Genomic DNA, 57,671 nt, shown 5'->3' with positions numbered 1-57,671 from the left:
TTCTCAAGACATTTTCTTAGAAGACTTAACACTTGGAGTTATTCATGACTTAAGGAGTGCTCCTTACAGCTTTACTTCTAATTCAGGAACTTTTGACAATCGATTTGTGTTAAGATATACTGATCCAAGTCAAACGTTAAATACAGATACTTTTAGTAGTGATTCTCTTAAAGTATATGCTAATGAAACTATCATAATTGAATCAGATCAAGAAGTAAGATCAGTTATGATCTATGACGTTTTAGGGAAATTATTATATTCTCATAATGAGTTTTCAGACAGACAAAATATTTCTATAAATAGTTTATCAAAAAGCTACAGCGCTATAATTGTTATCGTAGAAATCGATGACAATAGCAAAGCAACAAAGAAAATCATTTTCTAAAATATACTAATTAAATGTTATTTAAAAAGGCTGTTCATAAGAACAGCCTTTTTTGTTTTTATAAACTACTGATTATCAAACAACAAAATCAAACCATTGAATTACATCAATCAACGATTTTATATACTTTTTATCGATAAAATATTACAATAAAAAAACATTGGTATAATTTCGCCCTTTAAATTTAATGTTTATGGGAAAAATCTACTTTTTTAATGGTAAGAAATTGTATTTTCTGCTATTATTAACCATCACTTTTCAAAGCTACTCACAATATCAAGTCCCAAGAAACGGTAACAATACTATTTCAACTTGTTCAGGAACAATTTCAGACAGCGGTGGCTCAGGAAACTATCAAAATAATTCTAATGGTTATACCGTTATTACCCCTTCAGTAGCCGGTAATTACATTCAGATTTCCGGTAGCATAACTGCTGAAGCCGGATATGATTATTTAACCATCTATGACGGAAACGGAACAGGAGGCACTGTTTTATGGGGAGGCTCACCTCAAGGAAGCGGAACTTCTTGTAGCACAACAACTATTCCTACAATAACATCCACTACCGGATCTTTAACCGTTCATTTTTATGCAGATGGCAGCAATAGATGTTCCGGATTTAATTTAAACATTAATTGCAGTGCAACACCGGGATCAACGCCTGTTAATTCCTATTGCATTCCTATATCTGACAATCCTTCCGGTTTATATATTACCAATTTAGCTTTTATCGGAACACTTTCTGACCCTCCGGTAAACACTTCCACTTATGATTCTGACGGTTATCAGGATTTTACATCTTTAACACCTTTAGCCATTCAGGCACAAGGAGAAGGTGTAAATATAACAGCTAACTGTACGGGGAACGATCATCTTAGAGGGACCTGGAAGGCTTGGGTAGACTGGAATAACGATGGAGATTTCAGTGATTCCGGAGAACTTGTTTATGACATTCAAGGATTTGCCGGGTCAAGTGTAACCTTTGGTTTTGTTATCCCGGCCTCTCAAACACCCGGAGATTACAGAATGAGAATAAGGGTAAACAACGGATCATCATGGCTCGGATCGGAGACATTTGGCTTTAATTTTTCGTCATGCGATAATTTTGAATACGGTAGCGGAATGTTTAGTGATGACAATTATGGTGAAACAGAAGATTATATTTTTACGGTAATTGAAAATTGCTCCGCCACGATTACTGATGTTACCAACGGAAGTACTTGTGGATCCGGAATTGTAAGCCTTAATGCAAACGGAAGTTCCGGAACAACAGAATACAGATGGTATGCGAACGAAACAGGAGGAAGTCCACTTGCTACTACTCCATCCGGTAATTGGAACACACCAAACCTGACCTCTACTACTACATATTGGGTAACCGCTTACAACGGAAGTTGTGAATCAGTAGTAAGAACGGAAATAACGGCTTTGGTCAACCCTACTCCAACATTAACTTTTACCCCTTCAAATCCTTTGATCTGTGGTGAAAACGAAGTGTTAGAGCTTACGACAAGCGGTGATACAGAAACGGTACATCTTATCGATGAAGATTTTGAAAGTGGAAATTTAGGAGTATTCACTAATATCAATAATGACTCTAACGGTAATGCTACTGACAACAAAACAAAATTCCAAAACAGAACCAGTGTTCATGTTCCATCAACTAATGTTTGGTTTCCGGCTATTTCTTCCGGATTCGGAACAAACAAATTTGCTCTGGCTCTTTCGGATGCTTCAAGTCCTGACTATCCTTCCAGTACCGTTCAGAACTTTTTAGCGCTATCCAATTCAGTAAACTCAACTGATTTCTTAGATTTGACTCTTAAATTAAAATTATACTATTCAAGATATTATACAGGCGGAGCTAATCCGACAAACGAATATGTTGCCATCGAATTATCAACAGATGGCGGAGCTACATATCCTGTTGAAATTGACAACTTTACTTCTAACGTAGGAATCGGAACCAGATTTGTTACCCTAAGTTATGATTTGTCAGCTTATATAAATCAACCTAATTTAAAAATCCGCGTTAGACATCATTCCTACGCCGGTTCAGGATGGTTACCTGACGGAGTTGCTGTTGACAATATTGAATTATACGGAACCAAGCCTTTAAATACGGCTTTTGACTGGACCAGTGCTCTTCCTATCAATGCTTATCAGGACTTTGCCTGTACCATACCTTATACTAGCGGAACACCGGCTGTAAATGTCTTTATAAAACCTACATTAGCTCAATTAGAACAAAGTTCATATACCTTTACAGTAAGTGCCATTTTATCAAACGGCTGTTATGCAACTGATGACATTACTGTGACCAACAATTCTAAGATATGGAACGGATCAAACAGTACTAACTGGAGTGATCCAGACAATTGGCTTCCTTCTGGTGTTCCTACCATTGATAATTGTGTTATTATCCCGGATAATGTAGTAGTAGACGGTAACGGATATGATGCTTTTGCAAAAAACCTTAAAGTCAAAAGCACCGGAAATATGAATACGCTTTCTAATAATAGCATCACAGTAAAAGAATGGGTAGATGTCGACGCAGGAGGTATCGTTAATTTAGAAAATGCATCCAGCCTTATACAGATCGATAATATTGCAAACAATGGTGTTATTTCAATGAAAAGAAATGCCGAAATTAACTTACTGAGCTATGTTTACTGGTCAACACCTGTAGCAAATTTTTCTTCCGGCAATATTTCTCCGGCAACTCCAAACGGTTTTATTTGGAAATGGAACCCTACAATCAATAACGGAGGAACTTATGCTGGTAATTTCGGAAATTGGATTAACGGAAATGAAACTATGGCAAACGGTAAAGGTTATATTGTAAAAGGCCCGAACGGTTACACCACATCAACACAAACTTTTACAGCTACTTTTACAGGTACTCCTAACAATGGTGACATTAATGTTCCTATCAAAAGAGGAACCTATGTCGGTTCTCCATACACAGGTCCAACCACAACACCCGTTACTCAAGATGATGACAACTGGAACCTGTTAGGAAACCCCTATCCTTCAGCTATTTCAACGGATGCATTTTTAACCGCTAACAGTACTCATTTAACTCCGTTCGTTAAAATATGGACACACGGTGTTGATCCTGCTCCTATTGCAAATCCATTTTACGGAAGCTATCAACTGAACTACGATGTTGCAGATTATATGACTTACAACTCATTAGGAGGCACTCAGGCTGGTTTTGACGGTTACATAGGTGCCGGACAAGGTTTCTTTGTTCTGATGAATGATGCTGCTTCAACTAATGAAACAGTCATATTCAATAACTCTATGCGCTCAAATGTAAATAGAAATGACCAATTTTACAGAGCTAGCCAGTCACAAATCAATGAGAGACACAGAATTTGGCTTAAAATGATATCTCCTACCGGTCAATCAAGCGATGCTTTAGTAGGATATGCTACAGGAGCTGCTACTAATTTTGACCCGAAATTCGATGCTCCTGCAATGGATATTAAAACTAATTTTGAGCTCTATTCTATTGCCGACACTAAAAAATTAGCTATTCAGGGAAGGGCACTACCTTTCGATCTTGATGATACCATTCCGTTAGGTATTACAATTCCTCAAAACGGTAGTTACACCATTGCAATTAGTAATATAGACGGAATCTTCAACTCTCAAGACATTTACTTAGAAGATCTAAGTTTAGGGATCATACATGATTTAAAAGTTTCTCCTTATAGTTTTAGTTCTAATTCAGGTACTTTTGACAATCGATTTATCTTACGATTTACCAATAGTCTTCTCAGTACTGAAACTTTCAATAGTTTAGAAAACGACGTAAAAATATTCGCCACAGAAAATACCCTTCGAATTGAAGCACCTGAAAATATTCAAAGCGTTGTAGTCTATGATATTTTGGGCAAAACTTTATTTACAGGAAAATATTCTGAAACAAGTATCTCTATTCATTCAATATTAAAAACGAATAACACGATCCTTGTCAAAACAGTTTTAGCAGACGGCACTATTATTAACAAAAAGGTTATTTATTAATCATAATTAAAAAAGTGCAAAAGAAAAGGCGGACATTTGTCCGTCTTTTTATTTTTATTCCATCCATAAAGTTATGCAAATCCCTTATAAACACACCTTATAGAAACACTTCTTTTAAACTTAATTTAAGATAAAAAAACTTTATTATAATTGCACTTTTTCCCACTACTTTATAATATCATATCTAAAGCCACTGAAATACATTTTAATCTCCTCACCAATATACATAGCTTTCAAAACCATAATTACACAAACAATAATGTAAATACAAAACCAAAAATGAATCAATATATTTATGAAAACAAAAAAACGCTTTCAGAATTCTGAAAGCGTTTTTATATATACGATAAAAAATTTATTATTTATAAATTGATACTTTTTTAGTTATTTCAACTGCATCAATTGTAGCCAACTTCACAATGTAAACTCCATCACTTAGATTTGAAGTCGGTATCTCAATCTTTTCACTTTTCCCTAAATTCTCTTTAGAAAGAACTAACTTACCGGTTACATCATATAAATCTACTTTAACGATATCTTTATGTATTGCGTTTAAAACGGTTAACATATTCCCTTCGTTATTTTGATATACATCAAATGACTCAGAAGAAAAGATATCTTCTTCAGATATGTCTTTATCAATATTTTTAAATGTTATTTCAAAACGAGTTCTGTTATCACCTGCCGGTAATGTTACTTCAAAAGAATTATTTTTTATATCATGATAGATTCCTGTTTGTTTATCATGCATATATACCATTTGAGAATCGTCAAAACCAGAATAAGCTCCTTGAACCAAAACTTTAAACGTAGTTGTTTCATTACAACGGAAACCTACAGGAACTTTCTCATTTATTCCGAATTTAAAAGCCGTAGACGCATATTCATAAGACATTCCGTCTACTACATAGTAAAAACTGATAGGAGCTGCATCTGTAGCTGAGCGTCCGTCATAACCATAATCATAAGCCTGAGTTGCCAAATCATCAAAAGCAATTGTTGTAGGACGAACTGCCTCATTATTATAAACAGCATTGATTCTTAAATAAGGAGATGTTCCTTTTCTTATTTGTGTGTAATCCGTTCCGGCTACATTAGGAATTTCCTGAAAATATTCATCATTTGATACTGTCGCTCTTGATATTGCCATTCTTTCAAATTCCGATTGATTGGCGACACTCTCTTTCACGAAAACTCTATATTGATTCTTCATGACTATCGATCCGTTAGCCGTCCCTAAGACCATAAAACCCTGACCTACAGGAGTAAACCTTCTCTCATAAACAGAACCAGATGAACCTAAATTCGTTTCTTGTCCACCTGCCTGATCATAATTCCAGAATACAGCCGGTGTATAAACTCCTGTTCCCGGTGTATATATACCATAACCTCCGTCATAATCCGTAATAAAGTGTGTCGTTGACGTTTGCTCCCAAAAATAAGCCTGACCATTAATCACAGCTGAATTAGCAGGATCTAACAAAAAAATATTCAAGTCAATAGCACTTGGATAAGGATTACCAATTAAGGTAAAATTATTAGTAGAAACGGCATTTGCTATATTTCCGTCATTGGGTTTACCTCTGAAATCATAACGCTGAGCATTTCCTGCATTATTTTCAACACCTTCATTAGTATCTGCTACAAAAGTATCTGTACCTGAAGTTCCTTTCATTGTAAAACCTAATCCCGGTTGAACATTAGTCGCTGTACCTACAAATACCCATTGAGCATACTGATTTGAAGTACTGAATTTATAAATCCATCTTTGAGCAATTGACAAAGGAGTCGCTTGCCCATTATAATTCCCGTAAGGAAGAACCGTAACCGGAGTGCTGCTTGTAAGCCCTGTCGGGCTATTCAATAAAGAAATTCCGAAATTTGAATTTCCAATCGTAGCACTAGGATTTCCAACAGGTGAACACCAATAATTATACTTAAAATTATCGCTTGTACCTTCTTGAAAAACAGATAATGTTCCCAAACCTGTATTTTGTCCTACACCAGTAGTCCCTTGTAGTAATTGAGACTGGTTTCTTAAAAAAATATTCCCTCCGGAATTAAGCTCAACCTGGCTGGTCACAAATATATACTGATCGTTAGAATATACATAACCGCCAGTTCCTACATACAACTGAGCTTGGCTTCCAAGCCCTACCATAAACATTAAAGATAGTAGAGTTTTTCTCATAATTAAAGTATAGATTACGTATTGACAAAAATACAATTAATATATTATAATACATAAAATTATTACCAAAAAACGCCTTTTATTCTTTAAAAAAAATGAAACACTTAATTTCCTACTAAATTTTTTATCTAAAATTACAATAATAACAGATAATTTAACTAAAAATTAAAATTAGATCAAAAAAACAATTAAAAATTTAAAAAATAAATAACATTTTATTAATATTTTGTTTGTTTTTAAACAAAAAAAAATACATTTGTAAAAAATTCAACTAACCTCTTTATCTTATCAAAACCATGAAAAAGAACCTATTAGGGATAAAATCCCCAAAAGATTCCTTTTTGTTAAAACACTGCATTAACAAATATTTAATATCTTTTTTCTTACTTTTGTTTTTTTCATCTGTTTTTTCACAAAGTGCAAATGATAATTGCTCAAATGCAACTCCACTTACTTTAGGAACATCTTGTTCCACAACATCATTTACATTTACAAGCAACACTTTGGAAACAGGCGCAGCAAACCCTATCCTTTGTAATAGCGTTACGGCTAATAAGGACGGCTGGTATACCTTTACCACAGGAGCTTCCACTACCTCTATTACTCTCGAAGCTACCACAAACAGACCATGGTCAGCCTCTATTTATAGTGGCAACTGTTCTGGCTTTACTTTAGTGGATTGTGATAATGCCAGTGGAAATACAGCCATAACACTTACCCCGACTGTTTCTCCTAACACCACTTATTACGTTAGAATTAACAGAACAAATACAGGAACTAATTCATGGTCAGGAAATGTTTGTGTATATGACTCAACTCCTAGTGTTAGCTACTGTACTTTTACATCGTCCAGTAGTAGTTATTGGATAAGTAATTTCACAACAACAGGAGGCTCTACCAATATAAACAACTCTACAACCTACTCAACTAATGGTTATGGAGATTACACTTCTCAAATAGTTACTCAAACGGCTGGGCTAAGCTTCAATTTTAGTGTAACTATGGATTCAGGTACACACGGAATCAATATTTTTGTGGACTGGAATAATGATGGAGATTTCGCTGATACCGGAGAAAAAGTATATGCCAGCGGCAGTTATGTTAGTAGTGCCTCAGGAACCATTACAATTCCGGGAACTGCGACTTCCGGAAATTACCGAATGCGTGTGGTTACAAATTATTTTTCAACCGACCCTTCTGCATGTGGTTCCACCACTTACACAGAAGCAGAAGATTACACAATACAAGTTGCTCCTCTTACTCCTTGTTCAGGAACTCCTACAGGAGGTAGTGTAACTGTTTCACCTGCTACCGGAAATCCCGGATCTACTTACAATGTTTCTGCAACAGGATACACTATCGGAGCAGGACTAACTTATCAATGGCAATCTAATACAAATAGCGGGGATGGACAAATGTGGGTAGTGCTTCTACAACATATTCAGACCCTGCAGCACAAACAGCTCCGGCTTTAGGAACAGTAGTTGAATGGCAACTAATCGTTACCTGTACAAATTCGGGTAACAGTGCTACATCATCTACAGCAACTTTTACCTCAGAGTTAACACCTTGTACGCCTAGTGGTTCCACAAGTTATTATTTAACTAATGTTACGACGACTAATGGTCTGACAAATTTCAACAACACTTCAGGTGCCGGAACAGGTGGTTATACCGACAATTATCCGACGATTTCTGTTTCCCAGATTCCGGGCGGAAGTTTCGACATATCAATTACGCCCTCAACAGGAACTAATTACTACTATGTTTGGATTGACTGGAACAACGACGCTGATTTTGATGATGCCGGAGAAACTTTAGTTGCCACCACTTCTTACGCATCAAATTATACAGGAACAATAAACATCCCCGTAGCACAAACAAACGGCACTTTCAGAATGAGAGTTGCTAACAGTTGGTCAGGAAGCATCACGTCTTGTGGTCCTGCCTCTTACGGAGAATATGAAGACTATGCCGTAATCGTCGGAACTATTTCATGCTATCCGCCAACATTGACTGCTGATGCTACCTCAACTACTACCGGAACAGCTTCCTGGATAGATCCTACATTAGGTTCCACTCCTGTAGGATATGAGTATTATATATCAACAACAAATACCCCTCCTGCTTCGGGAACCGCTACAGCAAGTACTTCAACCAGCTTTACCGGATTAATTTCTAATACAACTTATTATGTTTTTGTAAGAACAAACTGTGGTGGCGGTGACTATAGCCCATGGGCTGTTGATTCTTTTTATACAGGATATTGTACAGCTACTTCATCCTATACCTCTGATTATATAACAGATTTTACAACAACAAGTGGCGTAAGTAATATATCTAATACAAGCTCTGGTTTTTCAACAAGTGGTTACGGAGATTTTACAGGTCAAATTGTAAGCCAGTATAATGGCGGATCTGTTAATTTCAATGTAATACTAAACAGTACTTCCGGTTTTGCTATTTGGGTAGACTGGAATGACGACATGGTTTTTGATGCTACTGAAAGAATGTATACCAGTAATGCTTACGGCACTACATTCTCCGGTTCCTTTAATGTTCCGGCTGGTGCCGCTACCGGCGATCACAGAATGAGAATTCGTTCCAATTATTCTTCTTCAAATCCGGATGCTTGTGGCAATATCAGCTATGGAGAAGCAGAAGATTATACCTTAACAATTTTACCTCCGCTTCCCTGCGGAGAAAATCCGGAATCACTCTCCGTATTCTTAGTTTCACAAACAGAAGCAACTGTAAGTTGGACAGAACCTACTCCTGTACCGGCAAACGGATACCAATATTATTTTTCAACGTCTAATACTACACCTACCTCTGGTAGCACACCTACAGGAAGTGTAGCTTCAGGTACAACTTCTGTTAACTTTACAGGTTTAATTCCCGGAACTACTTATTATGTATGGGTAAGATCAAATTGCGGAGCACCAGACGGTCAAGGAGTTTGGGTAGGTCCCGTTATATTTACAATGCCTACCTGCGCCATCGGAGACAGTACAGGAACAACAGACTTAGGTTGTCCGTCAGTACTTTCCGGAGGTCTAAGCTTAAATGGTGCCGATCCTGCACCTTTCTTCTGTACAGATGCATCAACATGTGTTGACTTAGAAGCTAATTACTTAGATTTAGGGGACACTTCAAGCTATACTGTTGAATCTATAACTTATAACCCACCGTATCAGTTCAGTTGTTTAAAGAACCCTGTGAGTGTTAATATTGATGACCGATGGTCTCCGATCGTAACTTTGCCATTTGATTTTTGTTTCTATGGTAATACTTACAACCAATGCTCAATTGGTTCAAACGGGTTATTGACCTTTGACATATCTGTAGCTGACTCTGGTTCTGGATATTCCTTTGATGATGATCTACCAAGTACTACCGGAGCTCTTTTTGCAAATACGATTTACGGTGTTTACCACGATATAGATCCGAGCGAAGGAGGGGAAGTAGGTTGGGAACTGATCACGTTAAATACCGGATGTAGAGCATTGGTAGTTGGATGGAGTGATGTACCTATGTTCTCTGACAACAGTATTCTATATACCGGAATGATGGTTTTATATGAAAATACGAATGTTATTGAAGTTTATATAAAAGAAAAACATATTGACAATAATAATGTGAGTCCATGGAACAACGGTAATGCTATTGTAGGTATACAAAATGCAGACGCAACTTTAGCTACAGTAGCACCGGGTAGAAACGGATTAGACACCAATTGGGAGGCTACGAATGAAGCTTGGCGTTTTGTTCCGTCCGGAACTTCAATCACCTCATTAACTTGGTATGAAGGAGCTGGTACTTCCGGTCCGATAATAGGAACTACTGATGTTATTAATGTTTGTCCAAGTGCTACCACTACTTATACAGCAGCTATTACCTATACTTTATGTGATGGAACAGTTTTAACAGAAACAGACGAAACTACAGTTACCGTTAACGGTGCAAAAGTTTGGAACGGTTCTATAAATAATGATTGGGATAACGACAATAACTGGACACCTGCTGGTAAACCTACAGCACTTGACTGTGTTGTAATTCCAGATACAACAACAGACCCTGTTATATCAGGTACCGGATACAATGGTGTGGGCTTAAACCTAAGCATTCAGAATGATGCTTCATTAACCGTGAATACTGATAATGCAGTTACTATAACAGATTGGGTAAACATCAGCACTACCGGAGACTTGATTTTAGACAATGCCGGAAGTTTAGTTCAAATCAACAACATAAGTAACTCTGGTTCAGGAGCTATGCACATGGATAGAGATACTAATATCCGTAAATTAGATTATGTTTACTGGTCTTCACCTGTAACATCATTCTCTTCCGGAAATATCTCCCCTAATACTACCGGTGCTATTTACAAATGGACTCCTACTATAGCAAGTAATTTAAACGGTTATGGAAATTGGTCGGGAGGTATTGAGAACATGACAATAGGAAAAGGATATATTGTTAGGGGGCCTGACAACTATACTACGGCTTTACAAAACTTTACAGCTACTTTTGCAGGTACACCAAATAACGGAAACATTTCAACTCCAATCGTTAGAGGCACTTATGATGGTGCCGATTACACTACTTGTGCTACTTGTACATTAGCTACTAAAGACGATGACAACTGGAACTTAGTAGGAAACCCATATCCTTCTGCGATCAACGCTATTAATTTCTTAACAACAAATACGAATATAGCCGGTTTTGTAAAATTATGGACACATGGTACTTTACCGTCATCTGCAATAGTAGATCCGTTTTACGATAGTTTTGTATACAATTATACACCGGGTGATTACTTAACATATAATGCAACCGGAACATCATCAGGCCCCGGAGTATTTAACGGTAGCATTGCAGCCGGACAAGGTTTCTTTGTACTAATGAATCATGCCGGAGCAACATCACAAAATGTTTCATTCAATAATTCTATGAGAAGTAATTTATATGATAACGGAGAGTTTTTCAAAAATGCTTCTTCCGGATCAAATATTGACAAACATAGAATTTGGTTAGACTTAATTGCTCCTGACAACACTTCAGTAAGAGCACTTGTAGGATATATTGATGGTGCCACAAATGATGAAGACCGATTATACGATGCTATTACAGACAAAAAGCTAAACCTGAATTTATTCTCTTTGGTTAACAATCAGGAAATGACCATTCAAGGTAGGCAAACCCCTTTTAATGTAAATGATCAGGTTCCATTAGGAATAAATGTCCCTCAGGATGGAATTTACTCAATCGGAATAGGTGCTTTAGACGGATTGTTCGGAGATACACCACAAGATATCTATCTTGAAGATCTGACAACAAATGTAATTCATGACCTGAGAAGCATGCCATATACTTTTAGTACTACATCCGGTATCTTTAATAACAGATTTGTACTAAGATACACCATCAACTCATTAAGTACAGAAGACATCAATGAAATTGAAAATAATGTCTGGGCTGTTACTGAAAATGAATTAACTGTTAAATCAAGTATTGAAAGAATAAGGTCTGTTCGGGTATTTGATGTTCTGGGAAGACACATTGCTTCTAAATCAAATGTAGAGAATAACGAAGTTATTTTTAATTCTCTGCAAAAGAACAATACCACTCTCCTACTTCAAATCACACTTGAAAGCGGAATAACTATTCATAAAAAAGTGATCTTCTAAAAATGTTAGCTCACAAATATTTATAAAAATTCCAAAAAGACCTCTGCTGTAAATAGTCGAGGTCTTTTTCATTTTGATAAGCCTCTCTTTCGAAAGAGATATTCCTATAGGCTAAAAACCTATCCTTATATTTTAATAATAAAATCAAATACTCAATTCCATACCAAATAAAGAAGAACACAACTGCCATTTCCAACTGCTGCTTGATGTGAATTTTTTCATGATTCAATAAGACCTCATTACTACTATCCTTCTCATTTGCTAAAAATACAAACGGATAAAGTGTGATTCCTCTAAAACCTTTTGGTAACAAATATCGAAACACTATTACAATCATAACCGCAAAGTTGCTAAATTTGTACTTATGAATACAAGAATCGACCCAAATACTTTAAAAGAAGGCGAAGATTTCTATTATACTCCGGAAGGCTATAAATGTTTTACCGAAAAATACCACCTTAAAAGAGGCTACTGTTGCAAAAGCGGCTGCCGTCATTGTCCTTATGGCTTTGATAAAAAAACAGGAACCTTCAAAAAAAAGTAATGAATTTTCAACTACATACATACAAAATAACTATTTATCAGGTCTATCACCGGGCAGATATCCGTTATCCATAGTTTCTTGGAAGTACCCTTATTTCTGATTTCGGGATCAGGAAAGCTATTGTTAAAAAATAGCTTACTTCCGCACCTTTCACAAAACAGATCAAAACCAAATAACACACTCCTAAGTCTGAACAGCTTAGCTAAAACTAAAACTAAATGACATTTCAAGAACAAATACTGGAAGGCATTCCTTCTGTCTTACCACAACCTAAAGTATATGAAACCCAAATCAACCACGCACCTAAACGTAAAGAAATCCTAAACGAAGAAGAAAAAAAACTAGCTTTAAAAAATGCTTTACGCTATTTTGAACCTCAACATCACGCTACACTAATTCCTGAATTCAAAGAAGAATTAGAAAAATACGGTCGTATTTATATGTACCGTCTTCGTCCCGATTATGAGATGAAAGCACGCAACATTAATGAATATCCGGGAAAATGTACACAAGCTAAAGCCATTATGTTAATGATCCAAAACAATTTGGATTATGCTGTAGCCCAACATCCCCACGAACTTATCACGTATGGTGGTAACGGAGCTGTATTTCAAAACTGGGCACAATATCGCCTTACTATGAAATACTTGGCCGAAATGACTGATGAACAAACTTTAGTCATGTATTCCGGTCACCCTATGGGCTTGTTTCCTTCTCATAAAGAAGCTCCAAGAGTTGTGGTTACCAATGGTATGATGATTCCTAATTACTCTAAACCGGACGATTGGGAAAAATTCAATGCTCTTGGCGTAACGCAATACGGACAAATGACTGCTGGAAGTTATATGTACATTGGTCCGCAAGGAATTGTACACGGAACTACCATTACAGTTCTAAACGGATTCAGAAAAATTAAGAGAACTCCAAGCGGAAGCCTATTTGTAACGTCCGGTTTAGGAGGAATGAGTGGTGCTCAACCCAAAGCCGGAACAATTGCAGGTTGTGTAACAGTGTGCGCTGAAGTAAATCCTAAAATCACTAAAATTCGTCACGAACAAGGTTGGATCCATGAAATTATTGAAGATTTAGATCAATTAGTAACCCGTACCCGTCAAGCTTTAGCCAATAAAGAAGTAGTTTCCATCGCTTATTTAGGTAATATTGTTGATGTTTGGGAACGTTTTGACCAAGATAACCTTCATATCGATCTGGGTTCAGACCAGACCTCTCTGCATAATCCTTGGGCTGGTGGTTACTACCCGGTAAGTCTTTCGTTTGAAGAAGCCAATAAAATGATGGCTGAAAACCCTGCTCAATTCAAAGAAGAAGTACAAAAATCACTACGTCGTCAAGCAGCGGCTATCAATAAACATACCGCAAAAGGAACGTATTTCTTCGATTACGGAAATGCCTTTTTATTAGAAGCTTCTCGTGCCGGAGCTGATGTCATGAATCCGAATCCTACATTAGGCAGAGAATTCAAATATCCGAGTTACGTCCAAGATATTATGGGTCCCATGTGTTTCGATTATGGCTTTGGTCCATTCCGTTGGGTTTGTACTTCAAATAATCCGGAGGATTTACAAAAAACGGATGCTATTGCCTGCGCCGTTTTAGAAGAAATGAAGAAAAATTCACCGGAAGAAATTCAGCAGCAAATGGCCGATAATATCCAGTGGATCAAAGGCGCCCAACAAAACAAATTGGTTGTAGGTTCGCAGGCACGTATCTTATATGCAGATGCAGAAGGGCGAATTAAAATTGCGGAAGCTTTTAATCAAGCCATTGCTAAAGGCGAAATCGGCCCCATAGTTTTAGGCCGCGACCACCATGATGTATCAGGAACTGATTCTCCTTATCGTGAAACTTCAAATATTTATGATGGTTCTCGCTTCACAGCAGATATGGCTATCCACAATGTTATAGGCGATAGTTTCCGCGGTGCTACCTGGGTTTCTATTCATAATGGCGGTGGTGTAGGCTGGGGAGAAGTAATCAACGGTGGATTTGGCATGCTTCTTGATGGTTCTACAGAAGCATCAAAACGCTTACAATCAATGCTTTTCTGGGATGTAAACAATGGTATTGCCAGAAGAAGTTGGGCACGAAATGAAGGAGCTGTTTTCGCTATAAAAAGAGCAATGGAAACGCAACCTTTGTTAAAAGTTACCATCCCTAATACAGTTGACGAAACTATTTTGTAAATTTATAGTTGCGATTATAAGCCAATTATAAATTACAATCGCAACACTATCAAAATAAAAAACGTTATGAATTATGAAAACAATTAAAGTATTAACCATTCTATTTATCGCAACTCTAGCTTCTTGTAGTTCCGTTAGAGTAAATGCTGATTACGACAAAAAAGCAAACTTTGATTCGTACAAAACGTATGCTTATTTAAAAAGCGGAGTAGACCAAGCCGAGATCTCTGATCTGGACAAAAAAAGAATCCTTTATGCCATTGACGATGTTATGGCTGCCAAAGGTTTTACGAAATCTGACCAACCTGACGTTTTAATAAGTATTTTTACAAAAGAGAGAGAGCGTGTAGATGTTTATCAGAATTATGGCGTAGGCTGGGGATGGAACCCTTGGTGGGAGCTAACTATTCTACCGTATCCACAACACCGGAAGGTACTTTGTTTATAGACTTCATTGATGCTAAAACCAAAGAATTAGTTTGGCAAGGAGAAGGAACAGGTTATTTAACCAAAAATGTTGAGAAAAAAGACGAACGGATTAAGGAATTTGTGTCAAAAATATTAGCGCAATACCCTCCTCAAACAAAATAATTCTCATTTTTAAAGATTTGATTTTAAGAAAAGTAAAATAAAGAATATTGTTTTTTGACTATTTCGCATTTCTTTATAAAAAAACACATATTTAATTCATCGTAAAAAAACATTCTTTACATTTGTTTCAAAGATTTTAGAAAATAAATGAGAAACTTAATTGTCATTATCGCTGTCATTATTATTGTGATTCCTCAATTGCAGCGGATGGTTATTTAGTTTTCTTATCAATAAAAGTTAATCAAACCTTCCGCTAAACCGGAAGGTTTTTTTTTGAAACAAACTAAAAGATAATGTATGTATTTCGATGACAAAACCATTTTGTTTTATGATGGGCTATTTACAAAAGCTGTAGAGGCCACTACTAATTTATACACCCAAACCATGCACTATGGCTATGGGGTCTTTGAAGGCATAAGAGCTTACAAAACCGAAAACGGCACTAAAATTTTCAAGGCAGAAGAGCACTTTGAGCGCCTAAAAAATTCATGTAAGCAAATTCACATTCCTTATACATACGATAATGAAGAACTCATTCAAAAAACGTATGAAGTTCTAAAACGCAACAATCTTAAAGATGCTTACATACGTCCTTTAGTTTTTTGCAGCCCTAATATGGGAATTGGTCGTCCTAATGGAGTTTCTATCATGATATGTGCGTGGGAATGGGGAGCTTACTTAGGTGAAAAATTATTGAATCTTAGCATCTCATCGTATTGCCGACCTCATCCCCGCTCTACTAAAGTAGAAGCTAAAGTTTGCGGACACTACGTCAACTCGATTTTAGCGTCAGTGGAAGCTAAAGACAAAGGTTTTGACGAAGCTTTACTTCTAGACTCAGAAGGCTATTTAGCAGAAGGTCCCGGCTCTAATCTTTTCTTTGAAAAAAACGGCAAATTATATACCCCGCAAAGAGGCAACATTCTCCCGGGAATTACTCGTGCTACAGTAATTGAACTCTGTAAAGAATTAAACATTCCGGTTGAAGAAGGGTTGTACAAACCAGAAGAACTACAAAATGCTGACAGTGCCTTTTTATGCGGAACAGCTGCCGAAGTCATCGGAGTTTCTTCTTTGGACGGCAAAGATTTTCCTGTAAAATGGGAAAACTCTTTAGGTAAAAAATTACAATTAATATATAAGAATTTAGTATTGGAAAAACCATTACTTCAAACACAATCCTAATGGCTTTAAATAAACACAGCAGAATAGTAACTCAAGACCCTACGCAACCTGCCGCACAAGCAATGCTTTATGGTATCGGATTAACTGAAGAGCAACTGAATTTACCTTTTGTCGGTATTGCTTCTATGGGATATGACGGAAATACTTGCAACATGCACTTAAATCATTTGGCTACTTACATCAAACAAGAAGTAAATGAAGCCGAAATGGTGGGCTTATTTTTAACACCATAGGGATCAGTGACGGAATTACCAACGGAACAGATGGTATGCGTTATTCATTAGTCAGTAGAGAAATTATTGCTGACAGCATTGAAAGTGTAGTAGACGGACATTATTATGATGGGGTTATTGCTATTCCGGGTTGCGACAAAAATATGCCGGGAAGTATTATCGCTATGGGGCGTTTAAACCGACCTTCAATCATGGTTTATGGCGGAACTATTGCTCCGGGAAAATACCACGGAAAAGATTTAAACATTGTTTCTGCTTTTGAAGCTTTAGGCGAAAAAATAGCAGGTAAAATAACCGAAGAAGAATACAAAGGTATCATCAAAAATGCTTGTCCGGGTGCAGGTGCTTGTGGCGGAATGTACACCGCAAACACTATGGCGATTGCTATCGAAGCCTTAGGAATGAGCCTTCCCTACTCTAGTAGCAACCCGGCGGTAAGTCATGAAAAAATAGAAGAATGCAAACAAGCGGCACATTACATGAAGATACTTTTGGAGAAAGATATTTGTCCAAAAGACATCATGACTTTTGAAGCCTTTGAAAATGCCATTACAACTTTAATTGCCTTAGGCGGAAGTACAAATGCGGTACTGCATGTTATTGCTATGGCAAAAAGTGTGGACATCAAAATAACCTTAGAAGATTTCCAACGCATTAGCGATAAGACACCGTTAATTGCCGATTTTAAACCGGGTGGAAATTACTTAATGCAAAATCTTCATGAAAAAGGTGGTGTTCCCATGGTTTTAAAGTATTTGTTATCCAAAGGAATGTTACATGGCAATTGTTTAACGGTTACCGGAAAAACATTAGCCGAAAATCTAGCGGAAGTTGAAGCTATTGATTTTGAAGTGCAAAACATCATCCGTCCTTTAGAAAATCCGATTAAAGCAAACGGACATTTACAAATGCTCTATGGTAATTTGGCAGAAAAAGGTTCGGTGGCCAAAATAACCGGAAAAGAAGGCGAATTCTTCAAAGGTCCTGCAAAAGTTTTCAATGGCGAAAAAGAACTGATAAAAGGCATAGCCGATAAAAAAATAGAAAAAGGTGATGTTGTGGTTATCCGATATGTGGGACCGAAAGGCGGACCCGGAATGCCTGAAATGCTGAAACCAACTTCCGCTATCATTGGTGCCGGATTAGGAAAAAGCGTCGCCCTTATTACGGACGGAAGGTTTAGTGGTGGAACTCACGGATTTGTCGTCGGACACATAACACCAGAAGCATTTGAAGGCGGAGCTTTAGCATTCGTTGAAAATGGCGACTTAATAGAAATTGATGCCGTCAACAACACCTTAACGCTTCAAGTGAGCGAATCTGAATTAGCAATACGAAAAGAAAACTGGGTAAAACTGCCTTTAAGTGTTAACCGAGGCGTATTGTACAAATATGCCAAACTGGTTAAAGACGCATCAGAAGGCTGTGTTACTGACGAATAAAAATCTAAAGTTATGAAAACAATCGATCAACATACCAACCCAAAAGAAAACAAACAATTCTATCAGGCTACCGGAAGCATTGCTGTAATTGATGCTTTACTTTCTGAAAATGTAGATACCATTTTCGGATATCCCGGTGGTGCTATCATGCCTATATATGATGCTTTATTTGATTATAAAGATAAGCTACATCATATTTTAGTACGCCATGAACAAGGTGCTATCCATGCGGCACAAGGTTATGCCAGAGTAAGTGGAAAAACCGGAGTCGTCTTTGCTACTAGTGGTCCGGGGGCAACAAACTTGGTAACCGGTTTAGCTGATGCTATGATCGATTCGACTCCTGTAGTGTGTATCACAGGGCAAGTTTTTGCACATCTGTTAGGAACCGATGCCTTTCAGGAAACCGACATCGTCAATATTACCTCACCGGTAACCAAATGGAACTATCAAATTACGGATGCCAATGAAATTCCGGAAGTTTTGGCAAAAGCTTTTTACATCGCTAAATCAGGAAGACCTGGTCCGGTTTTGATTGATATCACTAAAAATGCCCAACTTCAGTTGTTTGATTACAACGGTTACAAATCGTGCATCCACGTTAGAAGTTACCGGGCAAAACCTGTTGTTAAACCGGAATATATTCAAGCGGCTGCCGATTTAATCAATCAGGCTAAAAAACCACTTGTTATTTTTGGTCAGGGTGTAATTTTAGGCAATGCCGAAAAAGAATTCCTTCAATTTATTGAAAAAGCCAGTTTACCAACAGCTTGGACCATTATGGGAATGAGTGCTATTCCAACCGATCATCCACTTGGTGTAGGTATGGTAGGAATGCACGGTAATTATGGACCAAATTATTTAACCAACGAATGTGATGTTCTAATTGCCGTTGGAATGCGATTTGACGACCGAGTTACCGGAAGATTGGACAAATATGCCAAGCAAGCTAAAATTGTTCACTTAGATATTGACCCGGCTGAAGTGGACAAAAATGTACTCACAACCGTTCCGGTTTGGGGCGATTGTAAAGAAACACTTCCGCTTCTAACCGCTCTTTTAGAGCCAAAAGAACACAAAGCATGGTTGCAAGAATTCCAAGATAAAATGCAGTATGAAGAAGAAGTTCTGATCAATAAAGAACGTTTTCCGGAAACTGAAGAGCTGACCATGAGTGAAGTTTTATTTGAACTTAACGAATTAACTCATGGCGATGCTGTTATGGTTAGTGATGTAGGGCAACATCAAATGGTGGTTTGCCGTTATTCTAAACAAAATCAAACCCGAAGTAATATCACCAGTGGTGGTTTAGGAACCATGGGATTTGCTTTGCCGGCAGCCATCGGTGCTAAATTCGGTGCTCCCGAAAGAACTGTTGTAGCTATTATGGGTGACGGAAGTGCACAAATGAACCTTCAGGAACTAGGGACTATTATGCAATTTCAACCCAATGTAAAAATCATCATTCTGAACAATCAATTCTTAGGAATGGTTCGCCAGTGGCAGGAGTTATTTCACGAAAAAAGATACTCGTTTACGGACATCACCAGTCCTGATTTTGTTCAGGTAGCCAAAGGCTATCACATTAAAGGTCAAAAAGTAGCCGAACGTTCGGAACTTAAAAAAGCCTTAGCAGAAATGCTGGCTTCAAACGAATCGTATTTACTTGAAATTATGGTAGCCAAAGAAGACAATGTATTCCCAATGGTACCACAAGGAAAAGGAGTTTCAGAAATTGTATTAAGTAAAGACCAAATTTAAGAACTCATGAAACAGGAATATACCATAACCGCTTATACAGAAAACCAAGTGGGGATTTTGAATAAAATTGCCATCATGTTTTCCCGAAGAAAAATCAGTTTGGAAAGTCTAAACACTTCTCCTAGCGAAGTTGAAAACATCTACCGTTTTACGATTGTCGTGAAAGAATCGGAATCCGTAGTTAAAAACTTGGTAAAACAAATCGGTAAAATCGTTGATGTTCTTAAAGTATATGTCAATACCAATGACGAAATCATTTGGCAGCAAATTGCGCTGTACAAAGTTCCTACCGAAATCATCATGAAAGAGGCAAAAGTGGAACGCTTATTAAGAGCTTACGGAGCCAATGCTGTTGTGATCCGAAACGATTATACGGTTTTTGAATCCACAGGTCAAGACGAAGAAATCAATAAATTATTATCCGAATTGCACAAATACGGCTTAATCGAGTTCGTCAGAAGTTCAAGAATTGCCATCATGAAAGCCAGCGAAGGTATTCATAAAAGCATTTTGGAACTCGAAAAAAATGATCCTACAAAAGATCCGATCAACAACGAGTTCTTAAGCTTAAAAAGCAAAATATTTCAAATGTAATTAACAAACCAATAAAATAAATAAAAATTATGGCACAAATCAATTTTGGAGGCGTAGTAGAAAATGTAGTAACCCGAGAAGAATTTCCATTAGCAAAAGCATTAGAAACCTTAAAAAACGAAACCATTGCAATTATCGGTTATGGTGTTCAAGGTCCGGGACAAGCTTTAAACTTAAAAGACAACGGTTTTAAAGTAATTGTAGGACAACGAAAAGGTGGAAAAACCTGGGACAAAGCAGTAGCTGACGGCTGGGTTCCGGGTGAAACATTATTTGAAATTGAAGAAGCTTTAGAAAAAGGAACTATCATCCAATATTTATTGTCTGATGCCGGACAAATTGAACTTTGGCCAACGGTTAAAAAATATTTAACTCCGGGTAAAACGTTATATTTCTCTCACGGCTTCGGTATCACCTACAAAGAAAAAACAGGAATCATCCCTCCTGCTGACGTTGATGTTATCTTAGTCGCGCCAAAAGGTTCGGGAACTTCATTGAGAAGATTATTTTTAGAGGGTAAAGGATTGAATTCGTCTTTTGCTATTGAACAAGACGCGACCGGAAAAGCACGCGAAAAAGTAATCGCTCTAGGAATCGGTGTCGGTTCCGGTTACCTGTTCGAAACTGATTTCTACAAAGAAGTAACTTCCGATTTAACCGGAGAACGCGGAACACTAATGGGAGCTATTCAAGGAATTTTTGCGGCTCAATACGAAGTATTACGTGAAAACGGTCACACACCGTCTGAAGCTTTCAACGAAACAGTTGAAGAATTAACGCAAAGTTTAATGCCTTTAGTTGCAGAGAACGGTATGGATTGGATGTATGCCAATTGTTCGACTACAGCGCAAAGAGGCGCATTAGATTGGTGGAAACCGTTCAAAGAAGCTACTAAACCGGTTTTCGAAAAATTATACAGCGAAGTAAAAGCCGGAAACGAAGCACAAAAATCTATTGATTCAAACAGTAAACCGGATTACCGCGAAAAACTGGAAGCCGAATTAAAAGAATTAAGAGAAAGTGAAATGTGGCAAGCCGGCGCAACGGTTCGTCAATTGAGACCCAAAAATTAACAAAATGAACTTATACAATGAAATTCTAAAAGCCAAAGAACAACTTAAAGATGTGGTACCTTCGACGCCTTTAAGTGAAAACATGAATTTATCAGAAGAATTTCAGGCTAAAATTTTATTAAAAAGAGAAGATTTACAAATTGTGCGCTCCTACAAAATCAGAGGAGCGTACAATAAAATCAAATCGCTTTCCGAAGCGGAAAAACAAAACGGAATTGTATGTGCCAGCGCCGGAAATCATGCGCAAGGTGTAGCCTATTCGTGCAACTTATTGAAAATTGAAGGTCGCATTTATATGCCCAAAACCACACCGAAACAGAAGATCAAACAAGTACAATTATTTGGAAAATCATTTGTGGAAATTATTTTAACGGGCGACACTTTTGACGATGCTTATGCAAGTGCCAAAAAAGATGCCGAAGAAAACCACAAAACATTTATCCATCCGTTTGATGATGAAAAAGTAATTGCCGGACAAGGAACAGTTGCCATAGAATTTTTAGAGCAATGTAAAGAACCTATCGATTATGTATTTATTCCGATTGGCGGTGGCGGATTACTTTCGGGCGTAGCGACCTATTTAAAAACGGTTAGTCCAAACACAAAAATTATCGGCGTGGAACCTCTTGGTGCTCCTTCCATGAAAACTGCCATAGAAAAAGGCAAAAATGTAGCTCTGGAAAGCATCGATAAGTTTGTAGACGGTGCTGCTGTGAAACAAGTGGGAAGCCTTACTTATGCGATCAGTAAAAATTTAGTTGACGATATAATTTTGGTTCCCGAAGGAAAAGTATGTTCTACTATTTTACGTTTGTACAATGAAGATGCAATGGTTGTAGAACCCGCAGGTGCATTATCTATCGCGGCATTAGATTTTTATAAAGAACAAATTAAAGGCAAAACTGTCGTTTGTATTGTAAGCGGAAGTAACAATGATATTCTAAGAACCGAAGAGATCAAAGAGCGTTCGCTTTTATACGAAGGTTTGAAACATTATTTTATGATCCAATTTCCGCAACGTCCGGGCGCTTTAAAAGAATTTGTCAACGACGTTTTAGGCGAAGAGGACGATATTACTTATTTTCAGTTTGCTCAGAAAAATAACCGCGAAACCGGACCTGTAATTGTCGGGCTTGAAATTAAAAAACAAGAGGATGTTGTTCCTTTAAAAGAACGAATGTTACAAAAAGGATATCAATACCGTTATTTAAACGAAAAAGAAGATTTGTTTACTCAATTGATACGTTAAACTTGAAGAGGCTTTACAGCCTCTTTATTCATTTTATCGAAATTTCTTTTAACCTTAACTAAATTTTTAAACTTTATTCTTGGGTTCGTTGTACATTTGCAGTTTAATTAAGAAATTTCAGATGAAAACCCCAAAAGAAAAGACGCTTAAAATTGTAAAAATCTTCCTGATTAGTTTTAGTTCTTTAATCCTCATATTATTGGCTTTCCCTTTTGTTTTTACTAATACTATTACACAAAAAGTTAAAGTTACTGCTAATACCCATTTAAACGGCGAACTCAATTTTAAAGACTCTAATTTATCTTTCTTTAAGCATTTTCCATCTTTAACTTTAACATTGAATGAGTTGAACCTGAATGGTTCTGAACCGTTTAAAAAGCAATCTTTAGTCAATGCTAAAGAGGTTTCACTGGGTATTAATGTTTTCAGCCTGATCTTGGGACAGGAAACCGAAATTGACGAGATCTATCTGGATGATGCTAAGATTAATATTCAGGTTAACCGTTTCGGAGAAGCTAATTATAATGTCTACAAATCAAATGCAGATACAACACAGACATCTTCTGACGAAGGTCAATTAAAACTGAAACGCATTATTATTAAAAATAGTGAATTAGTTTATAACGACAAGTCTGCTAAAATGAAAATTGTATTAAAAGGCTTGAATTACAGAGGTACAGGTGATCTGCAAAACGCTAATTTCGACTTAAAGACCAGAGCGCAAATTGACCAACTTTCTTTGACGTATGACAAAAAAGAATACTTGAAAGATAAAAAGGTAAAAGCCGATCTGATTACTAAGATCAATACCAACTCTTTATCGTTTCTTTTTGAGAAGAATGACCTAATCATCAATAAATTACCTATCGAATTCAGTGGCTTTTTTGACTTTATTTCTAATGGCTATAAAATGGATTTTAAAGTTAAAACCACTAATAGTAATCTGGAAGACCTGTTTTCGGCTTTACCACCGGAATTCGGAAAGTGGGTCAAAGACACCAAAACCAAAGGAAAAACAGACGCCGCTTTCAACTTAACAGGCGATTATATCGTTTCTGAAAATAAACAACCGGAAATCGACTTTGCTATTAACGTTCGTGACGGTTATATAAAACATCAAAATGCTCCCTTCCCCATCGAAAATTTATATCTGAACCTAGAAACCAAATTACCTAATTTAGATGTAAGTCAATTGGAGGTTAAATTAGATTCTTTATATTTTGATGTCAATAAGAACAACTTAAGTGCCATTCTAAAATCAAGTGGTTTCGGTGATGTAATGAAAATAGACAGTAGAATTAAATCAAATTTAGATTTAGGGTTCGTTTCTTCTGCTTTACAAATTCCGAATTTTGAATTGGGCGGAAAATTAATTGCTGATATTGTTGCCAACGGAAATTATAATGCCCGAAAACGATTGTTCCCCAAAGCAAAAGGAACTTTCAATTGGGAAAACGGAACTATTAAGACGACTTATTATCCAAATGCTATTCAAAATATTCAATTGGATGCGAAGTTAAATAACCCAAGCGGTTACTTTAAAGACGCTTCGTTAGACATCACAAAAGGTCATTTTACTTTTGAAAACGAACCGTTTCAATTGGCTGCTCATTTCCAAAACTTTGACGATGTAGCTTACAACATTGCAGCAAATGGAACTTTGAATGTAGGCAAGATCTATCAGGTTTTTAAAGTTGATGGAATTGACGTTAACGGAAAAATAACTGCCAATATTAGTCTGAAAGGCAAACAAAGTGATGCCACTGGTGGAAATTATGCAAAACTGGAAAACAAAGGGACACTTTCGGTTCAAAAAATAGCAACCCGAACAACGTTCTTACCTTTACCTTTTGTCATTGAAAACGGAACTTTTATTTTCAACCAAGACAATCTGAACTTTAACGATTTTAAAGGAAAATACGGAAGTTCAGATGTTAGCATGAATGGTTATTTCCAAAATGCCATAAACTTCTTCCTTTCAGACAGAGAAGTTTTAAAAGGGAATTTCAAATTAAACTCAACATTATTGAATACAAATGAGTTTTTCTTTACCAAAGAGATTCAAACACAAACCGAGAGTAAAAAAGAAAAAAATATAGAAAGTACCATCAATCAGGTTATGGAAGTTCCTACAAACCTGGATTTAGGATTTGATCTGGACGCCCGAAAATTGGTCTATGAAGATATCAATATTGAAAATATTACCGGAAAAGTTACTATTCAAAACGGAAAAATAGCGCTAAACAACGGAAAACTCAACATTATTGATGCTAGCGCATTGATGAATGGTTCGTATGAAAATACAGGCACACAAAAAGCTAATTTTGATTTCAAAATGAAGGCTGCTGAATTTGACATTAAACGCGCTTATAATGAGATCAAACTCTTTCGGGAATTGGCTTCCAGTGCTGAAAATGCAGAAGGAATTATAGGAATGGATTACGCGATTAAAGGTGTTTTAAACAATAAAATGGAACCGATTATGCCATCACTGGAAGGCGGTGGAGAAATCACGGTTAAAAAAGTGAAGATGAACAACTTCAGATTGATGAATGTTGTTTCCGAAAAAACCGAATACAGCAGTTTAAAAGATCCGGATTTATCTGAGATCATCATAAAATCTACTATTAAGAACAATATTATCAACATAGAGCGTTTTAAAGCCAAGGTCTCGCTTTTCCGTTTGCGCTTTGAAGGACAAACCAGTTTTGACGGTAATTTGAATTTAAAAATGCGCATTGGTCTGCCACCGTTAGGAATCATCGGAATTCCTATAAAGGTTACCGGAACTCAGGACGAGCCCAAAATTCAGTTAGGTAAAAAAACAGAAGATCTGGAAGAAACCATCTATGATGAAAATGCTCCTGAAAATAATACTATCACGCCTTTACAAGAAACTATAGCCCCGGTTGCAGATTCAACGGCAGGTAAAGAACCTTTAAAAACAACTGTAAAAGATACACTTATTCATCCTTTACAAAAAGATAGTATTCAAACAGATACTGCAACCGTAAAAACGCTTTTGAATACTGCAATTAATGATACTATTCCTTTAGAGAATATAAAATCAGACAGTATTTACCAGCTTCAACCTAAAAAAGACAGTATCAGATAATTTGATTTATTTGTCTCAAAAGAACAAAAGGTTTCAGATCATGATCTGAAACCTTTTTTATTGGCATAAAATTTGGTTATTTTTAACAGCTAAACATTTCACCCATGAAAAATAACTACCTCTTTTTATTGCTATTATCTGCATTGATTGTTTCCTGTAGTTCTACCAATAATTTAACCATGAATGCCACACAACCGGCTCCGGTTTATTTAAGCAAACAAGTTCAGCGTGTCGGCATCATAAACAGAAGTATCCCTGACAAAAAATATGAAGCTATTGATGCCATTGACAAAATCCTGACTATGGAGGGAAAAGAATTAGATAAAGAAGGTTCTGAAATAACTGTTGAAAGTTTAAAATCGGAATTAGAGAAAACAAACCGGATGGAATATGTTACTATCATAGACAGTGTAGACTTTAAGCAATATGGTATTGACCAATTTTCGAACGAATTAAGCTGGGAAAAAATCAACCAAATTTGTCAGCAAGAAAATTTAGATGCTATTTACGAATTGTCCTTTTACGACACCGATTCTAATATACGTTATAAAGCCGTAACAAGTCAGGTTACAAATGCTTTTGGCATTAAAGTCCCCGTAATAGAACAGGAAGCTACTGTAAGTACACTTATTAAATGGGGATGGAGAATTTACGACAATCAAGAAAAAGTTATACGAGATGTCTTTGCTTCTTCTAAAGGAATCACTTTAACCGGAAAAGGAATTAATCCGGTAAAAGCATTTGAAACCATTAAAAACAGAAAAGATGCTGTTTTAAATATCAGTAAAAACATAGGAATTGATTATACATATAGGATTTTCCCTTACACCATTAGAGTTTCCAGAGAATATTTCGTTAGAGGAACCAATAACTTTGAAATTGGCAAAAGAAGAGCCCGAGCCGGTCAATGGGACAGCGCTGCTGAATTATGGTTGTTAGAAACTAAAAATAAGAACTCTAAAATTGCCGGAAGAGCGTATTACAACATGGCTATCATCAACGAAATTAACGGAGATTTAGATCAAGCTATTAATTGGGCAACACAATCCTACACCGACTACAATAACAAATTAGCACTTCACTATTTGAATATTCTGAAAAACAGGAAAAGAACCAACCAACAATTAGGAGAAGAGTCACAATAAATCATTATTGCCTTACACTGTTTCATTTAATAATTCGCAACAAATACGGATCAAGAAGCTATTTTTTACTAAATATATAAAAATAGCTTATATTTTTTGAAAAAAGGACAACAACAATTCAAATAATAAGTTATTTTCGTAGCTTTACATAAACAAACACAACCCTAAAACTATGAATACCGCTTTTGAAAGTAATCCTTTGATTGACAGGCTTCCTGCTCATCTTAAACAGTTTATAAAACCTCAAAATTATGAGGAATACACTCCTATAAATCAAGCCGTTTGGCGCTATGTCATGCGAAAAAATGTTGACTATCTGTCAAAAGTAGCGCATGAATCGTATTTAGAAGGACTTCAAAAAACAGGGATTGATATCGAATCTATTCCCAGCATGTATGGCATGAACCGTATCTTAAAAGAAATCGGTTGGGCCGCAGTTGCTGTTGATGGTTTCATTCCGCCAAATGCTTTTATGGAATTTCAGGCTTATAATGTTTTAGTTATAGCTTCTGACATTCGTCAATTAGAACATATTGAATACACCCCTGCTCCGGATATTATTCATGAAGGAGCCGGTCATGCGCCTATTATAGCCAATCCTGAATATGCCGAATATTTACGTCGCTTCGGAGAAATAGGCTGTAAAGCTATTTCATCGGCCAGAGATTACGAAATGTATGAAGCCATTCGCTTACTTTCAATCTTAAAAGAAGCCGAAGATACACCGGAAGAAGAAATCAAAGCGGCTGAAGATCGCGTAGATTATCTACAAAATAATATGGGGGAATTGTCTGAAATGGCGCGCATTCGTAATTTACACTGGTGGACTGTTGAATACGGATTGATCGGAACCGTTGAAGACCCCAAAATTTACGGTGCCGGGCTGTTGTCATCCATCGGCGAAAGCGCATGGTGTATGACAGACGCCGTTAAAAAGATTCCTTATACTATTGAAGCGGCCGATCAAAGTTTTGATATCACCAAACCGCAACCGCAATTGTATGTAACACCTGATTTTGCTCATCTAAGTATGGTCTTAGAAGAGTTTGCTAATAAAATGGCGTTGCGCACCGGAGGGCTTTCGGGTATTAAAAAATTAATTGACTCTAAAGCTTTAGGGACAATTGAATTAAGTACCGGATTACAAATATCAGGTGTTTTTACCCATGTTTTAGAAGATGAAGGCAAACCGGTTTATATTCAAACTACCGGAAAAACAGCTTTGGCTTATCGCGAAAAAGAATTAGTAGGTCACGGAACAGCATATCATGCAGAAGGTTTTGGCTCTCCGATTGGTAAACTTAAAGGAATCAATCTGGCAATTGAAGATATGAGTCCGCGCGATCTGAGTGCTTATGACATTTATGAAGGTGAGCAAGTAACTTTAGAATTTGAAGGTAATATTAAAGTAACCGGAGAAATCATTACCGGAACGCGAAATATTCAAGGCAAAATTTTATTGATAAAATTCAAAAATTGTACGGTAACCCAAGGTGATACTGTATTGTTTCAACCTGAATGGGGTATTTATGATATGGCGGTAGGAAAAAAAGTAATTGCTTCTTTTTCCGGTCCTGCTGACGTTACGAGTTTTGATATGGTGAATCATGTCCCTTCAACTCAAACGATCAAACAGAAAAAATCGCCGGAACGTGAGGAATTAGAAAATTTATACAAAAATGTTCGCTTAATTCGAGAAGGAAAACCAGCCGAAATTACGTTAAAAGAAGCTTTCGGAGCGGTTTCCGGAAATCATCCGAATGATTGGCTGTTATCTGTAGAGATCTTAGAATTAGCGCACCAAAATCATAATGACGATTTGAGTTTGAAAGTAAAAAATCACTTAGAAAATGTAAAACAACATCGCCCGGAAGTAGCTCATTTAATAGACAATGGTATTAACTTAATCCTAGAAAAGGAACATGCATCATCGTAACATTTGTTACAGATTTTGTTTGCGATCGATACTACCTTTGACAAAAAAAGAAGATTATGGGTATTTTAGATGTTTTAGGCTTTGGCAATAAAGCTAATGAAGTTCAAGAATACGTACAAAAAGGTGCTGTAATTCTTGATGTAAGAACTCCTGAAGAATTTGCAGAAGGACACATTAAAGGTTCAAAAAATATTGCGCTTCAAGTTTTAAACGGTAAAATTTCAGAAATTAAAAAATGGAACAAACCGATTATTGCTTGTTGCAGAAGTGGTATGAGAAGTGCTCAGGCTACTTCTATTCTGAAGCAAAACGGAATTGATTGCATTAACGGTGGTGGCTGGACATCACTGGAAAGCAAACTTTAAACCAAAATTGAAAACGCTGATCTGAGATCAGCGTTTTTTTATATCAGGGAGTCAGCCCTTTAATAAAATCTGAATCTTTCTGAATGATATTTCCGTTGTATTCTAACGTCCACCCCATTGTATTGGTTAGGATCAAAAGTTTAGAAAGTTCACTCAGCAAACGATTTTCGGCATTCGACTTTAACGTTGATTGTTCAACTTTCTTTGTAATGACTTCTTTTACTTTTTGATTGATCTTATTATAATCTTCTGCCCCGAAAGGGTTGAAACGACTTTGATTAATATCATAGAATTGTAGTTCCTGATTGATCTTGAGTTCCGGTTCAGGAACATAGGTTATGGTTATGGTTTTCTTTTCCTGATCAATGTTATATTTTATCTGACGTAAGTCATAAGCAATGGTAACATTGGCATTGGCTACAATCAAAGCTTTTTTTTCAAAAGAAACCAAATCCATTAAATATTTCTGCTGATCTTTATAAGTGACTACTTCAGAAAATTTCCCTTCTGTTACTATTAGTTTACCGACATTCTTAATTTCTTTTTCAATTAAATCGGAATTAAATGTTACGTTGTCTTCTTTTTTTTGAGTGAAATATTGGTACCCAAAATAAAAAACAACTGCTATAATAATAATATAAATAGCCTTTCCTGATTTAAAAATAGCCTGAATAACGGGGGTTACTATATTTTTAATTTGGGTTTCGGTAGAAGTATTTCGTGCCATAGATACAAATTTTACTACACGAAGATACTTAAATTAAGTTATTCTTTTTAGCCTTTTGTACTGCTTCCAGTTTTGAATGGACTTGTAATTTTGAATAAATATTTTCGATATGCTTACGGACTGTTGAGGGCGACAAAAATAAATTCTCCGCGATTACCGTATAGCTCAGTCCTTTACTTAACTGTTCTAAAACGTCTATCTCTCGTGATGATAATTTTATTTCTTCTGATTCTGTCTGGTCTTCTTCAAGATTTATAGGATTTCGGAGCAGTTTTAATGTTTTTAAAGCAATTGACGGCGTCATAGCGGCTCCGCCTGATAAGGTTTCCTGAATTCCCTGATAGAGTGAATTGGGATCTACTTCTTTTAACAAATAACCATCGGCACCCGCCTTAATAGCATTAAATATATTTTCATCATTATCGAAAACCGTCAGCATAATGATTTTGATCTGAGGATAGCGCTGTTTAATCTCAAGGGTTGCTTCAATTCCGTTCATCATCGGCATTTCAATATCCATTAACAATACTTCAAGATTTTTGTCTTTCGCTAATTTTTCTATTATCTCCTGACCGTTATTAGCTGTATATTTTATTTGGATATCATTAAAAAAAGATAATTTTTCTTTAATGGCATTAATCAAAAAACTATTATCATCTATAATTGCTAATCGGATATTTTGCATATTATTTATTCTTTTATGATCATTTTTAAAAATGAAACGGCTTGTTCTTTTTTCTCTACATCTTCTTCGTCTAAATTAATAATAAATTTATGAAGTACTTTATTGAAAAAATGTTCGTTATTTTTGGCTTTATCTATAGCTACATCTATTATTGTTCTGACAACGATTAATACAATCGCTACCGCAATACCGGATTTCCCGAAAATAATGAAAAAGCCCGGTAAAATAGCTACAATTTGTTGAATGATGATCCTAATATAAGGCTGAAACATATACAACTCAACTCTTAAGCCTTTATAATAATCAGATTTATAAAAATTAAACCAAAACTTTAAAAAATTGGTTATAATCAAAAAGACTAAACCAATTTTAATTCCTTCTAAGCCTAATATGGTATTAATATTTTGCAGCCCGAATGAATCGGTAATACGATCATCTGCAAAAGAGAGAAAAAGGAAGAAAAAGGATGTTTGCAAGAATACAAAGAACCCATAATGAATAATGAAAAAGAATGTAAAAAACACTCCCATCCCTTTTTCTTCTTTAGAGTTTCCTTTTTTGAATGTCAATACAAACATCTTTAATACATGAAAAGCACTTATAATGACGGTTTCCACTGCATATAAAATCACCATTTCGGTTGCACTGATTTTCTCTGTTAGCAACAACAGCAAGTAGAACAATGCCATTAACCAAACGGACTGGTTTTCTTTTGTAAAAAAATGCGTCAATTTCATTACAATTCAATAATTACAAATTCCACTCTCCTATTCTGTTGTTTCCCTTCTTCGGTTTCATTGGTTACAATAAACTTGGTTTCACCATATCCCTTTGCCGTTAATCGATCTTTTGCAATTCCTTTGGCTGTCAGATAGTTCATAACGGCATTAGCTCTCTTATTAGAAAGTGTCATGTTATTTGTATCTGAACCTACTGCATCTGTATGACCTGCTATTTCAATAGTAAGCTTTTGATTTTCTCGTAATACTTTGTACAATCTATCCAATTCGGCATTAGACTCCGGTAACAAATCATATTTTCCGGAATCAAAGAAAATATTGTTTAAGCGTATGGTTTGTCCTTTTTCTATCGGGTTCAGATATAAATTGACTGTAATCTCTTTATATTCTTTTAAATCGGACAAATCTACGTTTTGTGTTACCGCAAAATATCCTTCTTTTTGTGCCATAAAACTATACTTTTCGCCAAATGGCAATACAATGCTGTAACTTCCGTTTGTAGGATCTGAAATTGCAGTTCCAAGCTCTTTATCGGTTACTAAATTATTGTAAACTATAGTTGTCGAAAGTATTTCATTTGTCTTGGCATCAAACACTTTCCCTTTTACGAGAACTACAGGATCTTGTTTTACAGAATTGTCAATTTCCCAAATATCCCTTGAACGTGACAAATATGCTTTGTCTCCTTTTGCGGATAAAAATATACTTAACTCTGTTTTTTTGGAATTAATAACATTTCCCAAATTTTTTGGCGGTGACCAATTTTGCCAGGTATCATCCAGGCGTTTCGTTACAAATAAATCATAACCTCCATAGCCTTTATGTCCTCTTGAAGCAAAATACAATGTTTTTCCGTCGGAAGCTAAAAAAGGGTTCGTTTCGTCTTCAAAAGTGTTAACTACGTTTCCTAAATGTACCGGTTTTGACCATAAATTTTCTCCTTCTAAAAAACTAACATATAGATCCTTTTTTCCTAATCCCTGATCTTTTCTTTCCACAGACATTATCAAATGCTTGTTATCATTAGCTAAAAAATAACCTACATACATGTTAACATTGGCATAGTCTTTTATGGTCATCGATTTCGGTATTTCCCAACCTGCAGCGGTCTTCCTTGAAACCGAAACTCCTGAACCGGCAGCTTTGCCGTCTTCGGTATACCGATTTCCTAACAAGAGCATGTTGTTATCAGGTGAAGAAGAGATTACAAAATTATAATCTTCATTATTTAGTGGTTTTCCCATATTTTTAAGCGCTGTCCAATTTCCCTGTTCGTCTTTTACGGAATACCAAATATCGTCTTTATTTCCACCAAGGTTCAAATCACAATCTTTCCTGTCTACATATAAGTATTGTCCGTCTGCAGAAATAACAGGATTCGTTTCTTCGTATTCTTTTGACGAAATAAACTCAGGAAGTTTTTCTATTTTTACATTGGGATCAAACGAATCAACTACATCTATTTCAATTGGAAACCGGGTAACTTTTACCTCATCTACTACAATGGTCATATTAGCATCTAAAATGAATCCGATCTTTGAGCCATAATAATCACGTTCTCCTGACCGATGTACTAAATTTCCATTCAAATACACAAAGATCAGATTTGCTCTTTTTTCAACTTTAAAATAATTGTTCTTGTTTTTACCGTTAATAAACGGATATGATTTCCAAGCTGAATAATAATCGAATGTTCCGTTTAGATATTGATACAATTGTAGTTGCTTATCAGGAGTAACTCTAAAAACGTCATAGTACGAATTGTCGTTATAACCGGACCACACGAGACCGTAAGTAGCATTTTCTTTTTTAAAATCGGTTACTTTGATATTTACCTCAAGGTCAAAATCAACTTGATCGGGATTAAAATCAAATGAAGATAGATTATAGAGTAGCCATTTCGTTTTTTCATTATCTATATTTTCGATAACTAATGCGTCTCTTTTTATGTACGCTTTAAAATTATCGCTAGTGGTAACCCATTTGTTTTTGTCGTCTTTAAAAGAATCATGAAAAACAACTGTTTGAGATTGTATTGTTATTGTCAACAATATAAAAAAGACAAGAGTAATTTTTTTCATTTAAAAAAAGGTTGATTATTCCCCAAAAATGAAAAAATGTCCATTTTAAGTCAATACGACAATTGCCCTATTTTAATACAGTAACGAAACGATTGTTCCGGTAGAACCGGATTCAAACTTTATCTTGCAATTACTTTCTAAAGCTCTTTTTTTAATTGAATTTAAACCATTTCCAGAAGAATTGTCTGAAACATCAAATCCATTACCATTGTCTTTAATTATAACTTCTATTTGTTGATTTACTTTGTTTACAATAACTTCTATTTTTGTTGCTTTTGCATGTTTAACTGCATTATTTACACTTTCTTGAATAATACGATAAATATTCATTCCGTCTTTAGAATTGAAAGATGTTTCTTTGGGGAGATTACAGGTAAACTCAAATGAAATGCCGTATAAGGATACTTTTGCCTGTTCGATAAAGTTTGAAATTCGGGTTTTAAAGTCTTCTACCGATATCTCATCTTTATTCATAGCCCAGATTGTGTCCCGAAGTTCTGTTATTGTCTCTTTAGTAAATTGGCTGATATTTGATAATTTCTGAATTACTTTTTCTTCGCCATTCGTTAAAAACATTTTTAAACTATCGATTGAAGATATTATAAATGTTAATTGCGCACCAATGTTGTCATGCAAATCTCTGGAAATTGCTAAACGTTGTTCTTGTAATCTATTATTGGTCTCTATTTTCAATAATGCTTCTGAAAGTTCTTTTTCTTTTTGTAATTGTTTGTTTTTAAATCTTTGTTGGCTTAAAAACATCCATGATAAAAGAAGAATGCTCAAAATTATAAATCCTGAAATGAGCAATAGGTTATTTTTATTTTTTATGCGAAGTTCGCGCTCGGCAACTTTTACCTTTTCTTGAGCTAAATCTTTTTCTTTTTTCTCTGTTTCATATTTCACTTCTAACTCCTGGAAAAATTCAGCACTTTCTTCTTTAAACTTTTGGGTAGTTTTTTCGTAAAATTTAGAATTGTAATAAGAACCTTTTTCGATATCCCCTATCGTATAATAAGCTTCTGCTAAAGGCTTGTATACTTCAACTTCATAGTCTTTATTCTCACTGGACAACTGTAGCTCATTTAAACATAATTCGCCATAGCGAATAGTTTCTCCGGGTTGTTTAAGTTTTATATAAACCTTAGCCAGACTACTATATAAATTAACCTTAGTTTTAGAATTAATTGGTACTTCTTTCGGCCGGTTTAATGATTGTAAATATAAATCACGTGCTTTTTGATAATTTCCCGATTTATATTCAACAGAGGCCAAACCTTCGATAGCTGTATAATATTCGTTACCGGGATTGATCTGTTTGGCTAATGCAATGGATTCTTCAAATGATTCTTTTGCTTTTTTCATTTGAGAAAGCTCTTTATAACAAATTCCTAAATTATTATGACTTGCAATTTGTGCTGCTATATATTTGGTTTGCTTTCGTAATTTAAGTGCTTTTAAATGATAATTTATTGCTTTGTCATACAAATGCATTTCCTGATAAATTAGTCCGATATTGTTGTAATTAGCATCTATATTTCCTCTTTGCTTTTCCGGTATTTTTTGGTTCAGTTTTATAGATTCAAAATAATAGTTGAGTGCTTTTTCAAAATTACCCTGATTCCAGTTGTACATTCCTAAATTATTTAGTGTATGACCCTCATGCACTAAAAATTTATTTTTTCTGCTATATTCTAAAGACTTTTCAAAAAAGTACTTTGCCGAATCTGATTTTCCGTTTACGTCGTAATAAATACCTTTTATTCCCAACAAAGAATTATATCCAAACTTTTCATTAGCTGCAAGTGCAATTTTCTCAGAAGTATCAATTAATTCTTTTGCCTTTTTTTTATCGCTAAAAAGGTATTTCCAAACAATTTGGTTATAAACCGCTACTTTAGTCGAATCGTTTTTTGTAGTATTGATTATATGATACAGACTATCTGTTTTAGTTTGCTGGGAAAAAACAGAAAAAAAAGAAAATACAACTAAAATAGAAACCTTAAACTTCAAAATCATCATTCTTAAAAATAATGTTAAACGAGGTTAAATTAGTTATTTTTATCTACTCAATCAATCTTAAAGATGAAATTTATAGGCATTATGCATTCAGATAAATCTTTATAGTGGTTCCGTTCTCATTTGATACCAAATTTATTTTTGCATTTAGTTCAGCAGCTCTTTTATGAACAGAATTTAATCCGTTTCCTTTTTCCGTTTCTAAAACGCTAAAGCCATTGCCATTATCCTCTATTGTAACTATAATTTGATTGTTAATTTTCTGTATTGAAACTTCAATTTTAGAAGCCTTTGCATGTTTTATCGCATTATTTACACTTTCTTGAATAATGCGATAAATATTCATTCCGTCACGCGAATAAAATGGTGTTAACTCTGTTGCTTTTAAATTACTTATAAAATTAAACCGGATACCACTTAAAGAAATTTTAGCATTCTCTATAAAATTTGAAATGCGTGTTTCTAAATCTTCAACTGTAATTTCTTCTTTGTTCATAGCCCATATAGTATCGCGCAATTCAATAATTGTTTCTTTGGTAAAGGAACTAATATTCGTTAACTTTTCATCTACTTTCGGATTTTGGTTTCTTAAAGCATATTTTAAATTATCGATAGATGAGATAATAAAAGTTAATTGTGCCCCTATGTTATCGTGCAAGTCTCTTGAAATTTGAAGACGTTGCTCTTGTAATTTATTTTGTGTTTCAATTTTTAATAACGCATCTCTTAACTGGTTTTCTTTTTGTAATTGAATGTTTTTTAATTTCTGCTTGTTATAAATAAAGTAGCCTAACAAAACCGAAATTAATAACAATGCTAAAACAATAATGATGTACATGTTTTTTTCGGCTAACTGTGCACGCTGTAAAAGTATTTGGCGTTCTTTTTCTTCTGTAATAAATTTTGTGTCAAGTTCAGCTTGCTTTATTCGTATCTCAATACCGGCCAGACTATCTTTATACACTACATATTTTTTAAAATTATCTAATGCCGCTTTATAGTTATTATTCAATTCATAAGCATCAGATATTCTTTGTAAATTATCTTGTGTCAGATAAGTATACTTATGTTTTTTACTATATCCAATTGCCTTCTTAAAATATTGTATCGATTTATCCAAATCTTTAATCTCATAATAATAGGTTCCAAAGAAATTCAGACTTTCTGCAATTCCTATTTTATCGTCAATATTAAGCCTGATTTTATAGGCTTTATCAAAATTTCTTTTTGCTTCATTAAATCTCTTTTCTGTCAAATGTAACAATCCGATTTTATTAAGACTATAAGGAATTCCGATACTATCTTTCTGTATTTCTTTAATTTTTAATGATTTGTTGTAAAAATAAAAAGCGCTATCGTATTCCAGCTTCATTTCTTTCAGCACGCCATAATTGTCATACAATATTTTTAATTCTGAATCATTTTTTAATCTTTCTGCTAATTTTATTCCTTTTTGCATATAACCTATTGCTTCCGGCAAATTTCTTCGTTTCATCTGGTATCCGAACTCGCCGTAAACTTTAGCTACTTTATTCCATTTTTTTTGACTTTGAAAAGACTTAATTGCCAACACATTGTATTTATGACTTAATTCGTATTTCCCTTGGTAATAATATATTAAACCCAGGTTCTCATAACTTTCAGCAATACCGATCTGATAATTGTTTGCTTGTGCTTTGGCTAAATTATTTTTAAAGACTTTTTCGGAATCAAAAAGGTTTTCAATCTTCTTATTGAAAGGTCTATTATTTATAGAATCAATCTCTCTAATGGCTGAACTTTGTGCAAAAAACATCTGGCAATATGCCAATTGTATCAAAAAAGACAAATAAAAATTAAACTTCATTTTCATTATTCTAATAAGTATGTAAACTTAATTTAGGTCGTTAGTAAAAAAAATACGGCAATTGCCGTATTTACTCTCCTCTTTTCTGAAATCAATTTCTGTTTTTCTTTTTTATGCTTTTAATCACAAAATAAATCCCGAAAACTCCAAAAGCAAGAGGGGTTATAAAGGCTAAAATTAAGGCTACCACCGGTAGAAAGGACCAAAAATCAGGTTCTATTTCATAAGGATTTTTTGAAATAAATGGTTTAGTGGTTCTAAATTCAGTTTGCTGAGAAAAAGCATCTATTTGATTAAACAAATCTTCTGACTGGTCTAAAAAATCTTGAAAATTAAAATTTGGAATTTTTTCTCCATATGTAACAATCAGATTGTCTTTTGGTATTGGTGAAAAATCAGTTTTAGCTCCGATTAAAATTGTTTCATCTTGATTAACCTGAAAATTAAAATGAGAAGAAATTCCGGCAATATCGCTAATTTTTAATCCGTCTTTGAGTTCTACTATAAATTTCCCTTTCTCAATTGGTTGTTTCCAAACACTACCGGATTCCAGTAAATAAATAAAAGCATTTTTCTGTTTTTGAGTATATCCTTTTGTAATCCCTCCTTCATTGGTATTAACTAAAAAATAAACTTCAATTTCCTTAATTTCCTTTGGGCTGAAAGCCACGAACCAGGTAAACCAATTCTCATTTTTAAAAACTGTAGCGTTACCCGAATCGCCGATCAGCATTTCATTGATAGGTAATTCATTTCCGCTTGCTTTGATCTTAAATTTATACAACGAATCTAATTGTACTTGATTTAAGTCGGCTTCACCGCCATTGTAAATTCCGTTTATGGGATATCCCATTGTAAAATGCAATTTCTCATTTGAATTATTAACCATTTTATACGTTCCTTTAACTACTGCAAAACCTTTATATAATTGAATATAAATGGACTCTTCCTGCATTTGGACCTTTTTGTAGGTCAATGAATCTTGTGGAAATAACATGGTAAAAGCTGTTCCACCAGCATTGTAAATCCCAGGCTGTGAAACATTGGAACAAAAGGCTATAAGAATTACCAAATAGAAAATAGGGCCAATCTTTTTAGTCATTCAATTTTGACTTTAACTCATTAACTAAAAAAATATTGAATTCTGTTGAACCACTAATGCTTCCGTCAGCATAGGTGATTTTTCTGAAAACATAATAAGTGTACTTGTTATAACGATTATCAACCCCTGCTTTCGCAATCCAATCGTTATTCTGATTTTGTTTTAAAACTTCTCTCACATCAATTTTACGGTAGATTTCATTTCTATCATTAAAAAAATTTTCTTTTAATTGTCCATTTGACAGTTCTTCATATTTTATTTCCGATTCTATACCGTTCATATTCTGAATGGGCTCGGGATAGTTCATTTGTAACATGATGAATTCATTGTCATCTTCCAAATATGCTTTAAGAAATGTATCGTTTGAATAATATTCTAAAGCCGGTTTTTCATCAATATACAATTTAATAGTTTCAGATTGTACGGTATCTTTTGAAAAAAATTGAGTAACCGATTTTAACAACTTCTCTTTTTCATAGTAAAACTTCTCAACCGAATAATTATTAGCATAAATTCCTTTTATCTCAGCGAGCTTATTGCTTTTATCATAAGAAAAAAGAAAATCATTTTTGTATTGAGAAGATTGATACGTCTTTTTGATCAAGTTGTTCTTTTTATCATATTGATATGTAAGAATTGCGTTGAAACCAGGTCTGTTCTTTACCAATATTTCTCTTTTTACCAATAATCCATTGTCATACGTAGAATTTTCGGAAGTTGCACTCGCATATTTGCCAAACACGTGATATTCATGATGAATGATATTACCATTCTCATCAAATTCATAACTATCACTTGATTTATCGGTAACCGATTTATCTTCCATAGCATAAGAAAAAGATTCTACTTTTTTAATCTTTCTTGTAAAACCTAAATCTTTATAATTAACATCAGGCTGTTGCGCGTAACTTAAAAAGCTAAAACCGATGCATAAAAGTGTTATGTATTTTTTCATATAAAACGTAAATAAAAAAGCTGAACCTTAAACGGAACAGCTTTACAGTATTGAATTAAAATTTAATCTAAGATATTTTGAATATGTGCTTTAATGAAAGCTTTTCCGCCTTTTACAACGCCTTTTTTATACTCTTCTACATCGACAGGTAAAATATAACTATTTGCTACTGTAATATTCTGAGCTCTGTATACTTTGCCAAAAGCTGTTTCTGTTCCGATGTAATCTTCATCATTTTTAGCTTCATTTTTTATCGTTGTATTTACAAAAGCACCTTCTATTGTAATATCGTTTTTAAGGTTTCCTATGTAACTCACGTCTGGTGAACCTCCAATCGGGTTTCTTCCGCAAGTAAATTCAATTTGACTTTGAGCCGGAATATCAACTTGTTTTTTCTTTCCTATTGTCAATGCTCTCAGTTTACTTACTTCTTTCTCATTTATAGCTTTTACATTATCATAAGCGACAATTCTTAATTGCGTTTCCACTTTAATATTTGCGCTTTTATTCTTTTGGGACCATGAATTTTTATCTTCTATAAAAAATACAAACAACGTTACATTTGCTACAACTGCATCTTCTAAATCTTTAGATAGTTTTGAACTATAATTCATTTTCAAAAAATTTTCATTTGACGAATAAAATGCATAATCAGAAGGGTGAACTGAAGCTACTCCCGGAAAAACATTATAATCTACCGGATAATTTTCAATACGTTCTCTTCCTTTAAACGCATCTGTATTTTCGTAATTTTTACCATCAACAAACTCATATCCTTTTTGATCCAACTGGCTTTTAAAATCAGAAAACAATTCATCCGTAATATCTTTAAAATCTTGTTCGGTTAAATTATCTAAACCTAAAAAAAGTTTTGATTTAGCGTCTCCTTTTAATACATTGCCTAACATTCCTCCCTTTGACGTTTTTTCCTTTTGATTATAAAACTGATAATGCACTACAAAATCATTTACGAATATTTTTTTAGGCTTCTTCTTTAATTGATTTGTTCCTGTGCTTCTGTCTTTAATTTTAAATTCACTTATAGTTTGCGAATTTATACTTGTCACAAGTAACAGACTTATAACAAATAACATACTGTTTAATAGTTTTCTCATGATTATTTTTTAGAGTATACAATACAAAACATTCAATAGTAAAACGAGTGCTACTAAAACTTTGAAAGCAACTAACAGAATACTATGGAATTGGATCTTAAACATTTTCTATTTGATTAACATTTCCGTATCTTTCTGTAAGCTCAAATCCAAAGCACTTTTATACAATTTTAATGCTCCGATCAACGACTTTTGAGTAAAGCCTCCTTCAGTAAAAAAGTAGTAGTAATACCCCACATTATTAGCCTTTTCTGAGTAAACAATCTTAATTAAGGCTACTTCTCCATTTATCTTATTCATTAATTCTAATACTTTCTCTTTATTCACTTTATCTGAAAGTTTGTAAACTCCTGACAAAGTAACATATCTCTTACTAGCATCTATATCGATATAAACAGAATAAGTATCTTTTACTTTAATATAAGTATCTGAAACCTCTTCAACCTTTATATAGGCATTTTCAAAAGTTTCTTTTAAAAACTGAGGGGTGACTTCATCTGAAGATATAAGCTTTTGTGCTGTAATTGAATTAGATAAAGAAAAAAAGAGAATCAAAAAATAAAAAAATGCAGATAGTTTTAGTGTCTTCATAAGTGTAAATTTTTTATTATTAGTTGAAACAAAATTCACAAAAACAAGTACACTATGAAATACGGCAAATGCCCTATTTTAAGAAAATTTTAAGAACGGGAACTGACTTTGAAGCATTTGTATTTTACCTTCTAACTTATTGAGGAATAAAATATGTTGCTCTGTATCCGGATTAAAAGGTTTATGAGCCAGTCCCTTTTGAATAGCCTCTACAGACTTCATCACAGATGCTGTTTCAGCAGTAAAAAAGGATTGGGAAAATTTTTCCCATATATAATCGATCGCTACTCGATTAGGATGTAGCATATCGGCTTCAAAAAAGCGGTAATCACGAAGTTCATCCATAACCATTTCGTAGCTTGGGAAATAGTTGATACTACTTTCAGTTCGACCGGAATCGAAAACTTTTAATGCTTTATTTTGGATCTTATCTCTCGACTTCGATCGAGATGACAAAAGTATATTTATAGCTGAAAACAAATTTCCTTTGCTTACATTATTTTCAAAAAAACCATCTTTAATATGACGAACCGGGGAAACGGTAAAAATGAATTTCACATCCGAATTTATGGATTGAATCAACGAAACGATAGTCTGCAAGCTCAACTCATTCTCTTCAACCGAGAGCAACTCTTTAGTAAACTCCTTTTGTGGAACTTTATGGCAATTAGCCACGATTTGCTCCGTTTCTCTTAATCTATACACCCACGATGTTCCTAAGGTAATGAGACAATGTGTTAGTTTATGAATTTGTTGATTTACGGAATCAATGAGCTGGTTTAATTCCTTCAGAAACTCTTCTTTGTTTGGATTTGACAATTCGGAATGAACTTCATAACAATGCCATAAATCATTATGAAAGAAAATATCTTTTTCAGCAAAATAGTCCTTTTCAACTACTCTTTTGACCAATTTTTCTAAAGAAACTGCATTAAAGATAATTCCGAATGGATTTACATGAGCCTGAAATTTATAATACTCGAATTTAGACCCGATATTTTCAGCAAAACAGGAACCTAATAGCAAAAGACCGGAATGGTAATCAATCTTACATTCACTTTGCAGAACAGGTATTTCAGTGCGGAATTGCATGTAATTAATTTGAGAATATGCTAATTATTTTTCAAATATAGTAATAAAAACAAGACCCCGAAACCAAAGATTTCGGGGTCTTGTCCTATTGAAATATCTTCTATTTTATAGCTTTTGCTAATTTTTTGAAATCTTTTTTCCTGATATTATAGGAAAGTACTTTGCGGTCTCTGTAAACCACCTCTCCTGTTTTAGCATTTACCACTTGTACAAAACCCAACCAAAAGCCTCCTTTAAGATAATAAATCTCTTCACCTAAAAGAATTTTTTTATCTAATTCTTCCTCGGAGATAAATTCTGCTTTATATGGATAGTCAGACAAAAGATCTTCCAACTCTTTTTCGGTCAAATCATCATAATGCAGTTTAGAAGATTTACCTGTTTTATACTCTTTTTTCAAATAATCAGGAATGTATAAAGTAGCTTTTTTAAGCTTTTTTACCTCATCTGTGTATTCTTCTTCACTTAAACCATAGAATTGTTTTTTTTCCAGCAAACTGTTAAGCTTTTGAAAATTATTTTTCAACATTCCTAAGGAATAATTATGAAACCAATTTTCATTATATACCATACCGGACACGTATTCTTCTGCTTCACTCATTCTTTTATTCGCAAACGTAAAATTTAATGTCTCATAGCTTGTTCCAACAGGATTAAATGCTTTGTCCTGTGCATAATTCCCTGTCGGCATAAGTGCTTCGCTTAACAAAGTAGCATGAGGTATCAATTCAATTCTTGCAAAACATTCGTAAACTTCAATATTTCTCTTCTTCTTTTTAGAATATTTTTCAGACAAATGGAAAAAATCGATAAAAAAATAAGCTACCCTTGTTTTATCCATACGCCGAGAAGCTCCTTTTAAAAGAGCAAATGAATATTTGCCTAATGTATAATTGCTAAAATTAAAATCAGCAATACTCACTACTTCAAACGGAGTAAAAGTCCATGATTCTTTTAAGATCTTTTCATATTCTTCTGGTGTGTAATAATCTGACAACACAAAAATAGTCGTCGTGTTCTTTACCCTGTCAAAGAGTGACGGATCAAATTCTTTTAATTTAAATTCACTGAAATTGGATACCGCAACTTGTGCATTACTAAAACTACAAACAAAAATAAACAGTAGGACTAAAATTTTTTTTCTCATAATAAACACTTAATTTTAAAATCAGATCGGAGCAGATCAAAAAAATGATAGTTTGAAATTATCACATGATCTTATATAAATAGTACTAATTAAATTATTGATTATAGAAATACTGAATAGTGCTTGTTTCTCCTTCAAATACCAATGAATCAGTAAGCGGATAACCCAATGAGTTATAAGTATAGGACATTGAACTACTATCCGGGCTGTTTGCTTCACCATTAAATACTCTCTTTACTAGATTATTATTACTTAAATCAAGATAATACTTAAAAGCTTCAGTAAACATATAAATATTTACAAATGGATTATTATGATCATCATATTGACTAACCCAATTTTGTCCTTCTGAAATACTTTGCCCTGTTTCACTTACTTTATTTCCATTACTGTACTTCCACAGAAAAGACTCTGACAATGCGTTTAAATTATAATAATTAACTAAAATCACATCATCTGCTTTGTAAACTAATTCTATTTTAGTGGACTTATCAAATTCAAAAGAAGCTAATCTCCCTTGAGAATCATAGCTAAAAGTTACAGGAATTGTCTCTAAAACATCTTCATCATTATATTCTTGTAATTGAGAAGATATCAGTCTTCCCGAAGAATCATAAGAAAACGTTTCCTTCTCACCTTCAGAATCTGTCCAGCCAACTAACTTATTTCCATTATATGTAAAATTTGTTGTCAACGTTGAACCATCACTAAAAGTCTCAATTGTTTTAGTTAGCAATACTGGTGATGAAGATTTCACCGCTTCTTTACTAACCCCTGAACAAGAAGCAAGGAGAACCACCATTACTCCGATGAAAAAGGAATATATTTTTTTCATTTTTATACTATTTAAACATCACAAATAAACTAAAAAACGTTTAAAATAATAGAAACCTGATAATTTTCAACGATCAAGCTTCAATTATTATAAACTAATACTAATTATAAATATACTGTGAAGTAGAATTATATTCAGGATTTGATGGATCAGTAAAATCTTCTGTATCCGGCATATTGTTTGCATTATATGCCAATACAATTACCCAATCCGTTACACCATCAATTTTAACTTCAGTAGCATTATTGGAAATTCCCTGATAACCTACATTCACTATTGGACACGCAATTTCAATTTCTGACAACCCAATTACTGAGTTAAAAGGGTTTACATTATTATCAAAAAAGGTTTCTTCAACCCAAGTTGTCTCATATGTCTCTCCGGGATATTGTGTCACTTCTTTTCTATAAGGTTGATTTCCATTAAAATAAATCATTCCGTTTGCCTCAAGAACAGAATTATGCGTTGTGGTAAATGATACTGTTCCATTAGTATTATATGTAAAATCATCAACATATACATCACCCCATCACTATTTCTTATAGACTTTATTAATTTTCCATTTGAATTATACTCATAATTCATTACTTCACTATAAGAATCCCCTGCACCATCATCAAAAAAATATTCTTCTTTTGTTATTAGATTTCCAGTATATGTAAATATTGTTTCATCTTGTAAACTAGAATCCCAAGAATATCTTACTATTTTATTTCCATTATATACAAAACTTAACGTTTCCACAGAACCGTCATCAAATGTTTCAATAATTTGTGATAACAATGTTCCTGTTGAATTTGACGATTTATTATCATCACTTGAACATGAGGTCAATAGTAATACAGATGCACTGATTAGGGCTAATAATTTTTTCATTTCTTAAACAATTAAATTTTCCCACAAAAGAAAGGCAAAAAAAAGATTATTACAAATATTTCTTATAATAAAAAAAGCCTGATATCTTGTAAGATTATCAGGCTTATACTTTTATTTTAAAACATTACTTTACAAACTCTTTTGCTTTCTCTAAAGCTTCTTGAATTCCTGCCGCATTTTTTCCTCCGGCTGTTGCAAAGAACGGTTGACCGCCACCGCCACCTTGAATATATTTCCCTAATTCGCGAACGACTTGCCCCGCATTCAATCCTTTGCTTTCTACTAATTCTTTAGAAACATAACAAGTTAGCATCGGTTTGTTTTCATTTACAGTTGCTAAAACCACAAACAAATTGTTTTTGTTATTCCCTAATTCGTATGCTAGATCTTTAACACCGGCAGCATCTAGATCTACCTGAACCGCTAAGAAATCAACGCCATTGATATTTTCTAACTGAGAGGCTAATTCTCCTTTTAAATTTTTAGCTTTATCTTTTAGTAACTGCTCTACCTGTTTTTTTAGTTTTGCATTTTCATCTTGTAAAGAAGTTACCGATTTTGCCACATCCTGCGGATTTTTCAATAGCGCTGCAATTTCCGCTAATAAATGTTCCTGATCGGCAAAATATTCTTTTACTGCTTTATTCGTAATGGCTTCAATACGACGAATTCCTGCCGCTACAGCACTCTCTGATACAATTTTAAAATACCAGATATCCGCTGTATTTTGCACGTGAATACCTCCGCAAAGCTCCATACTTTCTCCGAACTTGATCGCACGAACTGAATCTCCGTATTTTTCACCAAACAACGCCATTGCTCCTTCTTCCACTGCTTGTGCAAACGGAATATTTCTTCTTTCAATTAATGGTAAATGCTCCTGAATGCGTGCGTTTACAAAATCTTCTACTTCTTTTAACTCTTCATCCGTTACTTTAGCAAAATGTGAAAAGTCGAAACGCAAATAATTAGGAGAAACCAATGACCCTTTTTGCTCTACATGTGTTCCTAAAATAGTACGCAACGCTTGATGCAACAAGTGTGTTGCTGAGTGATTACTCGCGGCTAAGCTTCTCAATTCTGTATTTACCTTTGCCTGAAATGTTGTATTTACGTTTTCCGGCAATTGTTTCGCAAAATGAAGAATTAAATTATTCTCTTTTTTCGTATCGATGATTTCAATGGTCTCGTTAGCCGAAACTAAAACTCCTCTGTCTCCTACTTGTCCTCCGCCTTCCGGATAGAATGGTGTTGCATCCAATACTATTTGATATAAAATACCGTCTTTTTTAGAATCTACTTTTCGATAACGGGTAATTTTTACTTCATTCTCTGTCTGGTCGTAACCTACAAATTCTTCCGTATTCCCTTCTACCAAAATATGCCAATCGCCGGTTGCCACTTCAGATGCAGCACGCGAACGATCTTTTTGTTTTTTTAATTCCGCTTCAAATTCGCTTTCATTAAACGAATAGCCTTTTTCTTTTAAAATCAGAGCCGTTAAATCTTTAGGAAAGCCAAAAGTATCATACAATTCAAATACTTTTTCACCTTTTACTTCTTTACCTGAAGTTTCAGCAACCACTTTCTCTAACAAGTGTAACCCCTGTTCCAAAGTTCTCAAAAAAGAAGCTTCTTCCTCACGAATTACTTGGGTAACCAAATTTTGTTGCGATTTGATCTCCGGGAAGAATTCGCCCATTTGATCCGCTAGAACAGCTACCAATTGGTAAATAAAAGGTTCTTTTTGATTTAAGAAGGTAAAACCGTAACGAATGGCACGACGTAAAATACGACGAATTACATAACCTGCTCCGGTGTTTGAAGGCAACTGTCCATCAGCAATAGCAAAAGCCACCGCACGAACGTGATCTACAATGACACGGATCGCAATATTGATCTTGTTTTGCTCTTCACTGATATTTTTAACTTCGTTAGAAGTGTATTTCAAGCCTGTGATTTGCGCTACTTTTTGGATAAGCGGCGTAAATACATCCGTATCATAATTAGAAGTTACGCCTTGCATAGCCATACACAAACGTTCAAAGCCCATTCCGGTATCCACGTGTTTAGCCGGTAATTTTTCTAAAGAACCATCGGCTTTACGGTTGAATTCCATGAATACGTTGTTCCAAATTTCCACTACTTGCGGATGATCGGCATTTACTAAACTTCTACCCGAAACCTGTGCTCTTTCTTCATCAGAACGCAGATCGATATGAATTTCAGAACAAGGTCCGCACGGTCCTTGATCACCCATTTCCCAAAAATTGTCTTTTTTATTTCCGTAAATGATTCGGTCTTCCGGAACGTATTGTTTCCACAAATCAAAAGCTTCTTGATCAAAAGGAACATTTTCAGCTTCATTTCCTTCAAAAACGGAGACATACAAACGATCTTTGTCTATTTTTAAAACTTCGGTCAAGAATTCCCAAGCCCAAGCAATAGCTTCTTTCTTAAAATAATCACCAAAAGACCAGTTTCCTAGCATTTCAAACATAGTGTGGTGATAGGTATCAAAACCAACATCTTCCAGATCGTTGTGTTTACCGGAAACTCGTAAACATTTTTGAGTGTCGGCAATACGCTTACTTTTCGGCGTACCATTCCCTAAAAAATACTCCTTGAACTGCGCCATTCCTGAGTTATTGAACATTAACGTTGGATCGTCTTTCAATACAATAGGTGCAGAAGGTACAATCAGGTGTCCTTTACTTTCAAAGAAATTTAAAAATGCTTTACGAATGTCTCTTGATTTCATCTTGTTTCGCTATTTAAAAGGCTGCCCCTGTTAAACATATTTGCCATTACTATTTCTCACTGAATTTCGAAAGTAAAAGTATCCACTAATAATGTCCGATCGCATTAAGAAAAGTTTCGCACCTGAAATAAAAAAATAGGCTTAAGTTTGAAACATTTCATAAATTTGTTCGTATAACAGTTGTTAACCACAAAAATTTGTGCAAAAATAGTAAATTTAGAACATGGCGAAAGTAAAATATTATTACGATCCTGAAAATTTGGCTTACAAACGAATTGAAACTAAGAAGCGTAAAAAATTTGGATACATTTTGCTTTTTTTACTTTCATCTGCTTTATTTGGTTTTTTATGTCTGGTTCTGCTCATCAACACGCCTTATTTTGAAACACCTAAGGATAAATTGTTGACAAATGAATTGGAAAATATGAAGATCAACTACCAACTTTTAAATAAGAAAGTGGATGTCATGGAAAATGCTTTAAGTGCCATTGAAGATCGCGATAATAATGTTTACAGAACATACTTCAACACTTCTCCGATAACTGATGAAGAGCGAAAAGCCGGTTTTGGCGGGGTTAACCGATACAAAGATCTGGAAGGATACAACAATTCTGATCTGGTAATTAATACTACCAAAAAGATCGACCGTTTAATGAAAGAAATGGCTATACAGTCTGAGTCACTGAACGAAATTGTGAAATTAGGAAAGCAAAAAGAAAAACTTCTGGCCGCTATACCTGCTATTCAACCTGTTAAAAATGAAGATTTGAAACGGATGGCATCCGGTTATGGTTATCGAAGTGACCCGTTTACCAAAGTTCGTAAATTCCATTACGGTATGGATTTTACTTCTCCAACAGGTACACCTATCTATGCTACCGGTGACGGTGTGGTATTAAAAGCGGATAATTCTTTGTCCGGTTACGGAAATCATATTGAAGTAAATCACGGATACGGCTATGTAACTCTTTATGCCCATTTAAGCAAATACAACTGTAAAAGAGGACAAAAAGTAAAAAGAGGCGACATCATAGGCTATGTAGGAAGTACCGGGCGAAGTGAAGCACCTCACTTACACTATGAAGTTATCAAAAACGGTAAGAAAGTAAATCCTATTAACTTTTACTACGGAAGTATTTCTGCTGAAGAATATGTGGCTATCTCAAAATTGGCTAATCAGGAAAATCAATCTTTAGACTAATGCAAGTAAACTTACCTGAAAAATTATATTACAGCATAGGCGAACTGGCGACAGCTTTTGACGTTAACACGTCTCTGATCCGTTTTTGGGAAAAAGAATTCGATATTCTGAAACCGAAAAAAAATGCAAAGGGTAACCGTAAATTCACTCCGGAAGACGTTAAAAACCTTCAATTGATCTACCACTTAGTCAAGGAACGAGGTTTTACACTGGAAGGCGCAAAAATACATCTGAAAGAAAACCAGAAAAAGACATTGGATAAATTTGAGATCATCAGAAAATTAGAAAATATTAAATCACAATTAACAGAACTTAAAAATCAACTTTAAAAATTAAACAACTTATGAAAAAATTTGCACCTGTATTAATAATTGTCGGATTACTAGCTTTAGGATTCTTTTGGTATGTAGGCATTAAAAACGGAGCCATCAGAGAAAACCAGGCTGTATCTAAAGAATGGGGAAATGTAGAAACTGCTTATCAAAGACGTAGTGATCTTATCGGTAATTTAGTAAAAACCGTTCAAGGGGCTGCTGATTTTGAAAAATCTACCTTAGAGGCAGTAATCAATGCCAGAGCTAAAGCAACTTCTATGACCATTGACCCTTCTAACATTACACCGGAACAACTACAACAATTCCAACAAGCACAGGGAGGATTGAACAGTGCATTATCAAGATTATTAGTTACTGTTGAACGTTATCCTGATTTAAAAGCGAACCAGAATTTCTTAAAATTACAAGACGAACTGGCCAGCACTGAGAACCAGATCTTAACGGCTCGCACCCGTTTCAACGAAGCCGTTCAGTCCTACAACAACTATATCTTAAAGATCCCTAACAACTGGTTCTTAGCAGAATACAAAGAAAAACCGTATTTTGAAGCAGAAAAAGGAGCAGAAAAAGCTCCGGATGTTAACTTCAATTTCGGCAACCAATCTGAAGAAGCTAAATAATGTCTAAAACCGAAGATTTCTTAACCAAAGCCGACGAACAGGAAATTGTTCAGGCTATTGTTGAAGCCGAAAAAAACACTTCGGGAGAAATTCGTGTACACTTAGAAGAATATACTGAAAAACCTCCTCTACAAAGAGCTCAGGAGGTTTTTTTATCTCTTGACATGCACGAAACAAAAGAGCGAAATGGTGTCTTAATTTATGTTGCAACAGCTAACAAACAATTTGCAATCATAGGAGACGAGGGCATCAATAAAGTAGTTGAAAGTGATTTTTGGGATTCTACCAAAGACACTATCATTAGCCATTTTAAACATAACGAATATAAAAAAGGATTAATTCAGGGAATTCTGAAAGCCGGGGAGCAATTAAAACAATATTTCCCGTACCAAAAAGATGATACCAACGAATTGCCTAACGAAATTTCAAGAGGATAATGACAAAAATTATTTTTAAAGTGATACAATGGATGCTCTTTGCAACACTGCTATTACTTCATCATATCGGTTTTGCTCAATTTACGATTCCTCCTAAACCTTCTGATCAAACAAGCGTTTACGATTATGCGAATATTTTATCTGCTTCAGAAAAGAGCAGTTTAAAACAAAAGCTACTGAACTACGCAGACAGTACTTCTACCCAGATCGTAATTATCAGTATTGAGGATCTAAAGAATGAGGATATCGGGATTCTTACACCCAAATGGGCGCATGAATGGGGAATCGGTCAAGAAAAAGAAGATAACGGTGTACTCATCCTGGTAGCTAAGAACGACCGAAAAATATGGATCTCTCCCGGTTATGGTTTAGAACCTCAACTTACCGCCGGAATCAATGGTGATATCATTCGTAATATCATTATTCCTGAATTTAAAGCCGGAAGTTATTATAATGGTTTAGACAAAGGAACCGACGCTATTTTCGAGGTTATTAAAGGAACATATAAAAATACTAATTCCCGTAACAGTGGTAGCATTTTTCCGATCATCGTATTTATTATCATTGTTATCATTATTATTTTATTATCGCGCAGAAACCGAAATGGAGGCGGCAATGGCGGACGTTATTCCGGTTCTGATTTAACTGACATGATCATCTTAAGCCGAATGGGAAGAAGCGGCGGATTTGGCAGTGGCAGCTTCGGATCCGGAGGTGGTTTCGGAGGAGGCGGATTTGGCGGTGGCTTCGGAGGAGGAGGTTTCTCCGGTGGCGGAGCCGGCGGCAGCTGGTAAAATCTCCATAAAAATTCACACAAAATAAAGAAAGGCAAGGTTAAACACCTTGCCTTTCTTACTTAAGACACAAACAAAAGTTAGAGATTAATCTCTAAAAAATACTTTATTACCATCTTTTTTACCACCGAATTTCTCTAATTTAAAAGTCAGTGAAAACATTACGTATTGTTGTAAAACAGTGTTTTCTGTATCTGTTATGGCAGTTGGAGTAACTGTTCTACTTACTCCGATATTTTGATTCAACAAATCGTATACTTTTACTTTTGCCAACAATTTATCTTTAAGGAAATTGTATCCTAAACTCACGTTCCATAAGTAAAAATCTCTTTTAAAACCTCCGGAAATATTTGAGTTGTAATTATAGCCGAAATCACTTCCGAGTACAACGTGTTTAGGCCAATAGCTCGTTAATTCTAATTTAAAATTATGCTTAAAATATTCCGTCTTATCAATTACATAATTGTTGAAATCAGTTCTGTTAAACGAATAGGTATAGGAAGGATTAACCGTAACCAAGTCTTCAATTGACCAGTTCATAAATACTCTGGGCTCTACTTCATAACCTGATGATTCATACAAAACGGCATTGGTTAGTCCCTGAGCAAAATCAAGACCTAAATCTAATGAAGCTCCTGCTTTAAAAGTACGTTTTTCCTTTTTGAACACTTTGCTGTAGCTCAAGCCGGCATAACTGTTATACGTTTTGTCAATATTCTGATACGTAGTGGTTGCTTTATAATCGGCATCATAGGTCGTTGAAGACACGATCTCGTTCTTATTATAGTTAAGTCCGCCATATAAGTAAAAACCACTTCTTGTAGCATAATCATAATTGTTATAGTTCAAATACACACGATACGTTTCTTTCGGTTTTAAATCGGCATTCCCTAAGAAAGTGTGTAACGGATTCTCGATATTCTCATAAGGCAACAGCTGTGTTGCAGACGGCATTTCTACTTTATAAGCTGAATACGTATAAATAGATTTAGACTTGCCAAGCGTCACACTCAAATATCCGTTAACATTAGGATACAAATACTTTTGATTCAATCTTGTTTCGGTTCCCAGATATAATGATTGATTCTGATAATTGATATTATCCGTTCCGAAACTGATTCTACCTCTTATTTTCTTCTTTTTCAACTGTAAGGCAATACTAGGCGTAAAAGTTATCTTTTTAGAATTAATATCACGAGAAAGAGAAGCATTTATATCTGAATATTGATTGGTAAGACCATCAAAGTCAAACGTATTTTGATAATCTTTACTTTCTTCCCAAGCATAATTAGCCTGAATAGTAAAGTTCAAAGAATCATTGATCGGTTGAATGTATCGTACCGAACTGTTATAGCTATTATTTCGATCGGTATTCAAACGATTCTGGTCACGTTCGTCATCAGCAGCACCTGATTGATAGAATGATGTTTTAGAGTAGGTCAATAAATCCGTTTCATTTTTAGAATTCGTGTTGTTAAAACTTACTCCTATTCCTTTTCCTTTTTCATTTAACTTTTTAAACAAATACAAATTATTCTTAAAACTGGAAAAGTCAGTTTGTGAACGGTCATCAGAAATATAATCATTAGATAAATCTCCGTTCTCATCATACGTATTTTCAAAACTGCTATAAAGACTATTATTTTTATTCTTAGAAAATGACGGAGAAATATACAATGTGGTCGTTGAATCGATCTTTACTTCAAAGTCCAGATTCAAATTATGACCGTCTACGATACTTTTAGAATTAGACTCTGAAACCGTACTGGTATTTCCTGTCGGTAATAGATTGGTTCTGCTTGTTCTGTTTCTGTTTTCCGAATCAGCTCTGTTGTAATAATAACTTCCGTTGGGATCTAATTTTTTATTAAACCATTCGTCACTAAAGTTAAGCCCTACCATTGAAGATTTTGTAATTCCGGTATTCCCACCGAAACGCATTCCGTTAATATTGTAGCTTCCGTCACCACTAACCCATATTGAAGTATTTCTTCCTCCTCCCATATTATCAAAGATCTCATCCATAGAAAAACCAACGGAATTGATATTATTTGACGAGCCCAGCACACTGATTTTCTGCGTATCTTTAAAATAATTGAACAACAAACTGGATTCGTAACGATCATCGGTTCCATAGCCTACGGTAGCTTTACCAAAAAGTCCTTTATTCTTCTCTTCATCAATAGTTAGATTAATGGTCTTTTCATCAGAACTGGCACTTTGTCCTGAAAGTTCTTCTTCTTTTGTCTTAGTATCCGTTACCTGAATTTTACTAATCATTTCAGCCGGAAGGTTCTGCGTCGCTATTTTTCCGTCTTTCCCGAAAAATGGTTTTCCGTTCACTAAAATATTATTTACCTCTTTACCATTTACCGTAATTTTACCGTTCTCATCGATCTCTACTCCCGGAAGCTGTTTCAATAAAGCTTCTACATTGGCATCCGGTCTGACCTTAAAGGACGAAGCATTAAATTCTAATGTATCGGTTTTAATAACTATAGGAGGCGTTTCTCCTTTTACCACGATCTCGTTCAGGGAAGAAACATTTTCTTTTAAAAGAATAGTACCCAGATCCTGATCGCTCTGTAGTCCTTCAAATGGTTTTTTATAATCTAAAAAACCGTTGTAAGAAACTTTCAATAGTAAAGGATAATCGATCTTTCTTATCTTAAATTCAAAATTTCCGTTGTGGTCAGAAATAGTATAATCTACCACTGTTGAATCAGAGACTTTGGTAAAGTAAACTGTTGCTGATTCTAACGGTAACTTAAGACTTTCATCTAAAACTTTTCCCGAGATCTTGACTGAATTTTGTGCATAATTAACTGTGAAACATAATAGGATTAGGGCAAGTAAAATTTTTCGCATACTTAAAAAAAATTGGGTAGTAGTTTATCTTATAAAGACGACGAAATAAAGGTTTTATTGTCTAAACCCAAAAAGGGTTACGAAAGTTTTAACATTTTTAACTTTCTTATTGCTTAAAACAATCTTAAAAAGAAGAACTATTAGTAAATAAGCATAAAAAAACCTGTCCGATCAGACAGGTTTTCAGTTCACTAACATTCAACTAAATTACAATCGACTGGCCTATATGGATATTTTCACAATTCAAATATTCACAAGTATCTTCTCTGTTCAGAATCGTCCCCGCAATAATATCTCCAATATTTGTAGTGGTTACAAAAGCTTCACCATTCAGATCTTTAGTCACAATTCCTTTATCAATAGTTTTATTAACTGCCTGACGAACTGCTTCTGCCTCATCACTTAAACCAAAGTGATCCAGCATCATAGCAGCGCTTAAAATAGATGCGATAGGGTTAGCTATATTTTTCCCTTTTGCCTGCGGATACGAACCGTGAATAGGCTCAAACAAGGCCACACCATCACCAACTGAAGCTGAGGCTAACAAACCGATGGAACCACCAATTACACTCCCCTCGTCTGAAATAATATCACCAAACATATTTTCAGTCAGGATCACATCAAACTGGCTCGGGTTTAAAATCATTTGCATAGCGGCATTATCTACAAATAAAAAATCAAGAGTTACTTTAGGATAACTTTTTGCTACCTCAGAAACTACTTTCCGCCACAAACGAGACGATTCTAAAACATTTGCTTTGTCAACCAAGGTTACCTTGTTCTTACGTGTTTGTGCCGCTTTAAAAGCTAAATGAGCGATTCGTTCAATTTCAAATTGCGAATACTCACACAGATCAGATGCCGTTTTACCGTCTTCACTCAATTTCTTTTCACCAAAATAGATTCCTCCGGTCAATTCCCGATAAATTACCATATCCGTTCCCTGAATGATCTCTTTCTTTAACGGTGACTTATCCAATAAGGAGTTATAAGCGGTTACCGGACGAATATTAGCAAACAATCCTAATTCTTTACGCAACTTCAACAAACCTTGCTCCGGTCTTACCTTCGCAGACGGATCGTTGTCGTATTTCGGGTCACCGATAGCACCAAACAATACGGCAGTTGCATCTTTACAAACATCTAAAGTAGCATCGGGCAAAGGATTTCCGGTTTCATCAATAGCAATAGCACCAACCGATGCATAATTGAACTGAAACTCGTGTTTGTAACTTTCCGCAATTGCTTTTAATACTTTTACACTTTCCTGAATTACTTCCGGACCAATTCCATCCCCCGAAAGTACTGCGATCTTAAAATTCATAAGTCAAGGTTCTATTTTTTTCAAATTGTTCTATCTCCGCTTTTTTACTTACTAAAAAGTCAATATCATCATAACCGTTTAGCAAGCATATTTTTTTATAGGAATCAATATCAAAAGATTCTTTACTGTCGTTAAAAGCAATTGTTTGTGCTTCCAAATCTACCGTAATTTCCATATCCGGATTACTCTGAATAGCTCCCAGCATTTCTTTTAAGAATTCGGGACTAACCTGAATCGGCAACAAGCCATTATTCAATGCGTTTCCCTTAAAAATATCTGCAAAATAACTGGAAACAATAACTTTAAATCCGTAATCTGTTAATGCCCAAGCTGCGTGTTCCCGACTGCTTCCACATCCGAAATTATCTCCTGCCACTAAAACGGAACCTGAATATTTAGGATCGTTTAAAACGAAATCCGAAATTTCTTCATTCTTATCATTGTAGCGCCAATCTCTGAATAAATTGTTGCCAAAGCCTATTTTGTTTGTCGCTTTTAAAAAACGTGCCGGTATTATTTGATCGGTATCTACGTTCTCAATAGGAAGCGGAACCGCTTTTGATCGTAATAAAGTGAATTTTTCCATTTAATTCAGGTTTAAAGTTAGGTCTACAATCTTCCCTTCTACAGCCGTTGCCGCTGCCATAACCGGACTGGCTAAAAGCGTCCTGGCACCTTGTCCTTGACGCCCTTCAAAATTTCGGTTGGACGTCGAAACACAATATTCTCCCGAAGGGATCTTATCATCATTCATAGCTAAACAAGCAGAACATCCCGGTTGCCTGATCTCAAATCCGGCCGATTCAAAAATAGCAGTCAGCCCCTCGTCCTGAATTTGTTTAGCCACCTGTTGCGACCCGGGAACGATCAATGCCGTAACATTAGCCGCTTTTTGTTTCCCTTTAATATAGTTGGCAGCATCTCTGAAGTCTTCAATCCGTGAATTGGTACAACTTCCGATAAATACATAATTGATGGGTTTTCCAATCAGCTTCTCTCCTTTATGAAACCCCATGTATTCTAAAGCTTTGTCAAAGGACGGATCATTTTCGGGACTCGGAATAGTTTGATCAACACCAATTCCCATTCCCGGATTCGTCCCGTAAGTAATCATTGGTTTGATATCTTCCGCATCAAAATGATATTCTTTATCAAACACAGCACCTTCATCTGTTGGTAAGGTTTTCCAATGTGCCAGATATTGTTCAAATTGTTCTCCTTTTGGTGCAAACTTTCTTCCTTTAATATATTCAAAAGTGACCTCATCAGGAGCAATCATTCCGCCACGAGCCCCCATTTCAATACTCATATTACAAACCGTCATGCGGCCTTCCATTGACATTTCACGAAAAATATTTCCGGCATATTCACAAAAATACCCTGTTCCGGCATTCGTTCCGATCTGAGAAATTATATACAAGATCACATCTTTCGGCGTTACTCCTTTGGCTAATTTTCCGTTGACATTCACTCGAAGACTTTTCGGTTTATTCAACAGCAAACATTGGCTGGCAAAAACCTGAGCCACCTGACTGGTTCCGATACCAAAAGCAATAGCTCCGAAAGCACCGTGCGTCGACGTATGACTATCTCCGCAAACCATAGTCATCCCGGCAATGTAATCCCCAATTCCGGAGCAATAACATGTACAATTCCCTGATATTCGTGTCCTAATCCGTAAAGTGTTATCCCGTTCTTTTGGCAATTTTGAGTCAGTTGCTCTACCTGATTTCGAGACAGTTCATCTTTTATAGGCAAATGTTGTTCTTTAGTCGGCACGTT

General features: G+C 35.0%; 42 protein-coding genes and 3 pseudogenes (2 of these 45 cut by a window edge). 22 read left to right on the top strand and 23 right to left on the bottom strand.

Annotation, left to right across the window (positions count from 1 at the left end; genetic code table 11):
- Positions 1-385, top strand: partial view of a GEVED domain-containing protein gene (locus DI487_RS10615; protein WP_109569621.1) — the end only. It extends 3,755 nt beyond the left edge of the window; only the last 385 of its 4,140 coding nucleotides appear in the window; its start codon lies beyond the left edge, outside the window; the stop codon is at positions 383-385.
- A 193-nt stretch (positions 386-578) separates the two neighbouring features.
- Positions 579-4,421: a GEVED domain-containing protein gene (locus DI487_RS10610; RefSeq protein ID WP_109569620.1), complete on the top strand. Its 3,843-nt coding sequence runs from the start codon at positions 579-581 to the stop codon at positions 4,419-4,421.
- Between the two features lie 358 nt (positions 4,422-4,779).
- Here DI487_RS10610 and DI487_RS10605 read toward each other — a convergent pair whose 3' ends face one another.
- A complete protein-coding gene (locus DI487_RS10605; protein ID WP_109569619.1) occupies positions 4,780-6,612 on the bottom strand; it encodes a T9SS type A sorting domain-containing protein in 1,833 nt (610 codons plus the stop codon).
- Positions 6,613-6,892: 280 nt separating this feature from the next.
- Positions 6,893-7,087 (bottom strand): hypothetical protein, encoded by a 195-nt coding sequence (locus tag DI487_RS10600; RefSeq protein ID WP_146193448.1) that lies wholly within the window; start codon positions 7,085-7,087, stop codon positions 6,893-6,895.
- Here DI487_RS10600 and DI487_RS10595 point away from each other — a divergent pair.
- The gene (locus tag DI487_RS10595; protein WP_449404179.1) at positions 7,002-8,087 is read left to right on the top strand and encodes a GEVED domain-containing protein; all 1,086 of its coding nucleotides are present in this window, start codon (positions 7,002-7,004) and stop codon (positions 8,085-8,087) included. The genes DI487_RS10600 and DI487_RS10595 overlap by 86 nt on opposite strands.
- A complete protein-coding gene (locus DI487_RS10590) occupies positions 8,030-12,301 on the top strand; it encodes a GEVED domain-containing protein (RefSeq protein ID WP_109569616.1) in 4,272 nt (1,423 codons plus the stop codon). Before DI487_RS10595 ends, DI487_RS10590 begins: the two co-directional genes overlap by 58 nt.
- Before the next feature lie 10 nt (positions 12,302-12,311).
- Here the strand turns inward: DI487_RS10590 and DI487_RS10585 are convergent, their stop codons facing one another.
- Positions 12,312-12,638 (bottom strand): hypothetical protein, encoded by a 327-nt coding sequence (locus DI487_RS10585; protein WP_109569615.1) that lies wholly within the window; start codon positions 12,636-12,638, stop codon positions 12,312-12,314.
- Between the two features lie 27 nt (positions 12,639-12,665).
- Between DI487_RS10585 and DI487_RS10580 the strand changes: the two genes are divergently transcribed.
- From DI487_RS10580 to DI487_RS10520, 13 genes and pseudogenes are all read left to right on the top strand, one after another.
- Positions 12,666-12,845 (top strand): DUF5522 domain-containing protein, encoded by a 180-nt coding sequence (locus DI487_RS10580; protein WP_109569614.1) that lies wholly within the window; start codon positions 12,666-12,668, stop codon positions 12,843-12,845.
- 218 nt (positions 12,846-13,063) lie between these two features.
- A complete protein-coding gene (locus tag DI487_RS10575) occupies positions 13,064-15,049 on the top strand; it encodes a urocanate hydratase (RefSeq protein WP_109569613.1) in 1,986 nt (661 codons plus the stop codon).
- A gap of 73 nt (positions 15,050-15,122) precedes the next feature.
- Positions 15,123-15,640: pseudogene (locus DI487_RS10570) on the top strand (DUF4136 domain-containing protein).
- Positions 15,641-15,937: 297 nt separating this feature from the next.
- On the top strand, positions 15,938-16,825 hold the full coding sequence (locus DI487_RS10565) for a branched-chain amino acid transaminase (protein ID WP_109569612.1): 888 nt from the start codon (positions 15,938-15,940) through the stop codon (positions 16,823-16,825).
- Positions 16,825-18,500 (top strand): annotated as a pseudogene (gene ilvD / locus DI487_RS10560) (dihydroxy-acid dehydratase). Before DI487_RS10565 ends, ilvD begins: the two are co-directional and overlap by 1 nt.
- A 12-nt stretch (positions 18,501-18,512) precedes the next feature.
- Positions 18,513-20,261, top strand: a complete 1,749-nt coding sequence (gene ilvB, locus DI487_RS10555; protein ID WP_109569611.1) for a biosynthetic-type acetolactate synthase large subunit — start codon at positions 18,513-18,515, stop codon at positions 20,259-20,261.
- 6 nt (positions 20,262-20,267) lie between these two features.
- Positions 20,268-20,855 carry an acetolactate synthase small subunit gene (ilvN, locus tag DI487_RS10550; protein ID WP_109569610.1) on the top strand — a complete coding sequence of 196 codons (588 nt, stop codon included), beginning with the start codon at positions 20,268-20,270 and terminating at the stop codon, positions 20,853-20,855.
- A gap of 29 nt (positions 20,856-20,884) precedes the next feature.
- A complete protein-coding gene (gene ilvC / locus DI487_RS10545; protein ID WP_109569609.1) occupies positions 20,885-21,928 on the top strand; it encodes a ketol-acid reductoisomerase in 1,044 nt (347 codons plus the stop codon).
- A 4-nt stretch (positions 21,929-21,932) separates the two neighbouring features.
- On the top strand, positions 21,933-23,177 hold the full coding sequence (gene ilvA, locus DI487_RS10540; RefSeq protein ID WP_109569608.1) for a threonine ammonia-lyase IlvA: 1,245 nt from the start codon (positions 21,933-21,935) through the stop codon (positions 23,175-23,177).
- A gap of 121 nt (positions 23,178-23,298) precedes the next feature.
- Positions 23,299-26,292 (top strand): AsmA-like C-terminal region-containing protein, encoded by a 2,994-nt coding sequence (locus DI487_RS10535; protein ID WP_109569607.1) that lies wholly within the window; start codon positions 23,299-23,301, stop codon positions 26,290-26,292.
- Positions 26,293-26,396: 104 nt separating this feature from the next.
- Entirely contained in the window at positions 26,397-27,437 is a 1,041-nt protein-coding gene (locus tag DI487_RS10530; RefSeq protein WP_109569606.1) for a DUF6340 family protein, read from the top strand.
- Positions 27,438-27,609: 172 nt separating this feature from the next.
- Complete coding sequence (locus DI487_RS10525) at positions 27,610-29,373, top strand: aromatic amino acid hydroxylase (protein WP_109569605.1); 1,764 nt, start codon at positions 27,610-27,612, stop codon at positions 29,371-29,373.
- Positions 29,374-29,429: 56 nt separating this feature from the next.
- On the top strand, positions 29,430-29,738 hold the full coding sequence (locus tag DI487_RS10520; protein WP_109569604.1) for a rhodanese-like domain-containing protein: 309 nt from the start codon (positions 29,430-29,432) through the stop codon (positions 29,736-29,738).
- A 43-nt stretch (positions 29,739-29,781) separates the two neighbouring features.
- Here DI487_RS10520 and DI487_RS10515 read toward each other — a convergent pair whose 3' ends face one another.
- From DI487_RS10515 to alaS, 16 genes are all read right to left on the bottom strand, one after another.
- Complete coding sequence (locus DI487_RS10515; protein ID WP_109569603.1) at positions 29,782-30,465, bottom strand: DUF4230 domain-containing protein; 684 nt, start codon at positions 30,463-30,465, stop codon at positions 29,782-29,784.
- 28 nt (positions 30,466-30,493) lie between these two features.
- Positions 30,494-31,150: a response regulator gene (locus DI487_RS10510; protein ID WP_109569602.1), complete on the bottom strand. Its 657-nt coding sequence runs from the start codon at positions 31,148-31,150 to the stop codon at positions 30,494-30,496.
- Positions 31,151-31,155: 5 nt separating this feature from the next.
- Positions 31,156-31,887 (bottom strand): DUF6498-containing protein, encoded by a 732-nt coding sequence (locus tag DI487_RS10505; RefSeq protein WP_109569601.1) that lies wholly within the window; start codon positions 31,885-31,887, stop codon positions 31,156-31,158.
- Positions 31,887-33,971, bottom strand: coding sequence for an OmpA family protein (locus tag DI487_RS10500; protein WP_109569600.1), 2,085 nt, complete (start codon positions 33,969-33,971; stop codon positions 31,887-31,889). Before DI487_RS10500 ends, DI487_RS10505 begins: the two co-directional genes overlap by 1 nt.
- A 72-nt stretch (positions 33,972-34,043) precedes the next feature.
- Positions 34,044-35,993 (bottom strand): ATP-binding protein, encoded by a 1,950-nt coding sequence (locus tag DI487_RS10495; protein ID WP_109569599.1) that lies wholly within the window; start codon positions 35,991-35,993, stop codon positions 34,044-34,046.
- Between the two features lie 79 nt (positions 35,994-36,072).
- On the bottom strand, positions 36,073-37,836 hold the full coding sequence (locus tag DI487_RS10490; RefSeq protein WP_170108199.1) for a tetratricopeptide repeat-containing sensor histidine kinase: 1,764 nt from the start codon (positions 37,834-37,836) through the stop codon (positions 36,073-36,075).
- A 91-nt stretch (positions 37,837-37,927) separates the two neighbouring features.
- Positions 37,928-38,938 (bottom strand): hypothetical protein, encoded by a 1,011-nt coding sequence (locus tag DI487_RS10485; RefSeq protein WP_109569597.1) that lies wholly within the window; start codon positions 38,936-38,938, stop codon positions 37,928-37,930.
- Entirely contained in the window at positions 38,931-39,893 is a 963-nt protein-coding gene (locus DI487_RS10480) for a hypothetical protein (RefSeq protein WP_109569596.1), read from the bottom strand. The genes DI487_RS10485 and DI487_RS10480 overlap by 8 nt, the downstream gene beginning before the upstream one ends.
- A gap of 62 nt (positions 39,894-39,955) precedes the next feature.
- Positions 39,956-41,008 carry a hypothetical protein gene (locus DI487_RS10475; protein WP_109569595.1) on the bottom strand — a complete coding sequence of 351 codons (1,053 nt, stop codon included), beginning with the start codon at positions 41,006-41,008 and terminating at the stop codon, positions 39,956-39,958.
- Between the two features lie 108 nt (positions 41,009-41,116).
- Positions 41,117-41,599, bottom strand: coding sequence for a hypothetical protein (locus DI487_RS10470; protein WP_146193446.1), 483 nt, complete (start codon positions 41,597-41,599; stop codon positions 41,117-41,119).
- 78 nt (positions 41,600-41,677) lie between these two features.
- Entirely contained in the window at positions 41,678-42,691 is a 1,014-nt protein-coding gene (locus DI487_RS10465) for a GSCFA domain-containing protein (RefSeq protein WP_109569593.1), read from the bottom strand.
- Between the two features lie 100 nt (positions 42,692-42,791).
- A complete protein-coding gene (locus DI487_RS10460) occupies positions 42,792-43,838 on the bottom strand; it encodes a hypothetical protein (RefSeq protein ID WP_109569592.1) in 1,047 nt (348 codons plus the stop codon).
- 94 nt (positions 43,839-43,932) lie between these two features.
- The gene (locus tag DI487_RS10455; protein ID WP_218925768.1) at positions 43,933-44,640 is read right to left on the bottom strand and encodes a hypothetical protein; all 708 of its coding nucleotides are present in this window, start codon (positions 44,638-44,640) and stop codon (positions 43,933-43,935) included.
- Between the two features lie 133 nt (positions 44,641-44,773).
- Positions 44,774-45,109 (bottom strand): hypothetical protein, encoded by a 336-nt coding sequence (locus DI487_RS10450; RefSeq protein ID WP_109569590.1) that lies wholly within the window; start codon positions 45,107-45,109, stop codon positions 44,774-44,776.
- Positions 45,106-45,549 (bottom strand): hypothetical protein, encoded by a 444-nt coding sequence (locus DI487_RS10445; protein WP_109569589.1) that lies wholly within the window; start codon positions 45,547-45,549, stop codon positions 45,106-45,108. The genes DI487_RS10450 and DI487_RS10445 overlap by 4 nt, the downstream gene beginning before the upstream one ends.
- 124 nt (positions 45,550-45,673) lie before the next feature.
- Positions 45,674-48,310 (bottom strand): alanine--tRNA ligase, encoded by a 2,637-nt coding sequence (gene alaS, locus DI487_RS10440; protein ID WP_109569588.1) that lies wholly within the window; start codon positions 48,308-48,310, stop codon positions 45,674-45,676.
- A gap of 223 nt (positions 48,311-48,533) precedes the next feature.
- Between alaS and DI487_RS10435 the strand changes: the two genes are divergently transcribed.
- Genes DI487_RS10435 through DI487_RS10415 form a run of 5 tightly spaced genes read left to right on the top strand, consistent with a single transcriptional unit; the run spans position 48,534 to position 51,697 of the window.
- The gene (locus DI487_RS10435) at positions 48,534-49,511 is read left to right on the top strand and encodes a M23 family metallopeptidase (RefSeq protein ID WP_109569587.1); all 978 of its coding nucleotides are present in this window, start codon (positions 48,534-48,536) and stop codon (positions 49,509-49,511) included.
- Positions 49,511-49,840, top strand: a complete 330-nt coding sequence (locus DI487_RS10430) for a MerR family transcriptional regulator (protein WP_109569586.1) — start codon at positions 49,511-49,513, stop codon at positions 49,838-49,840. Before DI487_RS10435 ends, DI487_RS10430 begins: the two co-directional genes overlap by 1 nt.
- A 14-nt stretch (positions 49,841-49,854) precedes the next feature.
- Positions 49,855-50,466 carry a LemA family protein gene (locus DI487_RS10425; RefSeq protein ID WP_109569585.1) on the top strand — a complete coding sequence of 204 codons (612 nt, stop codon included), beginning with the start codon at positions 49,855-49,857 and terminating at the stop codon, positions 50,464-50,466.
- Positions 50,466-50,903, top strand: a complete 438-nt coding sequence (locus DI487_RS10420) for a TPM domain-containing protein (protein ID WP_109569584.1) — start codon at positions 50,466-50,468, stop codon at positions 50,901-50,903. Before DI487_RS10425 ends, DI487_RS10420 begins: the two co-directional genes overlap by 1 nt.
- Positions 50,903-51,697, top strand: a complete 795-nt coding sequence (locus DI487_RS10415) for a TPM domain-containing protein (protein ID WP_109569583.1) — start codon at positions 50,903-50,905, stop codon at positions 51,695-51,697. Before DI487_RS10420 ends, DI487_RS10415 begins: the two co-directional genes overlap by 1 nt.
- An 87-nt stretch (positions 51,698-51,784) precedes the next feature.
- Here the strand turns inward: DI487_RS10415 and DI487_RS10410 are convergent, their stop codons facing one another.
- From DI487_RS10410 to leuC, 4 genes and pseudogenes are all read right to left on the bottom strand, one after another.
- On the bottom strand, positions 51,785-54,565 hold the full coding sequence (locus DI487_RS10410; RefSeq protein WP_109569582.1) for an outer membrane beta-barrel protein: 2,781 nt from the start codon (positions 54,563-54,565) through the stop codon (positions 51,785-51,787).
- A gap of 202 nt (positions 54,566-54,767) precedes the next feature.
- Positions 54,768-55,889, bottom strand: a complete 1,122-nt coding sequence (leuB, locus tag DI487_RS10405; protein WP_109569581.1) for a 3-isopropylmalate dehydrogenase — start codon at positions 55,887-55,889, stop codon at positions 54,768-54,770.
- Positions 55,879-56,475, bottom strand: a complete 597-nt coding sequence (gene leuD / locus DI487_RS10400) for a 3-isopropylmalate dehydratase small subunit (protein ID WP_109569580.1) — start codon at positions 56,473-56,475, stop codon at positions 55,879-55,881. Before leuD ends, leuB begins: the two co-directional genes overlap by 11 nt.
- Positions 56,476-57,671, bottom strand: a pseudogene (gene leuC, locus DI487_RS10395) (3-isopropylmalate dehydratase large subunit); it runs 192 nt beyond the window's last position.

Origin of the sequence: Flavobacterium sediminis, from assembly GCF_003148385.1 — a bacterium.
Taxonomy (GTDB): domain Bacteria; phylum Bacteroidota; class Bacteroidia; order Flavobacteriales; family Flavobacteriaceae; genus Flavobacterium; species Flavobacterium sediminis.
This window is presented reverse-complemented; position numbering and strand designations above follow the sequence as displayed.

What these genes read in the sequence shown, in the direction of transcription:
- ilvC (WP_109569609.1), top strand. Translation starts at nt 20,885, where the DNA reads ATGGCACAAATCAATTTTGGAGGCGTAGTAGAAAATGTAGTAACCCGA.
- DI487_RS10525 (WP_109569605.1), top strand. Translation starts at nt 27,610, where the DNA reads ATGAATACCGCTTTTGAAAGTAATCCTTTGATTGACAGGCTTCCTGCT.
- DI487_RS10420 (WP_109569584.1), top strand. Translation starts at nt 50,466, where the DNA reads ATGTCTAAAACCGAAGATTTCTTAACCAAAGCCGACGAACAGGAAATT.
- DI487_RS10515 (WP_109569603.1), bottom strand. Translation starts at nt 30,465, where the DNA reads ATGGCACGAAATACTTCTACCGAAACCCAAATTAAAAATATAGTAACC.
- leuB (WP_109569581.1), bottom strand. Translation starts at nt 55,889, where the DNA reads ATGAATTTTAAGATCGCAGTACTTTCGGGGGATGGAATTGGTCCGGAA.
- DI487_RS10585 (WP_109569615.1), bottom strand. Translation starts at nt 12,638, where the DNA reads ATGATTGTAATAGTGTTTCGATATTTGTTACCAAAAGGTTTTAGAGGA.
- ilvB (WP_109569611.1), top strand. Translation starts at nt 18,513, where the DNA reads ATGAAAACAATCGATCAACATACCAACCCAAAAGAAAACAAACAATTC.
- DI487_RS10455 (WP_218925768.1), bottom strand. Translation starts at nt 44,640, where the DNA reads ATGGTGGTTCTCCTTGCTTCTTGTTCAGGGGTTAGTAAAGAAGCGGTG.
- DI487_RS10435 (WP_109569587.1), top strand. Translation starts at nt 48,534, where the DNA reads ATGGCGAAAGTAAAATATTATTACGATCCTGAAAATTTGGCTTACAAA.
- DI487_RS10520 (WP_109569604.1), top strand. Translation starts at nt 29,430, where the DNA reads ATGGGTATTTTAGATGTTTTAGGCTTTGGCAATAAAGCTAATGAAGTT.
- DI487_RS10415 (WP_109569583.1), top strand. Translation starts at nt 50,903, where the DNA reads ATGACAAAAATTATTTTTAAAGTGATACAATGGATGCTCTTTGCAACA.
- DI487_RS10430 (WP_109569586.1), top strand. Translation starts at nt 49,511, where the DNA reads ATGCAAGTAAACTTACCTGAAAAATTATATTACAGCATAGGCGAACTG.
- DI487_RS10510 (WP_109569602.1), bottom strand. Translation starts at nt 31,150, where the DNA reads ATGCAAAATATCCGATTAGCAATTATAGATGATAATAGTTTTTTGATT.
- DI487_RS10495 (WP_109569599.1), bottom strand. Translation starts at nt 35,993, where the DNA reads ATGATGATTTTGAAGTTTAAGGTTTCTATTTTAGTTGTATTTTCTTTT.
- DI487_RS10530 (WP_109569606.1), top strand. Translation starts at nt 26,397, where the DNA reads ATGAAAAATAACTACCTCTTTTTATTGCTATTATCTGCATTGATTGTT.
- DI487_RS10470 (WP_146193446.1), bottom strand. Translation starts at nt 41,599, where the DNA reads ATGAAGACACTAAAACTATCTGCATTTTTTTATTTTTTGATTCTCTTT.
- DI487_RS10565 (WP_109569612.1), top strand. Translation starts at nt 15,938, where the DNA reads ATGTATTTCGATGACAAAACCATTTTGTTTTATGATGGGCTATTTACA.
- DI487_RS10475 (WP_109569595.1), bottom strand. Translation starts at nt 41,008, where the DNA reads ATGAGAAAACTATTAAACAGTATGTTATTTGTTATAAGTCTGTTACTT.
- DI487_RS10575 (WP_109569613.1), top strand. Translation starts at nt 13,064, where the DNA reads ATGACATTTCAAGAACAAATACTGGAAGGCATTCCTTCTGTCTTACCA.
- DI487_RS10480 (WP_109569596.1), bottom strand. Translation starts at nt 39,893, where the DNA reads ATGAAAAAATACATAACACTTTTATGCATCGGTTTTAGCTTTTTAAGT.
- DI487_RS10485 (WP_109569597.1), bottom strand. Translation starts at nt 38,938, where the DNA reads ATGACTAAAAAGATTGGCCCTATTTTCTATTTGGTAATTCTTATAGCC.
- ilvN (WP_109569610.1), top strand. Translation starts at nt 20,268, where the DNA reads ATGAAACAGGAATATACCATAACCGCTTATACAGAAAACCAAGTGGGG.
- DI487_RS10580 (WP_109569614.1), top strand. Translation starts at nt 12,666, where the DNA reads ATGAATACAAGAATCGACCCAAATACTTTAAAAGAAGGCGAAGATTTC.
- DI487_RS10460 (WP_109569592.1), bottom strand. Translation starts at nt 43,838, where the DNA reads ATGAGAAAAAAAATTTTAGTCCTACTGTTTATTTTTGTTTGTAGTTTT.
- alaS (WP_109569588.1), bottom strand. Translation starts at nt 48,310, where the DNA reads ATGAAATCAAGAGACATTCGTAAAGCATTTTTAAATTTCTTTGAAAGT.
- ilvA (WP_109569608.1), top strand. Translation starts at nt 21,933, where the DNA reads ATGAACTTATACAATGAAATTCTAAAAGCCAAAGAACAACTTAAAGAT.
- DI487_RS10505 (WP_109569601.1), bottom strand. Translation starts at nt 31,887, where the DNA reads ATGAAATTGACGCATTTTTTTACAAAAGAAAACCAGTCCGTTTGGTTA.
- DI487_RS10445 (WP_109569589.1), bottom strand. Translation starts at nt 45,549, where the DNA reads ATGAAAAAATTATTAGCCCTAATCAGTGCATCTGTATTACTATTGACC.
- DI487_RS10610 (WP_109569620.1), top strand. Translation starts at nt 579, where the DNA reads ATGGGAAAAATCTACTTTTTTAATGGTAAGAAATTGTATTTTCTGCTA.
- DI487_RS10465 (WP_109569593.1), bottom strand. Translation starts at nt 42,691, where the DNA reads ATGCAATTCCGCACTGAAATACCTGTTCTGCAAAGTGAATGTAAGATT.
- DI487_RS10410 (WP_109569582.1), bottom strand. Translation starts at nt 54,565, where the DNA reads ATGCGAAAAATTTTACTTGCCCTAATCCTATTATGTTTCACAGTTAAT.
- DI487_RS10425 (WP_109569585.1), top strand. Translation starts at nt 49,855, where the DNA reads ATGAAAAAATTTGCACCTGTATTAATAATTGTCGGATTACTAGCTTTA.
- DI487_RS10605 (WP_109569619.1), bottom strand. Translation starts at nt 6,612, where the DNA reads ATGAGAAAAACTCTACTATCTTTAATGTTTATGGTAGGGCTTGGAAGC.
- DI487_RS10535 (WP_109569607.1), top strand. Translation starts at nt 23,299, where the DNA reads ATGAAAACCCCAAAAGAAAAGACGCTTAAAATTGTAAAAATCTTCCTG.
- DI487_RS10450 (WP_109569590.1), bottom strand. Translation starts at nt 45,109, where the DNA reads ATGATTTATTTTAATGGAAATCAACCTTATAGAAAAGAAGTGACACAA.
- DI487_RS10490 (WP_170108199.1), bottom strand. Translation starts at nt 37,836, where the DNA reads ATGAAGTTTAATTTTTATTTGTCTTTTTTGATACAATTGGCATATTGC.
- DI487_RS10500 (WP_109569600.1), bottom strand. Translation starts at nt 33,971, where the DNA reads ATGAAAAAAATTACTCTTGTCTTTTTTATATTGTTGACAATAACAATA.
- leuD (WP_109569580.1), bottom strand. Translation starts at nt 56,475, where the DNA reads ATGGAAAAATTCACTTTATTACGATCAAAAGCGGTTCCGCTTCCTATT.